The sequence below is a fragment of the Pseudomonas sp. URMO17WK12:I11 genome, assembly GCF_007677725.1.
In the GTDB taxonomy this organism is placed as follows: domain Bacteria; phylum Pseudomonadota; class Gammaproteobacteria; order Pseudomonadales; family Pseudomonadaceae; genus Aquipseudomonas.
Genome location: NZ_VEDF01000006.1, coordinates 173015 through 229388, shown reverse-complemented (window position 1 = coordinate 229388; position 56374 = coordinate 173015). Strand labels below are relative to the sequence as shown.

53 protein-coding genes and 1 pseudogene (2 of these 54 cut by a window edge) are annotated in these 56374 nt (G+C 62.8%); 27 read left to right on the top strand and 27 right to left on the bottom strand.

The features are described 5' to 3' along the window. The 3 genes in view from FS665_RS13975 to FS665_RS13965 are tightly spaced (at most 43 nt apart) and all read left to right on the top strand, a layout consistent with a single transcriptional unit that may run on beyond the window. Positions 1-556, top strand: the 3' portion of a protein-coding gene (locus FS665_RS13975) for a CheW domain-containing protein (RefSeq protein WP_145189283.1). 329 nt of this gene lie to the left of the window's left edge; only the last 556 of its 885 coding nucleotides appear in the window; its start codon lies beyond the left edge, outside the window; the stop codon is at positions 554-556. Positions 557-599: 43 nt separating this feature from the next. Then, positions 600-1079, top strand: coding sequence for a chemotaxis protein CheW (locus FS665_RS13970; RefSeq protein ID WP_145189280.1), 480 nt, complete (start codon positions 600-602; stop codon positions 1077-1079). Between the two features lies 1 nt (position 1080). Next, entirely contained in the window at positions 1081-1476 is a 396-nt protein-coding gene (locus FS665_RS13965) for a DUF2802 domain-containing protein (RefSeq protein ID WP_145189277.1), read from the top strand. A 44-nt stretch (positions 1477-1520) separates the two neighbouring features. Here FS665_RS13965 and FS665_RS13960 read toward each other — a convergent pair whose 3' ends face one another. The 4 genes from FS665_RS13960 to FS665_RS13945 all read right to left on the bottom strand — a co-directional run bounded on the left by FS665_RS13960 (position 1521) and on the right by FS665_RS13945 (position 9021). Then, entirely contained in the window at positions 1521-4244 is a 2724-nt protein-coding gene (locus FS665_RS13960; RefSeq protein ID WP_145189274.1) for a dermonecrotic toxin domain-containing protein, read from the bottom strand. Between the two features lie 88 nt (positions 4245-4332). Then, on the bottom strand, positions 4333-7059 hold the full coding sequence (locus tag FS665_RS13955) for a dermonecrotic toxin domain-containing protein (protein WP_145189272.1): 2727 nt from the start codon (positions 7057-7059) through the stop codon (positions 4333-4335). A 64-nt stretch (positions 7060-7123) separates the two neighbouring features. Beyond that, a complete protein-coding gene (locus FS665_RS13950; protein WP_145189269.1) occupies positions 7124-7468 on the bottom strand; it encodes an EscU/YscU/HrcU family type III secretion system export apparatus switch protein in 345 nt (114 codons plus the stop codon). Beyond that, positions 7465-9021, bottom strand: a complete 1557-nt coding sequence (locus FS665_RS13945; RefSeq protein ID WP_145189266.1) for a flagellar hook-length control protein FliK — start codon at positions 9019-9021, stop codon at positions 7465-7467. The genes FS665_RS13950 and FS665_RS13945 overlap by 4 nt, the downstream gene beginning before the upstream one ends. A 165-nt stretch (positions 9022-9186) precedes the next feature. On the opposite strand from FS665_RS13945, the gene ccmA reads away from it, so the two are divergent. From ccmA to FS665_RS13875, 14 genes are all read left to right on the top strand, one after another. Then, the gene (ccmA, locus tag FS665_RS13940) at positions 9187-9819 is read left to right on the top strand and encodes a cytochrome c biogenesis heme-transporting ATPase CcmA (protein ID WP_145189263.1); all 633 of its coding nucleotides are present in this window, start codon (positions 9187-9189) and stop codon (positions 9817-9819) included. Then, a complete protein-coding gene (gene ccmB, locus FS665_RS13935; RefSeq protein ID WP_145189260.1) occupies positions 9816-10484 on the top strand; it encodes a heme exporter protein CcmB in 669 nt (222 codons plus the stop codon). Before ccmA ends, ccmB begins: the two co-directional genes overlap by 4 nt. A gap of 41 nt (positions 10485-10525) precedes the next feature. After that, positions 10526-11293: a heme ABC transporter permease gene (locus tag FS665_RS13930; RefSeq protein ID WP_145189257.1), complete on the top strand. Its 768-nt coding sequence runs from the start codon at positions 10526-10528 to the stop codon at positions 11291-11293. Further along, a complete protein-coding gene (gene ccmD, locus FS665_RS13925; protein ID WP_145189254.1) occupies positions 11290-11466 on the top strand; it encodes a heme exporter protein CcmD in 177 nt (58 codons plus the stop codon). The genes FS665_RS13930 and ccmD overlap by 4 nt, the downstream gene beginning before the upstream one ends. Continuing rightward, positions 11463-11918 (top strand): cytochrome c maturation protein CcmE, encoded by a 456-nt coding sequence (gene ccmE, locus FS665_RS13920; protein WP_145189252.1) that lies wholly within the window; start codon positions 11463-11465, stop codon positions 11916-11918. Before ccmD ends, ccmE begins: the two co-directional genes overlap by 4 nt. A gap of 11 nt (positions 11919-11929) precedes the next feature. After that, positions 11930-13903 carry a heme lyase CcmF/NrfE family subunit gene (locus tag FS665_RS13915; RefSeq protein WP_178108349.1) on the top strand — a complete coding sequence of 658 codons (1974 nt, stop codon included), beginning with the start codon at positions 11930-11932 and terminating at the stop codon, positions 13901-13903. Beyond that, complete coding sequence (locus FS665_RS13910) at positions 13900-14436, top strand: DsbE family thiol:disulfide interchange protein (protein ID WP_145189247.1); 537 nt, start codon at positions 13900-13902, stop codon at positions 14434-14436. Before FS665_RS13915 ends, FS665_RS13910 begins: the two co-directional genes overlap by 4 nt. After that, the gene (locus FS665_RS13905; RefSeq protein WP_145189245.1) at positions 14433-14909 is read left to right on the top strand and encodes a cytochrome c-type biogenesis protein; all 477 of its coding nucleotides are present in this window, start codon (positions 14433-14435) and stop codon (positions 14907-14909) included. Before FS665_RS13910 ends, FS665_RS13905 begins: the two co-directional genes overlap by 4 nt. After that, positions 14902-16086: a c-type cytochrome biogenesis protein CcmI gene (ccmI, locus tag FS665_RS13900; protein WP_145189242.1), complete on the top strand. Its 1185-nt coding sequence runs from the start codon at positions 14902-14904 to the stop codon at positions 16084-16086. Before FS665_RS13905 ends, ccmI begins: the two co-directional genes overlap by 8 nt. Positions 16087-16098: 12 nt before the next feature. Next, a complete protein-coding gene (locus tag FS665_RS13895) occupies positions 16099-16515 on the top strand; it encodes a hypothetical protein (RefSeq protein ID WP_145189239.1) in 417 nt (138 codons plus the stop codon). Between the two features lie 133 nt (positions 16516-16648). Continuing rightward, complete coding sequence (locus tag FS665_RS13890; protein WP_145189236.1) at positions 16649-17587, top strand: 2-hydroxyacid dehydrogenase; 939 nt, start codon at positions 16649-16651, stop codon at positions 17585-17587. A 46-nt stretch (positions 17588-17633) separates the two neighbouring features. Further along, positions 17634-18422 carry a PhzF family phenazine biosynthesis protein gene (locus FS665_RS13885; RefSeq protein WP_145189232.1) on the top strand — a complete coding sequence of 263 codons (789 nt, stop codon included), beginning with the start codon at positions 17634-17636 and terminating at the stop codon, positions 18420-18422. Positions 18423-18459: 37 nt separating this feature from the next. After that, positions 18460-18798, top strand: a complete 339-nt coding sequence (locus tag FS665_RS13880; protein WP_145189229.1) for an FKBP-type peptidyl-prolyl cis-trans isomerase — start codon at positions 18460-18462, stop codon at positions 18796-18798. Positions 18799-18962: 164 nt separating this feature from the next. Continuing rightward, entirely contained in the window at positions 18963-19577 is a 615-nt protein-coding gene (locus tag FS665_RS13875; protein WP_256675095.1) for a histidine phosphatase family protein, read from the top strand. A 37-nt stretch (positions 19578-19614) separates the two neighbouring features. Here FS665_RS13875 and FS665_RS13870 read toward each other — a convergent pair whose 3' ends face one another. Beyond that, positions 19615-20343, bottom strand: a complete 729-nt coding sequence (locus tag FS665_RS13870) for an aspartate/glutamate racemase family protein (RefSeq protein WP_145189226.1) — start codon at positions 20341-20343, stop codon at positions 19615-19617. Between the two features lie 16 nt (positions 20344-20359). After that, complete coding sequence (locus FS665_RS13865) at positions 20360-21892, bottom strand: NCS1 family nucleobase:cation symporter-1 (protein ID WP_145189223.1); 1533 nt, start codon at positions 21890-21892, stop codon at positions 20360-20362. A gap of 506 nt (positions 21893-22398) precedes the next feature. Here FS665_RS13865 and FS665_RS13860 point away from each other — a divergent pair. Then, the gene (locus tag FS665_RS13860; protein WP_145189220.1) at positions 22399-23340 is read left to right on the top strand and encodes a class I SAM-dependent methyltransferase; all 942 of its coding nucleotides are present in this window, start codon (positions 22399-22401) and stop codon (positions 23338-23340) included. A 92-nt stretch (positions 23341-23432) separates the two neighbouring features. Here the strand turns inward: FS665_RS13860 and FS665_RS13855 are convergent, their stop codons facing one another. Then, positions 23433-24431, bottom strand: a complete 999-nt coding sequence (locus FS665_RS13855) for a sulfate ABC transporter substrate-binding protein (protein ID WP_145189217.1) — start codon at positions 24429-24431, stop codon at positions 23433-23435. 188 nt (positions 24432-24619) lie between these two features. On the opposite strand from FS665_RS13855, the gene FS665_RS23925 reads away from it, so the two are divergent. Then, positions 24620-25327 (top strand): RHS repeat-associated core domain-containing protein, encoded by a 708-nt coding sequence (locus tag FS665_RS23925; protein WP_145189215.1) that lies wholly within the window; start codon positions 24620-24622, stop codon positions 25325-25327. Here FS665_RS23925 and FS665_RS13845 read toward each other — a convergent pair. Further along, positions 25289-26113: an ion transporter gene (locus FS665_RS13845; protein ID WP_178108347.1), complete on the bottom strand. Its 825-nt coding sequence runs from the start codon at positions 26111-26113 to the stop codon at positions 25289-25291. The genes FS665_RS23925 and FS665_RS13845 overlap by 39 nt on opposite strands. A 153-nt stretch (positions 26114-26266) precedes the next feature. On the opposite strand from FS665_RS13845, the gene FS665_RS23700 reads away from it, so the two are divergent. Next, positions 26267-26965, top strand: coding sequence for an RHS repeat-associated core domain-containing protein (locus tag FS665_RS23700; protein WP_256675092.1), 699 nt, complete (start codon positions 26267-26269; stop codon positions 26963-26965). On the opposite strand, the gene FS665_RS13835 is transcribed toward FS665_RS23700, so the two are convergent. The 6 genes from FS665_RS13835 to gcl form a co-directional block, all read right to left on the bottom strand. Beyond that, entirely contained in the window at positions 26941-27807 is an 867-nt protein-coding gene (locus FS665_RS13835) for an urea transporter (RefSeq protein ID WP_145189210.1), read from the bottom strand. The genes FS665_RS23700 and FS665_RS13835 overlap by 25 nt on opposite strands. Positions 27808-27956: 149 nt before the next feature. After that, positions 27957-29372 (bottom strand): pyruvate kinase, encoded by a 1416-nt coding sequence (pyk, locus tag FS665_RS13830; protein WP_145189207.1) that lies wholly within the window; start codon positions 29370-29372, stop codon positions 27957-27959. Beyond that, positions 29369-30643: a glycerate kinase gene (locus FS665_RS13825; RefSeq protein ID WP_145189204.1), complete on the bottom strand. Its 1275-nt coding sequence runs from the start codon at positions 30641-30643 to the stop codon at positions 29369-29371. The genes pyk and FS665_RS13825 overlap by 4 nt, the downstream gene beginning before the upstream one ends. A gap of 223 nt (positions 30644-30866) precedes the next feature. Then, on the bottom strand, positions 30867-31760 hold the full coding sequence (locus FS665_RS13820; RefSeq protein WP_145189201.1) for a 2-hydroxy-3-oxopropionate reductase: 894 nt from the start codon (positions 31758-31760) through the stop codon (positions 30867-30869). Positions 31761-31837: 77 nt separating this feature from the next. Next, complete coding sequence (gene hyi / locus FS665_RS13815) at positions 31838-32620, bottom strand: hydroxypyruvate isomerase (protein ID WP_145189199.1); 783 nt, start codon at positions 32618-32620, stop codon at positions 31838-31840. A gap of 53 nt (positions 32621-32673) precedes the next feature. Continuing rightward, positions 32674-34449 carry a glyoxylate carboligase gene (gcl, locus tag FS665_RS13810; protein ID WP_145189196.1) on the bottom strand — a complete coding sequence of 592 codons (1776 nt, stop codon included), beginning with the start codon at positions 34447-34449 and terminating at the stop codon, positions 32674-32676. A 255-nt stretch (positions 34450-34704) separates the two neighbouring features. Between gcl and FS665_RS13805 the strand changes: the two genes are divergently transcribed. Next, complete coding sequence (locus tag FS665_RS13805; RefSeq protein ID WP_145189193.1) at positions 34705-35145, top strand: heme-binding protein; 441 nt, start codon at positions 34705-34707, stop codon at positions 35143-35145. Between the two features lie 82 nt (positions 35146-35227). Here FS665_RS13805 and FS665_RS13800 read toward each other — a convergent pair whose 3' ends face one another. Continuing rightward, entirely contained in the window at positions 35228-35839 is a 612-nt protein-coding gene (locus FS665_RS13800; protein ID WP_145189190.1) for a TetR/AcrR family transcriptional regulator, read from the bottom strand. A gap of 148 nt (positions 35840-35987) precedes the next feature. Between FS665_RS13800 and FS665_RS13795 the strand changes: the two genes are divergently transcribed. After that, positions 35988-36908 carry a DUF808 domain-containing protein gene (locus FS665_RS13795; RefSeq protein ID WP_145189187.1) on the top strand — a complete coding sequence of 307 codons (921 nt, stop codon included), beginning with the start codon at positions 35988-35990 and terminating at the stop codon, positions 36906-36908. A gap of 60 nt (positions 36909-36968) precedes the next feature. On the opposite strand, the gene FS665_RS13790 is transcribed toward FS665_RS13795, so the two are convergent. The 7 genes from FS665_RS13790 to puuE form a co-directional block, all read right to left on the bottom strand. Next, on the bottom strand, positions 36969-37751 hold the full coding sequence (locus tag FS665_RS13790) for an outer membrane protein OmpK (RefSeq protein WP_145189184.1): 783 nt from the start codon (positions 37749-37751) through the stop codon (positions 36969-36971). Positions 37752-38104: 353 nt separating this feature from the next. After that, the gene (locus FS665_RS13785) at positions 38105-38890 is read right to left on the bottom strand and encodes an outer membrane protein OmpK (protein ID WP_145189181.1); all 786 of its coding nucleotides are present in this window, start codon (positions 38888-38890) and stop codon (positions 38105-38107) included. Between the two features lie 139 nt (positions 38891-39029). Next, the gene (locus FS665_RS13780; RefSeq protein ID WP_145189178.1) at positions 39030-40385 is read right to left on the bottom strand and encodes a nucleobase:cation symporter-2 family protein; all 1356 of its coding nucleotides are present in this window, start codon (positions 40383-40385) and stop codon (positions 39030-39032) included. Positions 40386-40532: 147 nt separating this feature from the next. Beyond that, positions 40533-41861: a urate hydroxylase PuuD gene (locus FS665_RS13775; protein WP_145189175.1), complete on the bottom strand. Its 1329-nt coding sequence runs from the start codon at positions 41859-41861 to the stop codon at positions 40533-40535. A gap of 57 nt (positions 41862-41918) precedes the next feature. Further along, on the bottom strand, positions 41919-42422 hold the full coding sequence (locus tag FS665_RS13770; protein ID WP_012315446.1) for an ureidoglycolate lyase: 504 nt from the start codon (positions 42420-42422) through the stop codon (positions 41919-41921). Between the two features lie 50 nt (positions 42423-42472). Next, positions 42473-42988: a 2-oxo-4-hydroxy-4-carboxy-5-ureidoimidazoline decarboxylase gene (uraD, locus tag FS665_RS13765; RefSeq protein ID WP_145189173.1), complete on the bottom strand. Its 516-nt coding sequence runs from the start codon at positions 42986-42988 to the stop codon at positions 42473-42475. Further along, positions 42988-43914 (bottom strand): allantoinase PuuE, encoded by a 927-nt coding sequence (gene puuE / locus FS665_RS13760; protein WP_145189170.1) that lies wholly within the window; start codon positions 43912-43914, stop codon positions 42988-42990. Before puuE ends, uraD begins: the two co-directional genes overlap by 1 nt. A gap of 388 nt (positions 43915-44302) precedes the next feature. On the opposite strand from puuE, the gene uraH reads away from it, so the two are divergent. Beyond that, positions 44303-44656 carry a hydroxyisourate hydrolase gene (gene uraH / locus FS665_RS13755; protein ID WP_145189167.1) on the top strand — a complete coding sequence of 118 codons (354 nt, stop codon included), beginning with the start codon at positions 44303-44305 and terminating at the stop codon, positions 44654-44656. Between the two features lie 185 nt (positions 44657-44841). Beyond that, positions 44842-44940: pseudogene (locus FS665_RS23695) on the top strand (RHS repeat-associated core domain-containing protein); the annotation flags it as partial. Positions 44941-45024: 84 nt separating this feature from the next. Here FS665_RS23695 and FS665_RS13750 read toward each other — a convergent pair. Beyond that, the gene (locus FS665_RS13750) at positions 45025-46374 is read right to left on the bottom strand and encodes an NCS2 family permease (protein WP_145189164.1); all 1350 of its coding nucleotides are present in this window, start codon (positions 46372-46374) and stop codon (positions 45025-45027) included. 283 nt (positions 46375-46657) lie between these two features. Between FS665_RS13750 and FS665_RS13745 the strand changes: the two genes are divergently transcribed. After that, a complete protein-coding gene (locus tag FS665_RS13745) occupies positions 46658-47413 on the top strand; it encodes a GntR family transcriptional regulator (protein WP_145189162.1) in 756 nt (251 codons plus the stop codon). A 56-nt stretch (positions 47414-47469) separates the two neighbouring features. Here FS665_RS13745 and guaD read toward each other — a convergent pair whose 3' ends face one another. From guaD to xdhA, 4 genes are all read right to left on the bottom strand, one after another. After that, positions 47470-48774 carry a guanine deaminase gene (guaD, locus tag FS665_RS13740; protein ID WP_145189159.1) on the bottom strand — a complete coding sequence of 435 codons (1305 nt, stop codon included), beginning with the start codon at positions 48772-48774 and terminating at the stop codon, positions 47470-47472. 10 nt (positions 48775-48784) lie between these two features. Next, complete coding sequence (gene xdhC / locus FS665_RS13735) at positions 48785-49630, bottom strand: xanthine dehydrogenase accessory protein XdhC (protein WP_145189156.1); 846 nt, start codon at positions 49628-49630, stop codon at positions 48785-48787. A gap of 88 nt (positions 49631-49718) precedes the next feature. Continuing rightward, positions 49719-52118 carry a xanthine dehydrogenase molybdopterin binding subunit gene (xdhB, locus tag FS665_RS13730; protein ID WP_145189153.1) on the bottom strand — a complete coding sequence of 800 codons (2400 nt, stop codon included), beginning with the start codon at positions 52116-52118 and terminating at the stop codon, positions 49719-49721. Next, entirely contained in the window at positions 52111-53565 is a 1455-nt protein-coding gene (gene xdhA / locus FS665_RS13725) for a xanthine dehydrogenase small subunit (protein WP_145189150.1), read from the bottom strand. The genes xdhB and xdhA overlap by 8 nt, the downstream gene beginning before the upstream one ends. 267 nt (positions 53566-53832) lie before the next feature. Here xdhA and FS665_RS13720 point away from each other — a divergent pair, with 267 nt between their 5' ends. Beyond that, on the top strand, positions 53833-54492 hold the full coding sequence (locus tag FS665_RS13720; RefSeq protein ID WP_145189147.1) for a GntR family transcriptional regulator: 660 nt from the start codon (positions 53833-53835) through the stop codon (positions 54490-54492). Positions 54493-54495: 3 nt separating this feature from the next. Next, positions 54496-56374 carry the 5' portion of a chromosome segregation protein SMC gene (smc, locus tag FS665_RS13715; protein ID WP_145189144.1) on the top strand. Its footprint extends 1610 nt past the window's final position, so the window shows 1879 of its 3489 coding nt (coding positions 1-1879); the start codon lies at positions 54496-54498; the stop codon falls past the right edge of the window.

The following is a 56374-nucleotide window of genomic DNA, read 5'->3' as shown; positions in this document are numbered from 1 at the left end:
GCCGGTTGCGCCGCTGGTGGAGGTGCATTTGCCGGGCGCCGGCAGTGTGGCCGCGGCACCGCCGCCGGGGGCCATCGACGGCCGCCCGGCCTGGGCAGCCGAGCCATTCGAGTGCCTGCTGTTCGACGTGGCCGGGTTGACCCTGGCGGTGCCGCTGGTGTGCCTGGGCTCGATCTACAGCCTGGAAGGTCAGGAACTGACGCCGCTGTTTGGCCAGCCGGACTGGTTCCTGGGCATCCTGACCTGCCAGGCAGGCAACTTGAAGGTGCTCGACACCGCGCGCTGGGTCATGCCTGACCGCTACCGCGATGACTTTCGCCAGGGCCTGAACTACGTGATTTCCGTGCAGGGCTACGAATGGGGCTTGGCCGTGCACCAGGTCAGCCGCTCGCTGCGCCTGGACCCGGAAGAAATCAAGTGGCGCAGCCAACGCGGCCAGCGTCCGTGGCTGGCCGGTACGGTCATCGAACACATGTGTGCACTGCTGGATGTGGCCGCGCTGGCCGAGCTGATCGCCAGTGGCGCCGCCAAGCAGTTGCAGGGCCAACAGAAATAACACCGAACACAACCGCCAAACGGCGATTTAGAGGGCTAGGGCAATGAAAAAGTCGTCTGCGCAAGGTTCTGAAGATCCGATCCTGCAGTGGGTAACCTTCCGGCTGGACAACGAGTCCTACGGCATCAACGTCATGCAAGTGCAGGAAGTGCTGCGCTACACCGAGATCGCGCCGGTGCCAGGTGCGCCGAGCTACGTGCTGGGCATCATCAACTTGCGTGGCAACGTGGTGACGGTGATCGATACCCGTCAGCGCTTTGGCCTGATGCCGTCGGATGTCAGTGACAATACTCGTATCGTCATCATCGAGGCTGACAAGCAAGTGGTCGGCATCCTGGTCGACAGCGTGGCCGAGGTGGTGTACCTGCGTCAGTCGGAAATCGAAACCGCGCCGAACGTGGGTAACGAGGAATCGGCCAAGTTCATCCAGGGCGTGTGCAACAAGAATGGCGAGCTGCTGATCCTGGTCGAGCTGGACAAGATGATGACCGAGGAAGAGTGGTCCGAGCTGGAGAACATCTGAGTTGATCTTCGAGGTCGCGGTAATTTTTCTGGCGCTGATGTGGGCGCTGAGCCTGTGGTTCTTCCTCAACTACAGCAAGCGTCAGCGCGAGCTGGCGGCGCAGCAGGCGGTGGGCGATGCGCTGCGTGACCAGCGCATCAAGGACTTGGCCAAACGCCTGGACGACTACCAGAACGGCACCGTGCGCATGGGCGAGGCGATTCATGAACTGCGGGCGACCGTGGCGCCATTGCCAGAAAAGCTGCAGCAACTGGAGCAGCGCGACCCCAACAGCGTGACCTTTACCCAGGCGGCCAAGCTGGTGGGCATGGGCGCCAGCGTCGCCGAGTTGACCGAAACCTGCGGTCTGACCCAGGCTGAAGCCGAACTGATGAGCAAGCTGCATCGCGCAGACTGAAGAAAGGGCCGCATTGCGGCCCTTTCTGCATCAAGGTCACGCGCTCAGGTATCGGCCCACGAGTTCGCACCGCCCATCTTCGCCACGCGGCTCAACGGCAGGTTATCGCGCACCGCTTGTTCGAATGCAGCGGATTCGAAGCCCAACCAGGCATTGATGGTCGGTACCCGGCACAGGTTGTGCAACTGGCGCAGCCGATACAGCGCAGGCAGGCTGCGGTCGAGCACATCGGTCATCAGCCGCGGGCCGGTGAGGCGACTGAGCTCGCGGGCGTAGTGATAGAACGCCGCCGGGTCGCTGGCAAGGCTGGGCTTGCTGTCATAGAACGTTGGTGTCGCTTGGTAGCGGCTGTACATCTCTTCGAGAATCGCCTTGAGGGTGGGGTTGTCGGGATGGCTGCCGATCATGCTGGTGTTGAACTCGAAGTTCATGCCGAGCTTTTCGTTGCACACCGGTGGCGCCAGCACCAAACCGTCTGGGCTCGCCAGCAGCGGCACCTGGTCGATGAACTCCCCGTCGCCGTTTTCGCCGGCTTGCAGCAGGCTGTCGTCCATATCCAGGTACAGCCCGCCGTCATGGTCGAGCATGAAGAAGCGCAGGTCATCGGCGGCCGAGGCAAAGTTGCTGGCGACGCCGCCATTACCCTCGAGCGCCGCCTGGTATTGCCGGTAGTACTTGCTTTTCATGAAGGCCTGGAAGAACGGCTGCTGTTCCAGGTGCAAGGCTTGCAGGCCTGGGGCCTTCTCGCCAAGCAAGCGCAGGTTTTCCTCGAAGGCTGCAGGCGAAGCGCCAGACACGAACACCCGGTAGCTGTACTGGCTGGTTTGCAGCAGGTCGGCGTTGCGCGCAAGGTTGGCGAGCAGCTGCGCATCGATGACCTTGTCGCCGACCCACAGGCTGGAAATCGTTTTGGGGATCGGCGCAGCAGCGGCCAGCGAGTTTTCCGCCAGGGTCAGCGGCAGTGGCAGGTCAACGCCCAGGGCGCGCAAGGTCGCGCAGCGCATTTCATCGGTTACTACGCGCCCAGGTGGCACCGGCCTCAGGGCGCGCGCTCCAGGTCGAGCGATGTAGTGACGTGGCGCGACTTCGTTAGCGTCTTCCTCCATGATGAACGCATCGGCTTGCAGGTCGTACAGCACCTCCCAGTTGTAGCCACCGATCTCCGCCTGCAACCGATCGGCACAGCCGTCGTAGCGTGGCGTTCGGGTCACTGCATTGGCCGTCGTTTCATCCGCGCCGGGTAGCGGCGGGATGTCGTCGGGGATATGAAAGTATTCGGCAACGTCCAGCGCGGGCAATTGCGGCGCGTGCATTGGGCTCAGTGGGTAGCCCAACTGTTCGTTGATTCGGCTAGGCGGGACGAAGTTTTCGCTTTTGACCCGAAACAGCGCGCCGTTGGCCAGCCCTTCAGCGAGCACGGGCACTGCGTTGAACACGCCGTACAGCGCCTGTTCGACGCCTTGCGCCTGTTGCTCGACGCCTTTGCCATGGATGGCGCGGTCCAGGCCCAGACCCAGCTGCGCGACCCCACCTGCCGCCAGCAGCGGCACCAGCTCGGGCACGACAATGGCCAGTGGCGCGAGGATCGTCAATGTGTTGTTCAGGTAGCCCAGCCACTTGCCTTTGTTCACCTGCGCCTGGCTGGTAACGATGAAATCCGCCTCGCTGTAGCTGCGCGCTTTCTGGTGCACGGTCAGCGCGTGGAACAGCTCGCCAGTGATCGGCGGGCTGTAGTGCTCGGGGCGATAATGAACATAGTCGCGTGGCGCCCACGGCCCGTCGGTGGTGAACCCTGCGCGGTTGGGCGAGCGGTGGTGAATGGCAGGATAGACGCCAAGACCGGTCAGCGCGGTATCCAGGCCACTGAAGTCCAGCCCATCGGGCCTGTCGGCCTGGGCAAAATAGCGCTTGAGCGCGCGACGTTTGTCGGCGTCCTGGCATTGCTCGCCAAACCAGTCGCGCAGGGCATCGAGGTTGGGGAATTCCAGCAGCGGCGAACTGTTGCCCGGCAGGTACAGCACCGTCAGCGGCGCATCGGCGGCGCTGATGCACACTGCATCGTTGGCGAGGTAGCCATAGACATTGAGCAGGCAGGCCTGGTGTCCGGGTGCTGGCGCCATCAGTCCCGCAGCCTGCCACACCAGCTTGCGTCCGGCATCGCTCAGCGAGCCTTCCTGCACCTGCTTGTTGCAGGCGCTGACGAAGGCTAGCTTGGCCGTCAGGCGATGGCTTTCAAAAGCGCTTTGCCAGTAGCGGTCCAGCGTGGCCAGGTAGGCGCTGTGCAGGTCGAGGTTCCAGATGAACGCTTCGAATGCCTCGGCGGGTATCTGCACCTGGGTACTGGCGTCGATGCGCTGAGGGCGTTGGCGGCGAAACAGGCCATTGAATACCTGATAGCCGGCGCCTGCTTGCCATTGCCCAGGCGCCGGCAGGTGGTCGACGAAGGTTACCCGGCCCTGGGGAAACGTCCCGGCCCAAGGCTCGCCGAACAGAGCACCCGCCAGGTTGCTGGCACTCTCGCCTTGCCAATTGGCCAGGATCGCCTCGGTCAGGGTCATGCGTTGGGTGATGGCAGCGCGATAGCCGCGTGCGCCGTCGGCTTGGTAATGCAGGGTGATGACCTCGACCTGGTCCGGATCCAGCGGTTGGCCGCGTTCGCTGCTCCAGCGCTTCAAAGCGGCGATGGCCTGTTGATCGGGACGCGGCAGGGTGGTCAGGTGATCGCGGACGTACTGCACGCCAGTGGCGTTGATGATGGCTTTGCGCATACCGAGTGACTCGCGAAGTGAGGGCGTGCCAGCCTGGCGAAGTGGCACACCCTTCGGGCGGTACATATAGCAGTCGTCAACCCACGGCTCAGGTGTGCTGCCAGCTATGGGCCCGACCGACCTCGATGAATTGATCGAGTGGCACGTGCTCGCGCAGCAGTTGGCTCAAGCGGGTCAGGTCCAACGTGCTGTGGATGTTGTACACGGGCGAGACCAGTAGCCTGCACATTTCGCGCAGTTGCTTGAGCCAGGGCAGGCGGGCATCGATCACGTCATTGAGCACGCCAGGGCCTGTGAGCTTGTTCAGGCGTCTGGCATAGGCATTGAATGCCACTGGATCAAGCCGCCAATCGGGGCGGCTGGCGTAGAAGGTAGGGTCCTGCTGGTAACGCCTGAGCATCTCGTCGGAGATGGCGTCTAGCGTCGGATTGTGCGGATGGCTGCCAATCGCGCTGCTGTTGTACTTGATGTCCATGCCCAGTTGCTCGTTGGACACCGGTGGCGAGAGCAGCAGACCATCGGCGGTGGTGCGCAGCGGCTGGTTGGCCAAGGGCAGGCTGCCTGGCGGGGATGCGGCATTGAGCAGGCGATCGTCGGCGTCCAGGTACAGGCCGCCGAAGTGCTTGAGCAGGCGGTAGCGCAGGATATCGGTGGCTGAGCTGAAGTTGGTCGCCTCGGCCCCAGCGCTGCCCATCGCCGCCTGGTACTGGGGGAAGTAGGCCGAACGGGTGAAGGCCTGGTAGAAGCCTTCATCTTCCAAGGGGAAGACGTTCAGGTGTGGGGCGTTGGCCTGCAGCAGTCGCAGGTTGGTCTGGTACACGCTCGGGTACTGCCGCGAGAGGAACAGTTGATAGGTAAAACCCGTGCCATGCAGGGCGCTGGCGTTGTGCACCAGTGCGTCGAGAAAACTGCCGGCAATGACCTTGTCCCCCACCCAGAGGCTGGAGACGATGTGTGGAATGGGGGTGCGCACCAGGCTGTCGAAATGCGAGTAGTCCAGTGGATACTCCAGTTCGATTCCCAATTGCTGCAGGGTCATGGTGCGCTGGGCATCGGTCACCGCGCGCTGCAGGTCGAGCAGTCGGGTCAGGGTCTGGGAGCTGCCGCTGGCGATGATCCAGCGCGAAGGCGCGAGTAGCGCGAGTTCGGCAACCTTGATGAAGCTGTTGCCGCGCAGGTCGAGCACGACAGGCTCGGTGTGCACGCCAGTATCGCTGTCGAACGCACCCTCGAAGCGGTGGGCCAGGTCTTCATCGATGCTGTCCAACACCGGTGAGCTGGAATCCGATGGCACCTCCCCTGGCTGGTGAAACGCCCACTCGGCAGGCAGCAGTTCGATCGTTTCGGTCGCAGGGGTCGATTCACCGAGCAATTGCGCCAGCTGTGACGGGCGGCTGAAGCCGGGCCGCAGATAACGGAAAACCTGGGTGGCGCGCTCGACCCCGAGTGTCAGCGGCGCCGCGTTGAACAGCCCGAACACCTGGTTTTCGACGCCTTGAGCCTTCTCTTCCAGGGAGTGGCCATTGACGGCCTGGTCGAGGCCGATGCCGAATTGCGACAAGCCGCCCAGTACCAGCACCGGTATCAGTTCCGGCACCACCAATGCCATCGGCGCCAGCATGCCCAGGGCGATGTTCAAGTAGTTGCCCAGACGTCTGCGGTCGATCTGTTGATTGGTCACCACCAGGTAGTCAGCCTCGTCATAACTGCGCTGGCGCTGGCGCTCGGCCAGGTGGCTGAACAGGTCGCCGGCAATCGGCCGGCTATTGGTCTGGGGTGCGAAATCGATGGTTTCCTCCGGGCTCCAGACGCCGCTGGTAGCAAAGCCTGTGTAGTTGATCGGCAGGTGGTGCGCCCGTGGATAGACGCCAAGTCCTTCGAGCGCCGTGCGCAGTCCGCTGTAATCCAGGCCGTCCTCCCAATCGGCGGGGGAGAAGCACTTTTGCAGCCACTCGCGCTTGGCCGGCTCCTGGCATTGCCGGGCGAACCATTGCTTGAGCGCCGCCATGTCGCTGAACTCATGCAGCGGCGACGCGTTGCCCGGCAGATACAGCAGCACGTGGGCATTGTCGTCTGGCTTGATGCACAACAACGACGTACTGCGGTAGCCATAGACGTTCAACATCCAGCACTTGATCGGCCGCGGGCTCGGGGCAACGATCGCAGCTGCTTGCCAGGCCAGCACGCGGGCTGCTTCGCTCAATTCGCCTGCGCGCACCTGGCGGTTGCAGGCATTGATGAAAGCGATCTTCAGCGCACGCCGGTAACGCGCTTGACTGGCCGTCCAATAGCTGTCGAGCTGAACCTTCAAGCGCGCATGCAGATGGGTTTCCCACAGGTAGGCCTGAAAATCTTCAGCACGAATGTTCAGGCGTGTGGCGGGGCTGTATTCGCCGCTGGCGGTATGCCGGTACAAGCCATTGAAAATGAGATAGGGCGAGGCATTGGACCAGGCCGACAGCGGGTCCAGGCGCTTGACCACCACCACCGCCTCGAGCGGCGCCAGGCCCGCCCAATCACCGTAGTGCAGGCCGGTGTAGCCGGCCGCGGGCTCTCCTTGCCAGTTGCCGAGCATGGCTTCGACCAGGTTGGCCCGCTGCTTGACCACTGCTGTGAGGGTATAGCGATCCGGGTTGGCGGCCAGGCGCGTGTACTGATAATGCAAGGTGACGACATCGATGGCAGCGGGCGAGACAGTGACGCCGCGCGCCTTGAGCCAATCTTCGAGCAGTTTCGCTGCAAGCGTGTCAGGGCGTGGAAAGCCCACCAGCGCAGTGCGCGCGAGCGAGGAGCGGGGAGGGGTTGGGGCAGGCATGTGCAGGTTCCTTGGCCATTCAAAGCGGGCCAAGGTAAACAGCTAGCTGCCAGGCAGGTGCTAATTAACGCTGGTTTGGCGCAGGTAGCAGCACGCCTGGATGGGGCGTGATATCCCGCTCACCCGGCGGTTCGTCGACGAATCCTGCAGGGACCTTGCCGCGCAGCTGCCAGGCGAAGGCGATGATCTCGGCGATGCTCAGGTACAACGCTTCGGGAATCTGCTCGCCCAGCTCCAGGCGAGCCAGCAGGGCGACCAGTTCGGCGTTCTCGTAGATCGGGACTTCATGTTCCCGAGCCAGCGCCAGAATGGCTTCGGCCAGTTCGTCGTCGCCCTTGGCGGTCACGGTGGGCGCCTGCTGGCCGTCGTAATTGAGCGCGATGGCCTGGCGCGGTGCTTTGCTGTTCATGCTGTTTCATCCACCCAACGCTGTTCGACCCGCGTCTGCGGTCCTTGTGGCGGACTGCCTTGGTAGCAGTCCAGGTCGCCGACATCCAGGCCGCGGGCCAGCAGCCGTTCGCGCAGGGCGCCGAGCTGGCTGTCGATCAAACGTGCCGTGCGCTCGTGCTCGGCCCATAGCTGCCCGGACAAACGACCTTGGCTCAATTGCGCCTGAACCTGCAGCGGCCCCAATGGCGCGAGGTCGAAGGCCAGGTCGATGCGCCACAGCGCTTGCACAGGATCGGCCGGATCGCGCTGGCGTTGCGCCTGTTGTTCGGGGGTCTCCTCGCGCTGCAGCTTGACCTGCAACGGTATGAAGTCTTGCCCGTGACGTACCGGTATCTCGGTTTGCCAGGTGGTCTGCAGGTTGCCGTTTTCCAAGCTGCCCGATTGCTGCAAGCTGCTCAGCGCATGGCTCTGCAAGCGCGAAATGGCGGCGGCGGCCAAGCGCAGCAGCTGCTGTACGTCGCCTTCGTCTTCCAGGGCGTGCAGCAGCCGCGAGGGCATGGGAAACGCGCCCGGCGGCGTCTTGGGGCTGACCCGTTCGAGCATGCCCAGGGCACTACGGGCCATCACCGGCAGTGCTTGCGCCAGGCTCGTCGCAGCGATCGCTGGGTTGCCCGGCGCGCTGACCGTGGCCTGAGCCATCAGGCGCAACAGCTGGGTCTTGAGGTCACTGGCCATCCCCGCAGCTTGGCCTGTGAGCAGCTTCGGTTCGAGGAAGGCGCCACTGTTGTCGAGGGCTTGGGCAAGCAGCTTGCTGTCGCTCAATTGTCGAGCGTCCGGCAGGCTGGCCAGCAGGCTGCTGGCGCTGACGCGCAGCGCCCCGTCGACGCTCGGGCGGCTGGCCAGTTGCTGCAAGGCATTGAGCAGGCTCGGCAGCGACGCCTGGCGGTGTTGCTGGGCCTGCAGGTGCTGGGCGATGTTCAGCTGCTCCTGACGGCCACTCAAGGGTACCAAGCGCAGCGCCTGGTCACCTTGCACGACGGCGCTGAGCAGGCTGCCCACGGCAAGCGGGCGAGGGCTGTCGAGCGTGAGCGTAGCGCCGGCCTGGGCAGTGTTGAGCAGCGTCACCAGGGCGCGATAGCCGGCCGCCTGGCCTGGCCCAGCAGGCAGCGCCTGATTGGTCAGTACCTTGCCCTGCAGCAGGCTACCCAGCGGTATCTTGCTGGTATCGAGCTGAGTGAGGGTTGCCATGGCGCTGGCATTGGCCTGTGGCACCAGCAATGCCAGGCTGTTGCTCTGCGGCTGGGTAACGGTGATCTGGCTGCCTGGGGCGAGCGGCTGGGTGGTGCTGGCTTGGACGTGGGTCTGGTTGCCGTCGGCTTGCACCACCTGCAGCAACAGTTGGAAGGTACTGCCCGTCTGGCGCAGGCCCAGTACTTGGGCCTGGGCGGTTTCGCCGGGCTTGAGCAGACCGGGCTGGTCCTGGGTCAACTGCAGCAACTGGCCACTGAGCTGGGCCTTGAGGACTTGGCTGTTGAAAGCGGTTTGTGCGCTGAGACTATTGATTTCAGTCATGATTGTATACAACCTGTCGTACCGGTCAGCTTGCTTGCCGGGGCAGGCATGTATAATGCCGACCGCTCCTCACTGGCCAGTATAACGGCAGGGTGGCGAGTGACTTGAGACATTGGCAGTGCGCTGGCCATGCCAGCGTGGCTGCCGAGCACATAAGGCGAACCCGTGACCCTTCACCTCCAAGCCGTAGGCCTGGCCTGCGAGCGCGACTGGCGCCTGCTCTTCGAGCAGCTCGATGTCGCCCTGCGCCCTGGCGACATGCTGCAGATCAGCGGCCCTAACGGCAGCGGCAAGACCAGCCTGTTGCGTTTGCTCGCGGGCCTGATGCAGCCGACCGCCGGGCAAATCCTGCTCAATGGTCGAGCGCTGGGCGAGCAACGCCAGGCCCTGGCCAGCCTGCTGCTATGGATCGGCCATGCCGCAGGCATCAAGGACCTGCTCAGCGCCGAAGAGAACCTCGCCTGGTTGTGCGCCTTGCACCAGCCAGCCAGCCGCGAGGCGATCTGGACCGCACTGGCGGCGATCGGCCTGCGTGGTTTCGAAGACGTGCCTTGCCATACCCTGTCGGCCGGCCAGCAGCGCCGCGTGGCCTTGGCCCGCCTGTATCTGCCGGGGCCACCGCTGTGGATTCTCGACGAGCCGTTCACCGCCCTGGACAAGCAGGGCGTGGCGCAGCTCGAAGCGCACCTGGCGACCCATTGCGAGCAGGGTGGGACGGTGGTCTTGACCACCCACCACAGCCTTGCGCGCAAGCCTTCTGGTTACCGTGAACTGAACCTGGGGCAATGGGCGGCATGAGCGTATTCATTCTGTTGCTGCGCCGCGAAGCGCGCTTGCTGTTCCGCCGTCCGGCAGAACTGGCCAACCCGCTGGTATTCTTCGCCATCGTGGTGGCGCTGTTTCCGCTGGCCGTCGGTCCGGAAAGTCAATTGTTGCAAACCTTGTCACCGGGATTGGTCTGGGTGGCTGCCTTGCTGGCGGTGCTGCTGTCGCTGGACGGCCTGTTTCGCAGCGATTTCGAGGACGGTTCGCTGGAGCAGTGGGTGCTCTCACCGCATCCGCTGGCGCTGCTGGTGCTGGCCAAGGTCTTGGCGCACTGGGTATTTTCCGGGCTGGCGCTGGTCGTGCTGGCGCCGCTGCTGGCCTTGATGCTGGGCCTGCCGAGCCATTGCCTGCCGGTGCTGCTCGGTTCTTTGTTGCTCGGCACTCCGGTGCTGAGCCTGCTGGGCGCCGTGGGCGCGGCACTGACGGTCGGGCTCAAGCGCGGTGGTCTGCTGCTGGCGTTGCTGATTCTGCCGTTGTATATCCCTGTATTGATCCTGGGCAGTGGTGCGCTGCAGGCGGCGTTGCAGAATATGCCAGCCACCGGCCACCTGCTCTGGCTGGCCAGCCTGACGGCCTTGGCCGTGACCTTGGCACCTTTTGCGATAGCCGCCGGCCTGAAGATCAGCGTCGGCGAATAACGAGTCCCGGGCCCAAGCCCGGCTAACACCGGATGTACCTGATGAAAATTAGCTGGACGTGGTTTCACAAACTGGGTTCGCCGAAATGGTTCTACGCCATCAGCGCTCGCCTGCTGCCGTGGCTGGCGTTCGCTGCTGCGCTGCTGCTGGCGGTCGGCGTGGTCTGGGGCCTTGGCTTCGCGCCGCAGGACTACCAGCAGGGCAACAGTTTTCGCATCATCTATATCCATGTGCCAGCGGCGATGCTCGCCCAGTCCTGCTATGTGCTGATGGCCCTGGCCGGGGTGGTGGGCCTGGTATGGAAAATGAAACTGGCTGACGTCGCCTTGCAATGCGCAGCGCCGATCGGCGCCTGGATGACCGCGTTGGCGCTGGTCACCGGGGCAATCTGGGGCAAGCCGACCTGGGGCAGCTGGTGGGTGTGGGACGCGCGGCTGACGTCGATGCTGATCTTGCTGTTCCTGTACTTCGGCATCATCGCCCTGGGCCAGGCCATCAGCAATCGCGACAGCGCGGGTAAAGCCTGTGCGGTGCTGGCCATCGTCGGGGTGATCAACATCCCGATCATCAAGTACTCGGTGGAGTGGTGGAACACCCTGCACCAGGGCGCCACCTTCAGCCTGACCGAGAAACCGGCCATGCCTGCCGAAATGTGGCTGCCACTGTTGTGCACGGCGCTCGGCTTCTACTGCTTCTTCGGCGCCGTGCTGCTGATGCGCATGCGCCTCGAAGTGCTCAAGCGCGAGGCCCGCGCCAGTTGGGTGCGCGACGAAGTGTCGAGCAGCCTGGAACGGAGGGCCGCGCGATGAGTTTCGCATCCTTCGGCGAGTTTCTCGCCATGGGCCATCATGGCCTGTACGTCTGGTCGGCCTACGGCATCTGCCTGGCGGTCCTGGCGCTGAACGTTGCCGCTCCGTGGCTCGCTCGGCGTCGCTACTTGCAAGAAGAGGCGCGTCGTCTGCGCCGGGAGAACAACCTGTGAAACCGCAGCGCAAGAAACGCCTGTTCCTGATCCTCGGCCTGCTGGCCGGGGTCGCGGTGGCCGTTGCCTTCGCCTTGAGCGCCCTGCAACAGAACATCAACCTGTTTTACACCCCGACGCAGATCGCCAACGGCGAGGCACCGCTGGACACGCGCATTCGCGCAGGCGGCATGGTCGAAAAGGGCTCGGTGCAGCGTTCCTCCGACTCGCTCGATGTGCGCTTTGTAGTCACCGACTTCAACAAGGCCGTGCCGATCACCTACCGCGGCATCTTGCCCGACCTGTTCCGTGAAGGTCAGGGCATCGTCGCCTTGGGCAAGCTCAATGCGCAAGGCGTGGTAGTCGCCGACGAGGTGCTGGCCAAGCACGACGAAAAGTACATGCCGCCAGAGGTGACCAAAGCGCTCAAGGAAAGCGGCCAGGCAGCCAGCGGCGCGCAGGTGCAGCCATGAATGCCGCCCTGGTGATCCCTGAGCTGGGCCAGTTGGCGATGATCCTGGCGATCTGCTTCGCCAGCGTGCAGGCCACCCTGCCGCTGGTCGGCGCCTGGCGCGGCGACAGCCTGTGGATGAGCCTGGCGCGCCCGGCAGCCTGGGGCCAATTCGCCTTCCTCGCATTCGCCTTCGCCTGCCTGACCCACGCCTTCATGACCGACAATTTCTCGGTCGCCTATGTGGCCAGCAATTCCAATAGCGCCTTGCCCTGGTACTACAAGTTCAGTGCAGTGTGGGGCGCGCACGAAGGCTCGCTGCTGCTCTGGGCCTTGATCCTCGGCGGCTGGACCTTCGCCGTCTCGGTGTTTTCGCGGCAACTGCCGCAGGTCATGCTCGCGCGCGTGCTGGCGGTCATGGGCATGATCAGCGTCGGCTTCCTGAGCTTCCTGATCATCACCTCCAACCCGTTCCAGCGCCTGCTGCCGCAGGTGCCCACCGATGGGCGCGACCTCAACCCGTTGCTGCAGGACTTCGGCCTGATCGTTCATCCGCCGATGCTGTACATGGGTTACGTGGGTTTTTCGGTGGCCTTCGCCTTCGCCATCGCGGCGTTGCTCGGCGGCCGTCTGGATGCGGCCTGGGCGCGCTGGTCGCGGCCCTGGACCATCGTCGCCTGGGCTTTTCTCGGGGTGGGCATCACCCTGGGCTCGTGGTGGGCCTACTATGAGTTGGGCTGGGGCGGCTGGTGGTTCTGGGACCCGGTGGAAAACGCCTCGTTCATGCCATGGTTGGTGGGCACCGCGCTGATCCACTCGTTGGCGGTCACCGAAAAACGCGGGGTATTCAAGAGCTGGACCGTGTTGCTGGCCATTGCCGCCTTTTCGCTGAGCCTGCTGGGTACCTTCCTGGTGCGCTCCGGGGTGCTGACCTCGGTGCATGCGTTTGCCTCGGACCCGGCCCGTGGTGTGTTCATCCTGATCTTCCTGCTGTTCGTCGTCGGCGGTTCGCTGACGCTGTTCGCCTTGCGCGCGCCGGTGGTCAAGAGCCAGGTGGGCTTCGCCCTGTGGTCTCGGGAAACGCTGCTGCTGGCCAATAACCTGGTGCTGGTGGTAGCGGCCTCGATGATCCTGCTCGGCACCCTGTATCCCTTGGTGCTCGATGCCTTGACCGGGGCCAAGCTGTCAGTCGGCCCACCGTACTTCGACGCCCTGTTCCTGCCGCTGATGGCACTGCTGATGGTGGTGTTGAGCCTCGGCGTGGTGGTGCGCTGGAAAGATACGCCGGGCCAATGGCTGCTTGGCATGATGACCCCGGTACTGATCGGCAGCGCCGTACTGGCGCCGGTCGCCGGCCTGATCGTCGATGATTTCGCCTGGCCGACCTTGAGCGCCTTCGCCTTGGCCGCCTGGGTGGTGCTCGGGGGTCTGCGCGATATTTTCGACAAGACTCGGCACAAAGGCCTGGGCAAAGGCCTGCGCAGCCTTTCGCGCAGCTACTGGGGCATGCAGCTGGCGCACCTGGGCCTGGCGGTGTGCGCCTTGGGCGTGGTGCTGTCGAGCAACAACAGCGCTGAGCGCGACCTGCGCATGGCACCCGGCGAGAGCGTCGAGTTGGGCGGGTACCGCTTCCTCTTCGAAGGGGCCAAGCACTTCGAGGGGCCCAACTTCATTTCCGACAAAGGCACCATTGTGGTGACCCGAGACGGGCGGGGCGTGACCACTCTGCATCCGGAAAAACGTTTGTACACCGTGCAGCAGTCGATGATGACCGAAGCGGGGATCGATGCCGGTTTCACCCGTGATCTCTACGTTGCATTGGGCGAGCCGCTGGAAAACGGTGCCTGGGCCGTGCGCGTGCACATCAAGCCCTATGTTCGCTGGATCTGGCTGGGCGGTCTGCTGACTGGCCTGGGCGGGTTGCTGGCGGCCTTGGATCGACGCTATCGCGTCAAGGTCAAGACCCGGGTGCGTGAGGCCCTGGGCGTGTCTGGAGCGCCAGCATGAAGCGTTGGATCATGATTCTGCCGTTGGCGCTGTTTCTGCTGATGGCGGTGTTTCTCTACAAGGGGCTGTTCCTCAAGCCCGAAGAGCTGCCCTCGGCGATGATCGGCAAGCCGTTCCCGGCGTTTTCGCTGGCCTCGACCCACGGCGAGCGGATGCTGACCCAGGCCGACCTGCAGGGCCAGCCGGCGCTGGTCAACGTCTGGGCGACCTGGTGCCCGTCGTGCAAGGTCGAGCACCCGTACTTGAACCAGTTGGCCCAGCAGGGTGTGGTGATCTACGGCATCAACTACAAGGATGACAACGCCGCTGCGCAGAAATGGCTGGCTGAATTCCACAACCCTTACCAGCTGGATATCCGCGACGAGCAGGGCAGCCTGGGGCTGGACCTGGGCGTGTATGGCGCACCGGAAACCTTCCTGATCGATGCCCAGGGCGTGATCCGCTACAAGCATGTCGGCGTGGTCGACGCCAGCGTCTGGCGCGAACAACTGGCGCCGTTGTACCAGGGCCTGGTCGATGAGGCCCAACCATGAGGCGCTGGCTGGCAGCCGCCGTACTCGGCATGAGCCTGGCTGGCGTGGCCAAGGCGGCCATCGACACCTATCAGTTTCGTGATGACGCCGAGCGCGAGCGCTATCAGCAACTGACCAAGGAGTTGCGCTGCCCCAAGTGCCAGAACCAGGACATCGCCGACTCCAATGCACCGATCGCCGCCGATCTACGCCGGGAAATCTTCCGCATGCTCGGTCAGGGCCAGAGCAATGAGCAGATCATCGAATTCATGGTCGACCGCTACGGTGATTTCGTGCGCTACAAACCGGCGCTCAGTGGCCGTACCTGGTTGCTCTGGTTCGGCCCCGGCATCCTTCTGGGCGCAGGCTTCGTGGTGCTGGCGGTGATCGTGCGCCGCCGCCGTGGCGCGGCTGCGCAAGTGCGTGATGAGCTGTCTGGCGAAGAACGCCGACGTTTGGCCAAACTGCTGGAAAAAGATCCTACCCATGACTGAATTCTGGCTTAGCGCGGGCCTGCTGCTGCTCGCCGCCCTTGGTTTTTTGCTGATTCCGATCCTGCGTGGCCGCCGCCAGCAGCAGGAAGAAGACCGTACCGCGCTCAATGTGGCCTTGTACCAGGAGCGGGTCGCCGAGTTGACGGCGCAGCAGGCCGCAGGCGTGCTCGACCCGGTGCAGTTGGCCAGCGGGCGCGACGAAGCGGCGCGCGAGTTGCTGGCCGACACCGAAAACGCCGAACCTTCGCGCCAGGGCCACCTGGGCAAGGCCCTGCCGCTGCTGGCCGCGCTGCTGGTGCCGCTGGCAGCGCTGGGCCTTTACGTGCATTTTGGCGCTGCCGACAAGGTGGCGCTGACGCAGGAGTTCGCCGCCGCGCCCAAGAGCCTCGAGGAGATGACCACACGCCTGGAGCGGGCCGTGCAGGCTCAGCCTGACTCGGCCGAAGGCCTGTATTTCCTCGGCCGCGCCTACATGGCCGAACAGCGCCCGGCCGATGCCGCGCGCACCTACGAGCGCGCCGTGGCATTGGCCGGTCGCCAGCCCGAGCTGCTGGGGCAATGGGCCCAGGCGCTGTATTTTGCCGCTGACAAACAGTGGAGCCCGCAGTTGCAGGCGCTGACCGATGAAGCGCTGCGCGCCGATGCCAATGAAGTCACCAGCCTGGGCCTGCGAGGTATCGCCGCGTTCGAAGGCGAGCGATACCAGGAAGCGATCGATTACTGGAACCGCCTGCTGGCGCAACTGCCCGCAGGCGACGCCTCGCGCGCGGCGCTGCAAGGCGGCATCGACCGGGCCGCGCAGCGCTTGGGTAATGGCGGTTCCCAGGCCACGGCGCCGGTACGCCTCACCGTACAGGTCGCGCTGGCGCCTGCGCTCAAGGACAAGGTGAAACCGGACGACAGCGTGTTCATCTTCGCCCGTGCCAGCAATGGCCCGCCCATGCCGCTGGCGGCCAGGCGAGTGACGGTGGCGCAGTTACCCATCGAAGTGGCGTTGACCGATGCCGATGCCATGCTGGCGCAGATGAAACTGTCTCAATTCGCCGAAGTCCAACTGGTTGCACGCGTCTCCCGCGCCGGCCAGCCCACGCACGGCGAGTGGATCGGTCAGGGAGCGCCTGTGGCCACGACCACCACGGCCACCCAGCAGCTGACCATCGACAGCCCCGACCAGTAAGAGAGCAATGCCATGCACAGCACCGTCCGCCTGACCTTGATTGCCTTGGCCGTGGGCTTGTCCGCGTGCACCTCGCACCCGCCGCGTGAGCCATCGCCGCCTATCGAAACGGTGCCGCCGCGCACCGGACCTGCGGTCAAGCCCTTGCCAGGCGGCCAGCCCTCGACCCCGGTGGACAAGCCGGCGCCAGCGCCCAAACCGATGCCACGCACCTCCGCCAGCTTCGCGCCACCGCCCGGCGGCGCGAGCCACTGGGACCCTAAACTGGGTGTCTATGTGCTCGAGAAGAAGACCAATGTGTTCTATCGCCAGCGCACCTATTATCGCTATGACAATGGCTGGAGCTGGTCAGTGAGCCCCGAGGGCCCTTGGCAGGATACCGATAGCAGCGGCGTGCCCGGCGGCTTGGGACGCGCATTCGGGCAATAACGCCGAACATCGAGGCACGGGCGCCGCAAGGGTGTCCGTTTGCCCATACAGTACAGTTGGCCCTGGTTTTTCCGTTTGACTGTACCGCCGGGTCACTCCGCATAATGCCGCTTCGATCCTCGAAGGTGGCGGCATGCATAAAACGATTCTGGTTCTGGTTGAAACCGTCGACGCCTACTTGCCTCTGCTTGAGCAGGCCGGTTACCGGCTGATCCGTGCGCCCTCGCCAGAACTGCGCAGCCAGGCCATTGAGCACCATGCCGGCACGATCGATGCCGTACTGACGCGCGGTCCGCTGGGTTTGAGCGCAGCGGAAATCACCGCCTTGCCCGCGCTGCAGATCATCTGCGTGATCGGCGCAGGCTACGAGCAGGTCGATCTGGCCGCCGCCGCTGCTCGCGGCATTACCGTCACCAATGGCGCGGGGGCCAATGCCGCAGCGGTGGCCGATCACGCCTTGGCGTTGCTCCTGGCCCTGCTGCGCGACATTCCCCGCGCCGACGCCAGCACGCGACGTGGCGAGTGGAATCGGGTCATCAGCCCCTCGGTGAGCGGTAAGCGCCTGGGCATTCTGGGGCTCGGTGCGGTTGGCCTGGCGATCGCCAAGCGCGCCAACCTGGGCTTCGACATGCCCATCAGTTACCACAGCCGCACTGCCCGCGAAGGACTGCCTTATACCTGGTTCGACAGCCCGGTTGCGTTGGCCGCCGCGGTGGACATTCTGCTCGTTGCCACGCCTGGCGGTGCCGCGACACGCCACTTGGTGGACGCGCAGGTACTGCATGCGCTCGGCGCCGAGGGATACCTGGTGAACATTGCCCGGGCCAGCGTGGTGGATACCCAGGCATTGGTATCGGCCCTGCAACAGGGGCGCCTGGCCGGCGCTGCGCTGGATGTCTTCGACGACGAGCCGGCAGTGCCCGATGCGCTCAAGGTCCTGGGCAACACCGTGCTCACGCCACACGTCGCGGGCCAGTCGCCTGAAGCTGCGCGCGATACCGTGGAGCTGGTGCTGCGCAATCTGCAGGCTTTCTTTGCCGGTGAGTCGGTGTTGACCCCGGTGCGTCCATGATCTGTTCGACAGTCGCCGGCCCTCGCCGGATCACAAGGAGCGTTTGATGCAACTTGAAATTTTCCAGGTCGATGCTTTCAGTGCCGAGCCCTTCGGTGGCAACCCGGCAGCGGTTATTGCCCTGCAAAGCTGGTTACCGGATGCCGTGCTGCAGCGTATCGCCGAAGAGAACAACCTGTCCGAGACCGCGTATTTCGTGCGCAATGGTGATGGCTTCGACTTGCGCTGGTTCACCCCCACTGTCGAGGTCGATCTGTGCGGCCACGCCACCCTGGCCGCGGCTTATGTCTTGTTCGAGCAGCTGGCCGAGCAAGCGCAGGTGTTGCGCTTCAACACCCGCAGTGGCGAATTGCGCGTGAGCCGCGCGCAGGATGGCCTGCTGGCCATGGACTTCCCTGCCAAGCAACCGCAGGCGGTCGAAATGCCAGCCGGTTTGCTCGAGGCCCTGGCGTTGCCCGCAGTGCGGGCGGTGTATCGCTCGGACGACTACATCGTGATGATCGATGACCCGGCATTGCTCGATCCGCTCACGCCTGACTTCGCCGCGCTGTCGGCGTTCGATGTGCGCGGCATCGCTGTGACCGCCCCAGGCCGAGGCTTCGATTTCGTCACCCGCTGGTTTGGCCCACGGGTCGGCGTCAACGAAGACCCAGTCACAGGCTCTGCCCACACGTCGCTGGCGCCGCTGTGGGCGCAGCGGCTGGGCAAGCAGGCGTTGACCTGCGAGCAGGGCGGGGCGCGCAAAGGCCAACTGCACTGCGAGGTGCCGGGCAATGGGCGAGTGATCATCAGTGGTCGCGCGGCGTTGTACATGCGTGGCACGGTGTTTATCTGATAAAAGGGCGGCCTTGATTCTTACCTTGGAGCATCCCATGAGCGGCGAAGTGCAGATCACCGACCTGATCGAAGGCGACGGCAAGGCCGTCGTCAAAGGCGCCTTGATTACCACCCAATACACCGGCTGGCTGGCCGACGGCAGTGAGTTCGACTCATCCTGGTCGCGGGGCAAGCCTTTTCAATGCGTGATCGGCACTGGGCGGGTGATCAAGGGCTGGGACCAGGGCTTGCAGGGCATGCGGGTCGGCGGCAAGCGCCGGCTGCAAGTGCCCGCGCAGCTTGGCTACGGTGAGCGCGCGGTGGGAAAGATCCCGCCGCATTCGGACCTGACGTTCGAGATCGAATTACTGGAAGTGCTGACGCGCGATGATTGAGGGAGCCTGAAGGTGCGTGGCTGATCGGGCGGTGCATGGGAACAAAACGCGCATAAGTCACTCTCAGTAGCGTACTTTTGCCAGGAATGCCTCGCTTGCCATCACCCTTCGCTCTCGCCAAGTTATCTGCTTTCTGGCGCCGCCGCCGTTCCTTGCTGTTGGGTATGGCGCTGGTTGCCGCTGCCGTGCCGTTGACGCTGGAGGTGCTGGAAAGCCGTGCCGAACCCGTCGACGGGACCCAGACCCTGGTATTTCTGCGTCATGCCGAAAAGCCCGGTGAGGGCCTTGGGCAATTGAACTGCCAGGGCCTGAACCGCGCGCTGGATCTGGCCACCGTACTGCCCGAGCGCTTCGGCAAAGCCAATTACGTATTTGCCGCCAACCCCTCGCGACACGTCGAAGAAGGCAGTGACGACCAAAGCTACAGCTACATTCGCCCACTGATGACCATCAGCCCGAGTGCGATCCGCCTCGGCTTGCCGGTCAATATCGACTTCAGTGCCAATGACACCGACGCGCTGGCGGACGAATTGCTCAGCGAGAAATACCGCAACGCGACGGTGTACACGGCGTGGTCGCATGGCTACCTGCCTGAGTTGATCAACACCGTAGCGGCCAAGGCCCTGGGCGATGAACGGGTCATCACCGAGGATTGGAACGGCGACGACTTCGACACCCTCTACGTCCTGACCTTGACCTGGCACGACGGCAAGGCCAGCCTGCTCAGCCGCAACGTGCGCCAAGGTCTCGACGGCGGCGCGCACAAATGCCCGACGTGAGGCGCCGCCACGGTGGCTGAGCGGGCAGCAGCCGCTGTCAGCGACCTGACATCATCGGCCAGCCCACCACTTTCTTGGCCCGTGGTGTGGCGTAGGTGCGCACTTTCGAGGTAGTGAGCCCCAGGCGTACCAATGACTCGGCAATGGTCACCGCCGCGCTCACGCCATCCACCACCGGTACGCCTGTGCGTTGACGGATCTGCTCGTCGAGGCCGGCCATGCCACCGCAGCCCAGGCAGATGACCTCGGCCTTGTCGTCGCGCACTGCCCGTTCCGCTTGCTCGACAATGGCCTGGACGGCGCGCTGCGGATCTTCTTCGAGCTCCAGCACCGCCAGGCCGCTGGCCCGCACCGAGGCGCAGCGTTCATACAGGCCCGAGAGCCTCAGACGGTCTTCGATCAGCGGCACGGTACGGTCCAGGGTGGTGACCACCGAGTACGCGTGGCCCAGGTACATTGCCGTGCTGGCGGCAGCGTCGGTGATGTCCACCACCGGCACATCGAGCAATTCCTGCAGGCCCTCGCGGCCATGTTCGCCGTAGCCGGCCTGGATCACGGCATCGTATGGCCCGTCATAGGCCATGACCCGGTCCATCACGGCAATCGCCGCCAGGTAACTCTCGAAGTTCCCCTCCACCGATTCGGCCCCGAACCAGGGCGTCAGGCCGATGATCTCGGTGCCGGGGGCGGCGACGCTGCGCGCCTGCTCGGCGATGGCGTGGGTAATCGCCTCGGTGGTGTTGACGTTCGCGATCAGAATACGCATGACAGGGCCTCCTTGGTCAGTGGCTGCTGTGGTCGACGGCAATGCACTCGCCGCTGACATCGTGATAGTGACGGTTGCGCGGGGCGATCAGCAGGTACAGCGCAGCGGCGATGCCGGCGCCGATCAGCCAGGAAAACGGCGCGATACCATGGAAGTGCGGCACCAGCGCCAGGACGATCGCCAGCAACGCGGCCGGCAGGAACGCGGCCAGCGCACGCAGGTTGATGCCTTTGCTGTAGTGGTAGGCGCCGGTCGGGTGCTCGGTATACAGCTGCGGCACGTTGATGCAGCCTTTGCGCAGCAGCCAGTAGTCGGCCATGATCACGCCGTACAGGGGGCCGAGCAGGGCGCCCAGGCCGGACAGGAAGTACACGATCACCAGCGGGCTGTTGTAGAGGTTCCAGGGCAGGATCAGTACTGCCACCGTCGCGCTGATCAGCCCGGCCCGGCGGAAGTTCAGATGGCGCGGTGCCAGGTTGCTCAACACGAAGGCCGGGGCGACGAAGTTGGCCATGATGTTCACTGCCACCGTGACGATCAGAAAGGCCAGGCAGCCCAGCACCAGGAACGGCGTGCTGGGGATGCTGGCGACGATCTGCGTCGGGCTGTCGATGATCTGGCCGTTGATCTGGAACTGCGCGCCGCACAGCACCACGGTGATCATGGCGAACACCAGAATGTTCACCGGCAGGCCCCAGAAATTGCCGACGCGGATGGTCTTGCGGCACGGCGAGGAACGGGCGAAGTCGCAGAAATTCAGCACCAGGGTGCCATAGATGGCCAACCACAGCGCGCCTCCGGCGAAGATGTTGCGCCACATCTCGTAGCCGCTCAGCGGTTCTGCGACCGACCAGGCGATGCGCGCGTCGGCGCGAAAATACATGAACACCGCCAGGCTTGCGACCGTCAGCAGGATCACCGGCCCGGCGAAGGCTTCATAGCGGCGCACCATTTCCATGCCGTAGGCGAGGATCACCAGTTGCACCAGCCAGATCGCCACGAAACACACCCAGCCCAGGCTCGACAGGCCCAGGATGCTGTCGTGATCGTAGCTGGCCACGCTTGGCCAGACGGCCGTCAAGAGCACGCGCAGGACCACCGAAGCCAGGTAGGTCTGGATGCCGAACCAGGCGATGGCGATGACTGCACGAATCAGCGCCGGAACCTGCGCGCCGTGAATACCGAAGGCGATGCGGCTGATCACCGGAAACGGCACACCGGTCTTCTGCCCCATGTAACCGGACAGGTTCATGAAGAAATACACCAGGGCGGCGCCGATGGCCAGGGACAGCAGGATCTGCCAGCCACCCAGGCCCAAGGCGAACAGGCCCATGGCGAATGAGTAGTTGGCAATGTTGTGCACATCGTTGGTCCACAGCGCAAAGATGCTGTAGCGGCCCCAGCGGCGGCCAGCCAGGCGCGTCGGGGCGAGGTCGCGGTTGTGCAGGCGCGGGCTCAATTCAAGGTGCGCAAGTTCACCGGCAATAGTGGCTGAAGGTTGTGTGCTGGCGACGGATAGTTCAGGGGCAAGGTCGAGGCTGGTACTCATTCCGGCAGGCTCCTGATGCGTGTGGACTGCGAGGAGCGGGCATGCGCACGGGCTCGCCATCTCGTCGGTGCAGCTTGGCATCACTGGGTTCTAGGCGCGGCGGCCGGTATGGAGCCGGCGTCGCGGGTTCTTGTGTATTGATGTTTTGGATAACGTGTATACAAAACACGAACACAGGAAAGCGAGTTCCATGCCATGAAAAAAGGGACTTTAGATTCTGCTGATTTCTGACTTCGCTTTGCCGGCTATAACTAGCTGAAAGTCATCATTTATAATTTGACCAAATGATCAAGTTTAATTTGCCTCTAGTAATATTAGTTGATCGATTGGTCAGTATTAGTTACACGAAGTGTGTAACGGGTTGGGGCATAATTTCGCAAAGTGCACACAAAAATGGCACCTAAGGTGACATTCGTGTGTACAAAAAATAGTCAGGTTTCCTGGCGCTGGGCTGAGCTTTGGCAAAAACGTTAGAATGCGCCCCCTTCAATCGCTTGCGGCCTACCATGACCTCGCCTATCCACACCCTCGAACAGATTTTGCAGGCGGGCCTTGATCCCGCGCCCAACGAGACCCGCCGTCTGTTCCATGGTCGCGGGCGCTGCTGGGAGGGCCTGGAGCAGGTAACGGTGGACTGGCTGCAGGGCGTGCTGTCGGTTGCGCTGTTTCGTGAACCGTCCGCTGAGCAGCTGGCCGAACTCGAGGGCATGCTGCGTCGTCTTGCCGAACGCCCGCAATGGAGCGCTCAGGCTGTGCTCATCCAGCACCGCTACCTGCCGGACAGCCCGGGCCAGTGGCTGTTGGGCGAGGCGGGCCAGCAGCGTGAGGTGATCGAGGACGGCCTGCGTTACCTGCTCGACCTCGGTGTGCGGCAGAACAACGGCCTGTTCCTGGACATGCGTTATGGCCGTCGCTGGGTGCGCGAGCAGGCTGCGGGCAAGCGGGTGCTGAACCTGTTCGCTTACACCTGTGGCTTCTCGGTAGCAGCCATTGCCGGAGGCGCCGAACAGGTGGTCAACCTCGACATGGCCAAGGCGGCGCTGGCGCGGGGCCGTGATAATCATCGGCTCAATGGCCACGATGCTTCGCGGGTCGCCTACCTGGGCCATGAACTGTTCAAGTCCTGGGGCAAGGTACGCAAATATGGGCCCTACGACCTGATCATCATCGACCCGCCGACCTTCCAGCGCGGCAGCTTCGTGTTGACCCAGGACTACGCCAAGATCCTGCGCCGCTTGCCCGAATTGCTCAGCCCCGGCGGCACGGTGTTGGCCTGCGTCAACGACCCGGCCATTGGCCCGGCGTTTCTGATCGACGCCATGGCCGAGCAGGCGCCCGACTTGGCGTTCATCGAGCGCCTGGCCAACCCGCCGGAGTTTCCCGATGCCGACCCGGCAGGCGGGCTGAAGGCGCTGGTGTTCCGCCAGCAAGCGCTGGCATCAGCCTGAGACGGCGCGCACCGGTCATGGATAGACCCTGACGGATCGGCTGTTGCAGACAGGCCTCGCGCGGTCCTGAGTGACCGCGAGAGGCCTGTAGATCATTGATTGGTGTAGATCTGGTCGAAGATGCCACCGTCGTTGAAGTGGGTCTTCTGCACGGTGCGCCAATCGCCGAAGGTTTTCTCGACCGACAGGAAGTCGACTTTCGGGAAGCGGTCGGTGTACTTGGCCAGCACTGTCGCGTCACGCGGGCGCAGGTAGTTCTGTGCGGCGATTTCCTGGGCGGCTGGCGACCACAGGTACTTGAGGTATTCCTCAGCCACTGCCTGGGTACCTTTCTTGGCCACGACCTTGTCGACCACGCTCACCGGTGGCTCGGCCTCGGCCGACACGCTCGGGTAGACCACCTCGAACTGATCACGGCCGAATTCACGGGCGATCATCTCGGCTTCGTTCTCGAAGGTCACCAGCACATCGCCGATCTGGTTGGTCATGAACGTGGTGGTCGCGGCGCGACCGCCGGTGTCCAGTACCGGCGCCTGCTTGAACAGCTTGCCGACGAAATCCTTGGCCTTGTTCTCGTCGCCGCCCTGCTTGAGCACATAGCCCCAGGCCGACAGGTAGGTGTAGCGGCCGTTACCCGAGGTCTTGGGGTTGGGCACGATCACCTGTACGCCATCCTTGAGCAGGTCCGGCCAGTCCTTGAGCGCCTTGGGGTTGCCCTTGCGCACGATGAACACGGTCGCCGAGGTGAACGGCGCGCTGTTGTTCGGCAAGCGGCTGACCCAGTTGTCCGGCACCAGCTTGCCATTGTCGGCCAAGGCGTTGATGTCGGTGGCCATGTTCATGGTGATGACGTCGGCTGGCAGGCCATCGATCACCGAACGCGCCTGCTTGCTCGAGCCACCGAAGGACATCTGTACGTTGACCTTCTCCTGGTGCTCCGCTTCCCAGTGCTTTTGAAAGGCTGGGTTGTAGTCCTTGTAGAAGTCGCGCATCACGTCATAGGAGACGTTGAGCAGCGTTGGGGCAGCCTGGGCCAGGTTGCCCAAGGCCAGGCCGGCGGCGAGCAGCGAGGCGCTGAAGAGTTTTTTCACGGTGCGTCCTTGTTATCGATGGGAGTGGGCAGAATGCCTGGGACTATAGCGTTTGAGACTTTGGCATTTAAAGACCCAATGGTTCTTTGTTTATGCGCTTAGCGCTGCGCGGCCTATCAGTTCTGTCAGTTGAGTGGCTGCCGTATTCGTAGTGCAGTGAAGGAAGACCTTCAAGAAGGAGCGGGGCGATGGTGCAATGGAGGGCGTTATCTTCATCCTTACCGATGGCTCAGGCCCACTGCAAGATACGGATGCTTGCCTACTGTGCATATGGTTACAGGGCGCTGGAGAAAGGGGTTTTTATAGGCTTCAATGGCGAGCGCTGGGCGCCCGTCAGTCACGGTTATTTGCTCGGCAACGGTTACAGATTATACAGACCGATCCTGCGAAGATTTCTCTCTGCCGATTCAAGCAGCCCCTTTGGAACGGGCGGATTGAATACCTATGCCTACTGCGCTGGGGATCCAGTCAATCGTATTGATCCCTCTGGGCATAAATTCTCGCTGACAGGAGGGCTCAAAGCGGTTGGGCTGATGAAACGCACGGGGCGGACGTTGCATTCAGAGTTCAGCGTCCTCAGCTATGACAGGGGAAAAAGCCAGCCGAAAGCTACCCATTATCGAGCGCTCGATATGGATTTTGCGGACGCGAAAAATCACAGCGCTGATCTTGAAAATGCCCTCCGTTCCGAACAGATCAGGTCAGTCTTTTATGAGTACCTGGCTGCGCAAGCCATCGGTGCGTTGGGCGACATGATGAGTCGACAGCCTGATGCAGAGGCCAGGTTCACAGAGGCGAAACAGGAGATCTTCGATCAAAGTCTTTCCCGAATCCGTAAAGGTCTGCCGCCTCGTGAATCAAATTTTCTTAGCGAACAGCGCACTACCGCATCTTGAACAGAAGGCTGCCCCCTGCTCGTGCGTATTTTTGCTGCAACTGGGGCATGCGTGCTGCAGCTGTTCGCCGCGCATGGCATTGGCCAGCTCGGCAGTGAAGATGCCGGTCGGCACGGCGATGATCGAATAGCCGGTGATCATCACCAGCGAAGACAGTACCTGGCCCAGCGGGGTGGTGGGGACGATGTCGCCGAAACCCACCGTGGTCAGGGTGACGATGGCCCAGTAGATGCCTTTGGGGATGCTGGTGAAGCCATGTTCAGGCCCTTCGACGACGTACATCAGGGTGCCGAACACGGTCACCAAGGTCGATACGCTGACCAGGAAGACGATGATCTTCTGCTTGCTCCCGGCCAGCGCGCTGAGCAGGTAATTGGCCTGCTTGAGGTAGGGGCTGAGCTTGAGCACGCGGAAGATGCGCAGCATGCGGATCACGCGAATGATCAGCAGGTACTGCGCATCGCTGTAATACAGGGCGATGATCCCCGGCACGATCGCCAGCAGGTCGACCAGGCCGTAGAAGCTGAAGGCATAGCGCAACGGCTTGGGCGAGCAATACAGGCGGGTCAGGTATTCGGCGAGGAAAATCGCGGTAAAGCCCCATTCGATACCGGCGAGCACGCTGGCATAGCCCTGGTGTACCTGGTCGATACTGTCGAGGATCACGGTTACCAGGCTGGCCAGGATGATCAACAGCAGGATCTTGTCGAAACGCCGGCCGGCTACGGTGTCGGTCTGGAAGACCATGATGTAGAGACGTTCGCGAAGGGATTGCGATGCAGGCATGTGCATTGGCTCGAAATACTGTTGGCAGCAGCCTAGAGGGGTTGATGGCCTACCTGCAATCGGTGACATGCAAAGGCAGCTGATATTTCTGCCAGTTTTCTGATCTTGATCTTTCGGCAACGATGCGGTGTAGAGCCAGGAATTGGAGCGATCATGATCTCTTTGAACATAACACCTAATCCGGGTAACGCTTATGCACCGTTCGGCTACCTGGTAGGTTCGGCACCTTTCAGCATCTTGGCATACGTCGGCCAGCTGTTCGATGAAGGCCTTTCAGGCTATTTGCTGGGAAATGGTTATCGATGCTACGCACCATCGCTGATGCGTTTCACGAGCCCTGACAGCGTCAGCCCATTTGGGGCCGGTGGTCTCAATGCGTACTGCTATTGCAATGATGACCCTGTCAATGAAGTAGACCCTACAGGGCATATGGGGCAGAAGACGGGGCTGACAGCAAGTCTTTCGCGCTACGGCTTGGTCAAGAAAGATTTGAAAGACCATCTGAAGCCGCTTGCGAAACCGGCGTTCCATGGCAAGTCTCTGCAGGTGATAAAGGTCAACGGTGAGACCTTCACGACCTACGCGTTCACCGGGAACTCGCCGAGGATCAATTCTCAAGTCGTGGCTCAGTTCCAGCCGCGTGATGAATTATCGGGCACGTACTTCAAAAAAGGCGATGTTTATATCCCTGCACCGCCCCATGTCAGAGGAGCTCACTTGATCTGGAGAAAATTCGAGCGCATCGAAATTTCCACTACGCATGCATTTACTGCCCCGCATACACAAGCCTCAGTTCCTGGGAGGCAGCAAAGGGCAGTCCCAAACAATTATGTCGTAGACATTCGTCGTTGATTCAAACAGGTGAGGTGCGTACCTATGTGCATCAACCAGCAGGCCATAACGAAGGGCGCGGTCAGGCTGGGCAGCGGCAATAGCTTGAACAGCGATTGAAGCAACAAGGCCAGTGCAATCGCCAGCATCGTCAGCCACGGTTTTTCACCTTGTCGGCTGAACGCCAGCGCTGCCAGCGCGGCATTGAAGCCGAACAGGCCAAACCCTGCGGCTTGCGCCTGGTCGGCGAGCACTGCCACACCGCCGCCAATGGCCGAGCCGAGCACGGCCCACATGGCTGCATAGGGGTTGGCAATGAGTATCCCGATGATGATCAGCAGCCCGGCCAGCGGCTGGTCGAGCAGAAAAATCTGCCCCAGGCCACGTGCCACGGCATTGGCAAGTTCTGCCTCGACGAACACGCTGGGCGCGGGGTTTGCGAATAGCAAGGCAACCCAGCCGAGCAGCACGAAGGGTGCGGTGTAGGCGACCAGCAGCTTGCCTCCACGCTTGCGCCACTGGTGAGTGATCATGCTCGACAGGCCGCCGGCTGCGATGATCAGCGGCGGGAGCATGGCTGACCAGGGCAGCACGGCGCTGATCAGGATGCCGATCAGCACGCCGTTGTAGCAATACAGCCCGGCCTGGCGGTCGGCGCGATCGTAGCCCCTGGCCTGGGCAGTGAGCAGGCCGGCGAGGGCGCCGAGAAGGGCGCCGCCGACCAGGTCCGGGGCGGTCAGCAGGATGGCCAGCAGGCAGCACAGGCCGCACAGGGGGCTGCGCAGCAGCAGCACCTGGCTGAAGCCGTTGAGCAAGGCCGTGGCCCAGTCAGGGCACGGGTTGACGAAATTTTTGGTGTACATGGGCAGTCAGTGAGGTGAGAAGGTAAGCGGTGGGCCTCTTTGGGCCTCGGTTATCCGCCGTTCAGGTGTATCGGTGTGGGGGAGGGCTGCGCCCTCCCAGCATGACGCAAGGCCGCACCGACTGGGGCGCGAAGCGCCCCAAGGGGGTTTCAGACCAGAATCTCGATACGCAAGGTGTTGGTCGAACCCGGTTTGCCGAACGGCACCCCGGCGGTGATCAGCAGCGTGTCGCCACGGCTGGCCATGCCTTGCGCCTGGGCAATCTCCAAGGCAGTCGAAACCACCTCGTCGACCTGGCGCAAGCGGTCGTTGACCACCGAATGCACGCCCCAGGCCACGCTCAGACGACGGGCAGCGGCTAGGTTCGGCGTCAGGTTGAGGATCGGCGCGCGCGGCCGTTCACGCGCGGCGCGCAAGGTCGAGGCGCCGGACTCGCTGTAGTTGACCAGTACCGCCACCGGCAGGATGCCGCTGATACGCCGGATCGCGCAGCTGATCGCGTCCGACACGGTGGCTTCGGCCTTGGGCCGGCCGACGTCGAGCTGCGCCTGATAGTCCGGGCCGTTTTCCACCTGGCGGATGATCTTGCTCATCATCTGCACCGCTTCCAGCGGGTAGTCGCCGGAGGCGGTTTCGGCCGACAGCATCACCGCGTCGGCACCTTCGGCCACGGCGTTGGCCACGTCGGTGACTTCGGCGCGGGTCGGCGCTGGCGAGAAGCGCATGGATTCAAGCATCTGCGTGGCCACCACCACCGGCTTGCCCAGTTGGCGGCAGGTGCCGATGATGCGCTTCTGGATCTGCGGCACGCTCTCGGCCGGCACTTCCACGCCCAGGTCGCCGCGGGCGACCATGATTGCATCGGCCAGCTCGGCGATGGCCTGCACGTGTTCGACGGCCGAGGGTTTTTCGATCTTGGCCATCAAGTAAGCGCGGTCACCGATCAGCTGGCGTGCTTCGACGATGTCTTCAGGGCGCTGGACGAACGACAAGGCCACCCAATCGACGCCCAGATCCAGGCCGAAGGCCAGGTCACGGCGGTCTTTTTCGGTGAGTGGCGAAAGCTCGAGCACGGCCTGCGGCACGTTGACGCCCTTGCGATCGGACAGCTCGCCACCGTTGAGCACTTCTGTGTCGATGGCATCGCTGTGCTTGGCGGTCACGCGCAAACGCAGCTTGCCGTCGTCAAGCAGCAGGTCCATGCCCGGCTCGAGGGCTGCGATGATTTCCGGGTGTGGCAGGTTGACCCGCTGGCTGTCGCCTGGCGCCTTGTCCAGGTCCAGGCGCAGCGCCTGGCCGCGTTGCAGCTGGACCTTGCCCTCGGCAAAGCGGCCGACCCGCAGTTTCGGCCCTTGCAAGTCCATCAAGATACCCAGTGGGTAGTTCAGCTGCTGTTCGACCTCGCGAATCCACTGGTAGCGCAGGGCGTGGTCGGCGTGCTCGCCGTGGCTGAAGTTCAGGCGAAAGATATTCACCCCGGCCTCGACCAGCTGGCGGATATCGTCGATGCCTTCGATCGCAGGGCCGAGGGTGGCGAGGATCTTCACTTTTTTATCAGGCGTCATGATTGAGCAGTCTCAAGGATCAGAATGGCGCGGAAGTCGTTGACGTTGGTGCGGGTCGGCTCGGTGACGATGAGCGCATCGAGCGCGGCGAAATAGCCATAACCGTTGTTGTTGTCCAGCTCGTCGCTGGCCGACAGGCCCAAGGCCGCTGCGCGGACGTAGCTGTCCGGGGTCATGATGGCGCCGGCGTTTTCTTCCGAACCGTCGATGCCGTCGGTATCGCCGGCCAGGGCGTAGACGCCTGGCAGACCTTTGAGGTTTTCGGTCAGGCTGAGCAGGAATTCGGCGTTGCGCCCGCCACGGCCGTCGCCGCGTACGGTCACGGTGGTTTCACCGCCCGAGAGAATCACGCAAGGCGCTTTGAGCGGCTGCCCATGCTGCACGATCTGCCGGGCAATCCCGGCATGCACCTTGGCCACTTCGCGCGATTCGCCTTCCAGATCGCCCAGAATCAGCGGGCTGAAGCCGGCCTTGCGGGCTTGTACGGCGGCCGCTTCGAGCGACTGCTGCGGCTTGGCGATCAGCTGGAAGTGGCTGCGCGCCAAGGCCGGATCGCCCGCCTTGACGGTTTCGGAGGCGGGGTTGTTGAGCCAGTCGATCACCGCCTGAGGCGCGTCGATGGCGTAGCGCTTGAGGATCGCCAGGGCGTCGGCGGACGTGCTGGGGTCGGCCACGGTGGGGCCTGAGGCGATGACGGTGGCAAGGTCGCCGGGTACGTCGGAAATCGCATAGGTGTACACCGTGGCCGGCCAGCAGGCCTTGGCCAGGCGACCGCCTTTGATCGCCGAGAGGTGCTTGCGCACGCAGTTCATCTCGCCGATGGTCGCACCGGATTTGAGCAGCGCCTTGTTGATGTGCTGCTTGTCGGCCAGGGTCAGGCCTTCGGCGGGCAAGGCCAACAGGGCAGAACCACCGCCAGACAGCAGGAAGATGACGCGGTCGTCTTCGTTCAGGTCGCTGACCAGCTCCAGCACGCGCTTGGCCACGGCAAGGCCGGCGGCGTCGGGTACCGGATGCGCGGCTTCGACCACTTCGATCTTCTGGCAGTTGGCGCCATGGCCGTAACGGGTGACGACTAGGCCCGAGACCTCGCCTTGCCAGTTTTTTTCCACCACTTCGGCCATGGCGGCGGCAGCTTTGCCGGCCCCGATGACGATGACCCGGCCGCTGCGATCGGCGGGCAGGTAAGGTTCCAGAATCTGGCGCGGGTGGGCGGCGGCGATGGCTGTGTCGAACAGCTCGCGGAGAATTTTTTGCGGATCGACCGACATGGCAGGCTCCCATTTATTGTTGTTCTGCAGAATCGAAAACGCCCCTGGAACTGCCTCCGTGCAGGCCGAACCAGGGGCGGGTGTTGCTCGGTGTCGCTGCCTGATCTGTGGTCGCAGGTCAGGCGGCGTGGGCTTTATCGCGAGCTATGCTCGCTCCTACGGGCTTTGCGCTGATCCCGTAGGAGCGAGCGCAGCTCGCGATGAGGCCAGTGAGGCTTGCAACTTATTGCTCGTCGCGGATCGAGAAGTTGGCCATGTGCTCCAGGCCCTTGATCAGCGCCGAGTGGTCCCAGTTGCCGCCACCCAGGGCCTGGCAGGTGTTGAACACTTGCTGGGCGTTGGAGGTGTTGGGTAGGTTGATGCCCAGTTCCTTGGCGCCTTGCAGGGCCAGGTTGAGGTCCTTCTGGTGCAGGTTGATGCGGAAGCCTGGGTCGAAGGTGCCCTTGATCATGCGCTCGGCGTGCACTTCGAGAATCTTCGAGGAGGCGAAACCGCCCATCAGCGCTTCACGCACCTTGGCCGGATCCGCGCCATTCTTGGCGGCGAACAGCAGCGCTTCGGCGACCGCCTGGATGTTCAGGGCGACGATGATCTGGTTGGCGACCTTGGCGGTCTGGCCGTCACCATTGCCACCGACACGGGTGATGTTCTTGCCCATGGCCTCGAACAGCGGCTGGGCGCGCTCGAAGGCTTTCGGGCAACCGCCGACCATGATGCTCAGGGTCGCCGCCTTGGCGCCGACTTCGCCGCCGGATACCGGGGCATCCAGGTAGGCAGCGCCGGTGGCCTTGATCTTCTCGGCAAAGGCCTTGGTGGCGGTCGGGGAGATCGAGCTCATGTCGATCACCACCTTGTTCGGCCCTACGCCTTCGGCAACGCCGTTTTCACCGAACAGCACGCTCTCGACCTGCGGGGTGTCGGGGACCATGACGATGATGAATTCAGCTTCCTGAGCCACTTCCTTCGGGTTGGCCAGGGCCACGGCGCCGGCAGCGATCAGGTCGGCAGGTGCTGCATCGTGGTGGGTGGAGACGAAGATGCTGTGGCCTGCTTTCTGCAGGTTTTGCGCCATGGGTTTGCCCATGATGCCAGTGCCGAGGAAACCGATTTTAGCCATGAGAATGTGCCTCTTGTAGTTGTTGAATCTGGGTGGGCTGCGTTGCCGGGGCGCCCCTGCAGATTGCGTGTACGGTCTTAGATTGCGTTATGGGTTTTCAGCCAGCCCAGACCCGCCTCGGTGGTGGTCAGCGGCTTGTACTCGGCGCCCACCCAGCCTTGGTAGCCGATGCGGTCCAGGTGCTCGAACAGGAAGCGGTAATTGATTTCACCGGTACCTGGCTCGTTGCGCCCTGGGTTGTCGGCGAGCTGGACGTGATTGATCAGGGCGAGGTTGGTTTGCAGGGTGCGCGCCAGGTCCCCTTCCATGATCTGCATGTGATAGATGTCGTATTGCAGGAACAGGTTGTCGCTGCCCACTTCGGCCTGGATATCCAAGGCCTGCTCAGTGGTATTGAGGTAGAAGCCCGGGATATCGCGGGTGTTGATCATTTCCATGACCAGGCGGATCCCGGCGCCCTTGAGCTTGTCGGCGGCATACCTGAGGTTGTCGACGAAGGTCTTGCGCACGTCGGCGCAGGCCAGGCCTTGCGGGCGAATCCCGGCCAGGGCGTTGACCTGGGTGTTGCCCAGCACCTTGGCGTACTCGATGGCCTTGTCGACGCCATCGCGGAATTCCTGCACGCGGTCAGGGTGGCAGGTGATGCCACGCTCACCTTTGGCCCAATCGCCGGCCGGCAGGTTGAACAGCACTTGGGTGAGGCCATTGGCGTCGAGCTGCTGCTTGATTTCGGCGGCGCTGAAATCATACGGGAAAAGGTATTCGACGCCGCTGAAACCTGCGTCGGCGGCAGCCTTGAAGCGGGCCAGGAAGTCCTGTTCGGTGAACAGCATGGACAGGTTGGCGGCAAAGCGAGGCATGGGGTGTCTCCTTGCGATGAGGGCCCCCGGTCGCGGCCGGGGGCGTCAGGCGGTCAGTCCAGCAGCGAGATGGCGGTTGGCGCGTCGTTACCGACCAGGGCCAGGTCTTCGAATTCGTTGACCGCGTTGATCTCGGTGCCCATGGAAATGTTGGTCACACGCTCGAGGATCACTTCGACCACCACCGGCACGCGAAACTCTTCGGCCATCTTCTGCGCCTTGAGCAAGGCCGGAGCGATCTCTGCCGGTTCGAATACGCGGATGGCCTTGCAACCCAGGCCTTCGACTACGGCGACATGGTCGACACCGTAGGTGGCAGCGTCGGTCGAGTTGATGTTCTCGAACGCCAGTTGTACACAGTAATCCATGTCGAAGCCACGCTGCGCCTGGCGAATCAGGCCCAGGTAGGCGTTGTTCACCAGCACGTGGACATACGGCAGGTTGAACTGCGCGCCCACTGCCAGTTCTTCGATCATGAACTGGAAGTCATAGTCGCCCGACAGTGCCACCACCTTGCGCGCCGGGTCGGCCTTGACCACACCCAGGGCCGCTGGAATGGTCCAGCCCAGCGGGCCGGCCTGGCCGCAGTTGATCCAATGGCGGGGCTTGTACACGTGCAGGAACTGCGCGCCAGCGATCTGCGACAGGCCGATGGTGCTGACATAGCAGGTGTCTTTGCCGAATACCTGGTTCATCTCTTCATAGACGCGCTGCGGCTTGACCGGCACGTTGTCGAAGTGGGTCTTGCGTTGCAGGCTGGCCTTGCGTTGCTGGCAGTCCTCCAGCCAGGCCTTGCGGCACTTGAGCTTGCCGGCCGCTTTCCACTCGCGTGCCACTTCGAGGAAGGCATCGAGGGCCTGGCCTGCATCGGAAACGATACCCAGGTCTGGGGTGAACACGCGGCCGATCTGGGTCGGTTCGATGTCCACGTGGACGAATTTGCGGCCTTCGGTGTAGACGTCCACCGAGCCGGTATGACGGTTGGCCCAGCGGTTGCCGATGCCGAACACCAGATCGGATTTGAGCAGGGTGGCATTGCCGTAGCGGTGCGAGGTCTGCAGGCCGACCATGCCGACCATCAACGCGTGGTCGTCCGGGATGGTGCCCCAGCCCATCAGGGTCGGGATCACCGGCACGCCGGTCAGCTCTGCGAATTCGACCAGCTTGTCGCTGGCGTCGGCATTGATGATGCCGCCGCCTGCCACCAGCAGTGGGCGCTCAGCGTCATTGAGCATGGCCAGGGCTTTTTCCGCCTGCACGCGGCTGGCGGCCGGCTTGTGCACCGGCAGCGGCTCGTAGGCGTCGATGTCGAACTCGATTTCGGCCATCTGCACGTCGAACGGCAGGTCGATCAGCACCGGGCCCGGACGGCCGCTGCGCATTTCGAAGAAGGCTTTCTGGAACGCATAAGGCACCTGACCGGGTTCCAGCACGGTTGTGGCCCACTTGGTGACGGGCTTGACGATGCTGGTGATGTCCACGGCCTGGAAGTCTTCCTTGTGCAGGCGAGCACGTGGCGCCTGACCGGTAATGCACAGGATCGGGATGGAGTCGGCCGAGGCGCTGTACAGGCCTGTGACCATGTCGGTACCGGCGGGACCTGAGGTACCGATGCACACGCCGATGTTGCCTGGATTGGCGCGGGTGTAACCCTCGGCCATGTGCGAGGCGCCTTCGACGTGACGAGCGAGGACGTGATCGATGCCACCCACTTTCTTCAGGGCCGAGTACAGCGGGTTGATGGCAGCCCCCGGGATGCCGAACGCAGTCTCTACACCTTCACGGCGCATGACCAGAACGGCTGCATCGATTGCTCTCATTTTGCTCATGATTTGTGCCTCATCGATTTTGTAATTGTATACAACTTTCTTTGTGCCAGAGTGTATTCACGGCTGGCGCTTCAGGTCAACGGGTTTTCGTCGGGCTGAGTGCGTTGGCGCCGAGCGCCCATGAAAATGATCGTTTGCGCCATCGCATACGATCGTTTCAATTTATTGTATACAAAAACCAACCGAGTTGTGTTCTATTGGCTTATCCGATTTTCACTTGCCCTATGGCTTCCAACAACAAGAAGAGGACCTGTCATGAACGCTTTGAACCTGAAAATCGCGGTCAGCCTGGTGAATGCTGCGCTGGCTGCCGGGCGCAAGATCGACGCCGCGCCATTGACCGTGGCCGTGCTTGACGCCGGCGGCCATCTGTTGGCGCTGCAGCGCGAAGACGGCGCCAGCCTGATTCGCCCGGACGTGGCCATTGGCAAAGCCTGGGGTGCGATTGCCGTCGGCAAAGGCTCGCGCCTGCTGGCGCTGGATGCGCAACAACGGCCTGCATTCTTCGCCGCCTTGAACGGGCTAGGTGAACGGCCAGTGGTGCCGGCACCGGGTGGGGTATTGATTCGCGATCAGGAGGGTAAAGTGCTGGGGGCGGTCGGTATCAGCGGCGATACCTCGGATATCGATGAGCAGTGCGCGATCAGTGCGATCGAAGCGGCGGGAATGAAGGCCGACGCGGGCGTGGCAGCCTAGCCATTGCCTGTCTGCCCAGGTTTGCTCGTGGTTCCTGGCAAGGCCGTTGCCAGGCCCGCGAGCAGGTCTGGGCGAAACTGATTCAAGCCACTTCCGGCTCGCAGCCCTTGAGCACCATGCGAATGATGGTCTGCGCCGCTGCATCGTAGTCGCTGTCGGTGAGCTTGGCTTTGCCGGTCACCGCCGAGATCTGCCAATCGAAGTCGGCATACGTCTGAGTCGCCGCCCAGATGCTGAACATCAGGTGATGCGCATCGACATGGGCGATCTGCCCGCGGTCTATCCAGCGCTGAATGCACTCGATGTTGTGCCGCGCCTGCTCGTTCAATTGCTCCACCTGGTTGGCCGAGAGATGCGGCGCACCGTGCATGATTTCGCTGGCGAACACCTTTGAGGCATGGGGCAGGTCACGCGAAATGCGGATCTTCGAGCGAATGTAGGCGCTGAGCACCTGCTTGGGGTCGCCGTCGGCATTGAACGGCGTCGACGCCTGCATGATGGGTGCGATGATGCTTTCCAGGACCTCGCGATAGAGGTTGTCCTTGGATTTGAAGTAGTAGTACACGTTCGGCTTGGGCAGCCCAGCCTTGGCGGCAATGTCACTGGTCTTGGTGGCGGCGAAGCCCTTGTCGGCGAATTCTTCACTGGCTGCGCGCAGGATCAGCTCCTTGTTGCGCTCGCGAATGGTGCTCATGTCAGGGCTCTTCCTCGTGTTAGACCGCCTCTCGGAGGGATCGGGCATGGTAGCACCGTGCCCGACGACGGCTCAAGGCAGGGAACCCGGGGGTGAGTCAGGCAGTCTGGTGCCTCAGAGCGAAGTATTCACTTAGGAAGAATCGGACATGGCGGGCAGCAGCTTTTTTGCATTACTCGATGACATCGCGGCGCTGCTGGATGACATCTCGCTGATGAGCAAGGTCGCCGCGAAAAAATCGGCCAGCGTCCTGAGCGACGATCTGGCCGTGAACGCTGAGCAAGTCACCGGCATGAAAGCCGATCGCGAACTGCCGGTGGTCTGGGCCGTGTTCAAGGGCTCGCTCAAGAACAAGGCCATCCTGGTGCCGTGCGCGCTGATTCTCAGCGCCGTGCTCCCTGCGGCAGTGAAGTGGTTGCTCATGGCAGGCGGGTTGTACCTGTGCTACGAAGGCTACGAGGCGATCAAGGACAAGTTTTCCCGCAAAGGGCATGGTTCTGCCGAGCAGGGTAAAAAGGCCGTCCCCAAGACCGCAGAAGAACTTGCCCAATATGAAAAGCGCAAGATCAAAGGTGCGATCAAGACCGACTTCATTCTCAGCGCAGAGATCATTGTCATCACCTTGAACGTTGTCGCGGATGCGCCTCTGTATCAGCAGATTTTGACCCTCACCTTGATTGCGGTGGTGATGACCATCGGCGTCTACGGCTTGGTCGCGGGCATCGTGCGCCTGGACGACGCCGGCTTTGCGCTGGCCAAATCGAAGGCGCAAGGGGTGTGGGGCAGGGCGCTCAGGGCATCTGGCGAGCTGCTGGTCTCGGCCGCACCGTTTCTGATGAAAGCGCTGTCGTGGATCGGCACGGTTGCCATGTTCCTGGTCGGCGGAACGTTCGTCGCCGAAGGCATTGCCCCACTCGAGCACGCCGTCGAGGCGCTGGTCGCAGCGATTGGAGGCTGGAGCGCGGCGGTCAAGCTGGTGGCCTTTGGCGTGGTCGGGGCGCTGGCAGGATGGCTTACCGCGCTGGTGGTCAGTGGCGTTTCGAAGGTTCGCCGTCGAGTCGCGCGATGACCCGGCCATCGGAATAGGCGTCGCGCCCACGTGATGGTGGGCGCGCGCGTTTGGCTCAGGTCAGAAGTGCACCTTGACCAGGAAGCTCATGGTGTTCTGGTCGGTGGTGAAGGCATCGCTGTCCTTGATGCCATACTTGTTCGACCAGTAATCGTACTCGACACCGACGTACAGCTGCTTTTCGCCCAGGTGCAAAGCCTTGCCCAGGTCATACTTGATCTGCGGGTTAAAGTGCAGGTTGGCGTGGTAGGTGCCGCGACGGTTCTCGTCGTTGTCCACTACCCAATCCATGAAGCCGTCGATCAGCACGTCGGAATCGCCCACGGGGATGGTGTAGGCCCATACCGGGGTGATCTGCCACACGTTGTCGCCGGCGCGGCTGCCGTCGGTGGTACGGTTGTAGAAATTGAGCTGGAAGTAATCGAAGCCTGGAATCGCCAGGTCGAAGCCTGGGCCGATCAGGTAGGCCTCGGTGTCACCCTCGCCGAACTCGTAGGTCATGGCCAGCAACACGTCCTTGACCGGGCCGAATTCCAGTTTCTGGTCGAAGATCTTGTTGAACGACAGCCGCGGGCTGATCTCGCCGTAGTAGGTGTTCGGCCCGTTACCGGCGTCTTTCTGCCCCTGGTAGAAGATCTTGTCGACGAAGATGAAGTTATCGCCGTACTTCCAGCCGTCGGCGTGTTCGAAGGTCAGGGTTTGCTGAATCGCCGGGTTGACCTTGAAATTCTTGCCCCACAGGTAAGTCAGGCTGTTGCTCTGCCACTGCAGCAGGTCATCGGCGAAGGTAGTGCCGCAGGCCAGCAGGCCGCCCGCGAGAATCAGGCTATTGATGGTACGCATTGCGAGTGTCGCTCCCTTGGTGGATCTGTTGTCAGCGCTCGGTGTTGGCGCCTTTTTTGTCTTTTGAGTCAGCTTTTTTCGATTGGCCACAGCTGTTTGGCAAGCGCTGCGCCAACTTTCCGGGTTAGCCACAACCTTCCTGCTCGACTCGTTCACAACGGATGAAAATGGGTATTTCAGGCTGGCAACACGTTGGCCAACCGCCCGAATTCATTGACTGAGCGGTCAGTAAACGCGGGCAGAATCCTTCCTGCCCTGATCGAGGGGGCGCGCAGATTACTGGCTTGCGCGCCGCGCCTCAAGTGCTCCTTCCTGGCGCACGGTGATTCAAAGCTGGGCACGTGGTCAGGTTTTCAGAAATGTACCTTGATCAGCGCGCTGGCGACACTCTGGTTGCTGTCCAGATTGCCGCGGCTGTCGATGCCGTACTTATCTTTCCAGTAGCTGTATTCGAAGCCGACGTAGAGCTGTTTGACCCCCAGGTTCAGGGCCTTGCCCAGGTCGTACTTGACCTGGGGATTGAAGTGCAGGTTGGCGTGATAGGTGCCGCGGCGGGTCTGGTCGTTGTCGGTGACCCAGTCCATGTAGCCGTCGAACAGAATGTCCGACTTGCCGACCGGGATGGTGTACGACCAGGCCGGAGTGATCTGCCAGACATTGTCGCCCGGGCGGCTGCCCTCAGTGTTGCGCACATAGAAGTTCAGGGTGAAGTAGTTGAAGCCCGGCACCGCTAGGTCGAAGCCCGGACCAATTAGGTAGGCCTCGTTATCGCCTTCGCCACGCTCGTAGGTCATGGCCAGCAACACGTCCTTGATCGGCCCGAAGGCCAACTTGCGGTCGAAGATCTTGCCCAGCGACAAGCGCGGACTGAATTCGCCGTAGTAGGTGGTCACGCCTTTGCTGGCGTCGGCCTTGCCGTTGTAGAAAATCTTGTCGACGAACAGGAAGGTGTCGCCGTACTTCCACTTGTTGGCGTGCTCGAACGTGACGGTCTGCTGGATCCTCGGGTTGACCTTGAAATCCTTGCCATACAGGTAGGTCAGGCTCTCGCCGTGCCATTGCAGCCAGTCGTCGGCATGCGCGGGGAGGGTGGCCAGCAGGCTGCTGCCCAATAGCAGAGACGGGGTGATGCGCTTCATGGTGTGCTTCCCGGACTTATTGTTTTTGTTGGCGGTTTTTTTGGCGCGCAGGCGCCCCGAGCGGCCCATTCCGGCGGGCCGACGGTGAAGCGTTGAGGGCGAAAGACCAGGGGCGGCAAGTTGCGCCGCCCCGCTTGGCTCAGTGCTGGTGGCAGGCGTCGTTGTGCACGGCGCGCTCGGCGCCACCGAGGATGTTGAACAGCACGTTCAGTACCAGGGCACTGACCGTGGCCATGGCGATACCGCTGTGGGTGATTGGCTCCATCCACTGTGGCATCTGTGCGAAGAACTCCGGCCGCACCACGGGAATCAGGCCGAAGCCCACGCTCACCGCCACCAACAGCTGGTTGCGACGATCGCCGATGTCAGCTTCCTGAAGAATCTTGATCCCGGTGGCGGTAACCATGCCGAACATGGCAATCGACGCGCCGCCCAGCACTGCAGGGGGAATCGAGGCGATCAGGTAGGCCGCCTTGGGCAGCAGGCTGAGCAGAATCAGCAGCGCTCCGGCCGTGACCGTGACATAGCGGCAGCGCACGCCGGTCATCTGCACCAGGCCGATGTTCTGGGCGAACGAGGAGTGGGTGAAGGTGTTGAAGAACCCAGCGACGAACGATGCCCCAGCGTCGCACAGCAAGCCGCGACGCAGCATCCCCGGGGTGACTTCACGCTCGGTGACCTTGCCCAGGGCCAGGAACATCCCGGTGGACTCGACGAAGATGATCACCACCACCAGGCACATCGACAGGATCGGCGCCAGGCTGAAGGTCGGCATGCCGAAGTGCAGGGGCGTCACCACTTGCAGCCACGGCGCTTCGCTCAAGCCCGACAGGTCGACCATGCCGATCGAGCCCGCCAGGATGTAGCCCAGGCCCATGCCCACCAGCACGGACACGTTGACCCAGAAGCCACGCATGAAGCGGTTGATCAGCAGGATCACCGCCAACACCAGGCCTGCGACCAGCAGATAGATGGGCGAACCGAAGGTGGTGGCTTCCTGACCGCCCCCGGCCCAGTTGACGGCCACGGGGAACAGCGACAGGCCAATGGAGGTGATCACCGTACCGGTGACCAGTGGGGGGAAGAAGCGCACTACCTTGGACATGAACGGCGCGATCAACATGCCGAAGAAACCGGCAGCGATGGTTGCACCGAAGATGCCTTGCAGACCCACGCCGGGCATGCCGGCCATGGCCACCATGCTGCCGACGGCAGCGAAGCTGGCACCCATCATCACCGGCATGCGGATCCCGACCGGGCCGATGCCGAACGATTGCACGATGGTGGCGACGCCGGCGACCAGCAGGTCGGCGTTGATCAGAAAGGCGACTTCCTCACGGGACAGACCGGCGGCCTGGCCGATGATCAGAGGCACCGCAATCGCGCCTCCGTACATCAGCAACACGTGTTGCAGGCCAACCAGGAACAGTTGGAACAGGGGCAAAGGCTGTCGCGGCGGCGCAACTGGGATGTACGCCTTGCGGGACTCGGACATGCAGCACCTCGAGTTTTGTTTTTATTCTCGGATCCAAGCGACAAGCTCCAAGCGGCAAGCTTCAAGAAAAAGCCTGTGGTTTCCGCGTTGGAGCCTGACACTCGATGCTTGCTTCCTACTACGTACAGCTAGAGGCTTGCAGTTCGATCAGTTGACCTGGGCGCCTTTGGCGATCCAGTCACCGACCAGCTTGCGCTCCTCGGCGGTCATCTGCGTGATGTTGCCCAGTGGCATGATCTGGCTGGCGACCGCTTGCGCCTGAATGCGCGCGGCCTGGGCCTGGATCTGCTGCGGGGTGTCGAACATCACGCCGGCTGGCGCTGCGCTGAACAGTGGGCTGGTCGGCTTGGACGAGTGGCACACGGTGCAGCGTTCCTGGATGACGCTGTGAATCTTCTCGAAGCTGTCACCACCGGCCTGGGCCGAGGCCTGGGCTGGCGCTTGTGCAGGCTCGGCAGGTGCCTGGGCGGCCTGTGCGGCTTGCTCGGCGCGATGCTCGGCGGCGGTCTTGCCACCGACTGCGGTTGCCGGCAGTGGCTGGTATTCGACCTGCGCTGCGGCTTGCTCAGGGCTGGTCGCCATCGGCTTGGGACCGGTGACGTAGGCCAGGCAGATCATCGCCAGTGCGCCGACCGGCAGGGTCCAGGCGTACTTGTTGCTGTCGTGGCGGGTGTTGAAGTAATGACGGATCAACACCGCTGCGACTGCAATGCCGGCCAGGATCAGCCAGTTGTACTGGCTACCGTAGGTGCTCGGGAAGTGGTTGCTGATCATGATGAACAGCACCGGCAAGGTGAAATAGTTGTTGTGGCGCGAGCGCAGCAGGCCCTTGGCCGGCAGTACCGGGTCAGGCGTCTGGTTGTTCTCGATTGCCGCCACCAGCTGGCGCTGGGCCGGCATGATGATGCGGAACACGTTGCCGACCATGATGGTGCCGATGATCGCGCCGGTATGCAGGTACGCGCCGCGGCCGCTGAACACTTGGCTGAAGCCGAAGCACGCCGCGATGATCAGCACGAACAGCACTGCACCGAGCAGGGCCGGGTGCTTGCCCAGTGGCGAGTCGCACAGGAAGTCGTAGATGAACCAGCCGGCCACCAGCGAGCCGATACCGATGGCCACGCCCTCGGCACCGGTCAAGGTGCTGCCAGGTGCCAGCAGGTACAGCGTTGGGTTCCAGTAGAACACCACGCACAGCAGGGCGATACCGGACATCCAGGTGAAATACGCTTCCCATTTGAACCAGTGCAGGTTCTCCGGCATTTTCGGTGGGGCGAGCTTGTATTTCTCCAGGTGGTAGATACCACCGCCGTGAATGGCCCAGAGGTCACCTGACAACCCATCGCGCGGATTGCTTCGATTCAGGTGGTTCTCCAGCCAGACGAAGTAGAACGATGCACCGATCCAGGCGACACCGGTGATCATGTGAACCCAGCGAATGCTCAGGTTCAGCCATTCGTGAAGGTGTGCTTCCACAGTATGTACCTCTGCCGATCACCGCCCGGCTTCGACACCGGGATGATCGACCTTTTCTTATTGGTGGGGATTGAGGATCAGCATCTGTTCCTCGGTGAAGTAATGCTCGTCGCAGTTGTTGCCAGAACCGCTGCGATCAACCACCAGGAAGTCATCCCGCTTTTCGATCGTCAGCACCGGGTGGTGCCAAACGCCGCGATGGTAATTAACGCCCTGCCTGCCATTACTGCGGAAGGCACGGACCAGACCTGATACAGGTGCATCGCCAACGGGCGCGACCACGATCAGAAAGGGGTTGCCGAGCAGCGGGATGAAAGCCTGGCTGCCCAGCGGATGGCGTTCCAGCATGCGCACGGTCAGCGGCATGTCCAGCGCGTCGGCGCGGAAGATGCTGATGATCGCCTTGTCCTCAGGCTCGGCGGTCTCGACCGTGGCGAGCTTGTGAAAACGCATGGTCGAGCCGTTGTTGATCATGAAGTGGTCGCTGCCGTCGGTTTCGATCACGTCTCCGAATGGGGCGAAGGCTTCTTTGGTCAGGGGCTCGATCATCAGGGTGCGCATGCGGATATCTCTTCTATTAATCGTTGTTCTGAATGAGGTGCGGTTGTCGCTTACAGCTGCAACAGCCGGAACAGCGCGATCAGGTTGATCTGCGCCAAGGCTTCCTTGAACTCGGCATCGGTGTCGTTATGGATGCGTTGCTCGAAGGCGGCGAGAATCTGATGCCGGTTGCTGCCTTTGACCGCCATGATGAAGGGGAACTGGAACTTGGCCTTGTACGCTTCGTTGAGTTCGGTGAAGCGCGCGAACTCTTCGGCGGTGCATTGATGGATACCGGCGCCGGCTTGCTCGTTGGTGCTCGATTCGGTCAGCTCGCCGCGTACCGCGGCCTTGCCGGCCAAGTCCGGGTGGGCGTTGATCAGCGCCAACTGCTCGGCATGCGTGGCGCTGAGTAGAATATCGCTCATGCGCTGGTGCAGCGCTTCGATCTGGTCCAGTTCGGCCAGCTGGCCCAGGTCATAGGCGCGTTCGGCGACCCACGGCGAGTGTTCATAGATGTCGGCGAAGGCCTTGACGAAGGTGTCACGGTCCAGGGTCGAAGGCGTCAGGGTCTTGAAAGCGGTCATCAGGCGTTCTCTTTCTTGTACGGGTGGGTGGCGTGCCAGTGGCGGGCGATGTCCACGCGACGGGCGAACCAGACCTGCTCGTGGCTCTTGGCGTAGTCGACGAAGCGCTTGAGCGCAGCCAGGCGGGCAGGGCGACCGACCAGCCGGCAGTGCAGGCCGATCGAGAGCATCTTCGGTGCCTCGGCGCCTTCTTCGTAGAGCACGTCGAAGGCGTCCTTGAGGTATTGGAAGAACTGCTCGCCACAGTTGAAGCCCTGGACCTGGGTGAAGCGCATGTCGTTGGTGTCCAGGGTGTAGGGAATCACCAGGTGCGGCTTGCCGGTGGCGTTGTTCGGCTCCCAGTAGGGCAGGTCGTCGTCATAGGTGTCGCTGTCATACAGGAAGCCACCTTCCTCCATCACCAGGCGGCGGGTGTTGGGGCCGGTGCGGCCGGTGTACCAGCCGACTGGGCGCTCGCCGGTAATCTCGGTGAGGATGCGGATCGCTTCGAGCATGTGCTCGCGCTCTTGGGCCTCGTCCATGTACTGGTAGTCGATCCAGCGGTAGCCGTGGCTGCAGATCTCGTGACCGGCCTCGGCCATGGCGCGGATCACGTCCGGGTGACGCTGGGCGGCCATGGCCACGGCGAAGATGGTCAGCGGTACACCGCTGTCCTTGAACAGTTTCAGCAAGCGCCAGACGCCGGCGCGGCTGCCGTATTCGTAGAGCGACTCCATGCTCATGTTGCGTACGCCCTGCAACGGCTGGGCCGCTACCATTTCCGACAGGAAGGCTTCGGATTCCTTGTCACCGTGAAGAATGTTGCGTTCACCGCCTTCTTCGTAATTGAGCACGAAGGACAGCGCGATACGCGCGTTGCCCGGCCATTGCGGGTGAGGAGGGTTGTTGCCGTAACCGATCAGGTCGCGAGGATAGTCAGCGCTCACTGCAGTCTTCCTTCTTGTGCGTTGTGCAGGGGTGGCGGGCCGCGTCGGGATGTCGCACCACCGGATGGGCTGATTGTATACAACTTCTGAAATCATTTGTAAGCCTGTTTTTCCGCATTTCTTCCGTGTGGTCGCCTGAGAAACCGCTGCGTCAATCACTGCAAGAAACTTGCCCGTTCGGTCAGTTAATGGCTCGGGACCATCGGCTGGGCGGCTATCTGCAGGATTTCGATGATTGGCCACGAGGTACTGCAGAAGGGATTAAAAAATTGTGTACAATTTGCGAGTGAAATGTCTTAATGACCGCATTCCCGCACAACGCGAGCCCCACGCTGGGGCGCCAGCTGTGTATTTTTTGCCCATAGAGTGAACAAGAGGCGACAAGCAGATGGGACGTTTGACCACACACGTACTGGACGCCGCGCATGGCTGCCCAGGCAGTTCGATCAAAGTCGAGCTGTACCGCGTCGAAGGCCAGCAACTGGAGCTGGTCACCACTGCCCTGACCAACAGCGATGGCCGTGTCGATGCGCCGCTGCTGCAGGGCGATGATTACCGCAGCGGCGTCTACCAGCTGCAGTTCAGCGCTGGCGACTATTACCGCGCCCGTGGCGTGCAATTGCCGGCCCAGGCATTTCTGGATGTCGTGGTGCTGCGTTTCGGTATCGATCAACAACAGGAACACTACCATGTGCCACTGTTGATCTCGCCGTACAGCTATTCGACCTATCGTGGAAGCTAGTTGGTCGCTAGAAGAATCTTCGTAGGTCCTTTGGCCCGCTCTCACACTGGCGGGCTTTTTTTCGTCTGCAATTTCTGTAAGGGGCGCAACTCATCAATGCGTCATTGTTGTTTCTACCAGTAGGCACTTCGAATTACGTCTGAAATGATCGGGTGCCGAATTGAAATAAGGAGCGCGGGTAAAGCGCCTGCAATCCCTTTTTGAAGCGCTTAAATTGCCCGGGCAGCTTGAGTCCGTTCGCGCAAGGTGGCTTGAATGCATGCAGCTACTGCCAGGGAGACCCAAGCATTTTCGTGATCCAAGCGGTGATGGTCTATCCAACTGATCAGAATGGGCGCCGAGGCGCCCATTGTTGGTTCAGCGAAGGGTCAGAGAAACACGAACTTGGCAATGAAAATCGCGCACAGCACCCACAGGCTGGCCGAGATTTCCTTGTACTTGCCGGTACCCGCCTTCAACGCCACATAGCTGATGAAGCCCAGGGCAATGCCATCAGCCACCGAGAAGGTCAGCGGCATCATGATCACCGTGACGATTGCCGGAATGCTGTCGGTCGCTTCATCCCAATGAATGTGCGCCATGCTGCCCATCATCAGCATCGCCACGTAGATCAGCGCACCGGCGGTGGCATAGGCCGGGATCATGCCGGCCAGTGGGGCGAAGAACATCGCGGCCACGAACAGAATGCCCACTACGACGGCGGTGAGACCGGTACGCCCACCTGCAGCCACACCGGCAGCACTTTCCACATAACTGGTCACCGGCGGCACGCCGACCACCGCGCCGAACACACTTGAAGCGCTGTCGGCCTTCAGCGCCCGCGACAGGTTTTCGATACGGCCGTCCGGCGCTACCAGGTTGGCGCGCTGCGCCACGCCCATCAGCGTGCCGGCGGTATCGAACATGTGCACGAACAGGAACGCCAGCACCACGCTGATCATGCTGACATTGAACACGCCGGCCACGTCCATGGCCATCCACGTCGGGGCCAGGCTGGGTGGCATCGACATCACGCCACCGAACTGCACCAGGCCCAGCCCCCAGCCGGCCAGGGTGACGCCGATGATGCTGATCAGGATGGCGCCGAACACGCGCTTGTAGCTGAGAATGGCGATCAGCAGGAAACACACCGCAGCCAGCAATGGCCCCGGCTCGTGCAACGAGCCCAGCTTGATCAGGGTAGCGGGGCTGTCGACGATGATGCCGGCGGTCTTCAGGCCGATCAGCCCGAGGAACAATCCGACGCCAGCCCCCATGGCATGGCGCAGGCTGACCGGGATGCTGTTGAGCAACCACTCGCGCACTTTCGACAGGGTCAGGAACATGAACAGCACGCCTGAGACGAACACCGCCCCCAGCGCCGTTTCCCAGTTGTAGCCCATGGTGCCGACCACGGTGTAGGTAAAGAAGGCGTTGAGCCCCATGCCTGGAGCCAGGCCCACCGGCCAGTTGGCGTAGAGGCCCATCAACAGGCAGCCCAGCGCAGCGGCGATGCAGGTGGCGACGAAGGCGGCGCCGTGGTCGATGCCGGCATCAGCCATGATGTTGGGGTTGACGAAGATGATGTAGGCCATGGTGATGAAGGTGGTCACCCCGGCGATCATTTCGGTTTTGACGGTGCTGCCATGTTGCTTGAGTTTGAAAATCCGCTCCAGCCAACCGGTATCCGGTGGCGGGGCAAGATCCAGCGTAGGGGCTTCGGATTTGCGGGTTTCCACAGCAAGTACTCCTCAAGTCTTTCTTGTTGTTGTTGGAGCCAGATCCTGAGCGATGCACTTGGCGGCTCCACGAGGGAAGGCAGACGTCTGACCGATTTGTTGACTCATAGGTCAAGATGTTGCTGGTTGGATTATGCTTTTGTGTACAAAGAATGCAAATAATGTTTTATGTTTTGTGCGCGCAATGTGTCGTACAACGGCTATATAGGTGAAAGCGTACCTGCTCAAACGCGTCAGCCTGTGTACAATGGCGCCATACTTTCTCTTCGTGCTTCGAGAGCCCATGAACGAACAGCTGCAACCTCTGAAAAAAACTGCGCGTACTGGCAAGGCCGGTCGCAGTGGTACCCAGGACGACATCGTCTATGCGCACATCTTCGAGGCCATCCTCGAGCAGCGTCTGGCGCCGGGCACCAAGTTGAGCGAGGAAGCGCTGGGCGAGATCTTCGGCGTCAGCCGCACCATCATCCGCCGTGCCCTGTCGCGCCTGGCCCATGAAAGCGTGGTGCTGTTGCGACCCAACCGCGGTGCGGTGGTGGCTAGCCCTACCGTGGAGGAGGCGCGCCAGGTGTTCTTCTCGCGGCGCATGGTCGAGCGGGCCATCACCGAGCTTGCCGTGCAGCACGCTACCGCCGAGCAGCTCGGTGAGTTGCGCCACATGGTGCGCGAAGAGCGCGACAGCTTTTCGCGCGGTGACCGGGGTGCCGGCATTCGTCTTTCCGGCGAGTTTCACCTCAAGCTCGCCGAGGCTGCCGGTAACGCGCCGTTGGTCAGCTTCCAGCGCAGCCTGGTTTCGCAGACTTCGCTGATCATCGCCCAGTATGAAAGCGGCAACCGCTCGCATTGCTCGTACGATGAGCATATGCAACTGATCGATGCCATCGAGGCGCGCGATGCCGAGCAGGCGGTAAGCCTGATGATGCATCACATGGACCACATCGACAGCAAGCTCAACCTGGACGACGAAAGCGCCTCGGACGATCTGCATGCGGTGTTCTCTCACCTGCTCAAGCGCCCCAAGGTCTCGGCCAAGGGCTGAAAGTTCGCCAGGCATTTCCAAGCAAAGGGCCGCTGATCAGCGGCCCTTTTGCATGCTTAGCGCTGATGCACGCAGCGCCCGGCGGCGTAGGTTTCGCGCACGGTACGGTCATCCCCCAGGGTGGTCAGCACGAACAAGGTTTCCTCGATGCTCTGGGACTGCTCGATGCGGTAGTCCAGTAACGGCGTGGCCTTGTAGTCGAGTACCACGAAGTCGGCATCATTACCTGGGCGCAGGCTGCCGATGCGATCGTCCAGGCGCAAGGCCCGCGCGCCGCCAAGGGTGGCCAGGTACAGCGATTTGTAGGGGTGCAGGCGGGCCCCTTGCAGCTGCATCACCTTGTAGGCTTCGTTCAAGGTGTTGAGCAGCGAGAAGCTGGTGCCGGCCCCCACGTCGGTGCCCAGGCCGACATTGACCTTGAAGCGTTCTGCCTGCGGCAGGTTGAACAGGCCGCTGCCCAGGAACAGGTTGGAGGTCGGGCAGAAGGCAATCGCCGAGCCGGTGTCGGCCAGGCGCTGGCATTCGGCATCGCACAGGTGCACGCCATGGGCGAACACCGAGCGCTCGCCGAGCAGCTCGAAATGATCGTACACATCCAGATAGCCGTTCTGCTCGGGAAACAGCTCCTTGACCCAGTCGATTTCCTTGAGGTTTTCCGACAGGTGGGTGTGCAGGTACACGCCTGGGTGCTCCTTGAGCAGCTGACCTGCCACCGACAGCTGTTCGGGGGTGCTGGTCGGCGCGAAGCGCGGGGTAACGGCGTAGTGCAGGCGGCCCTTGCCGTGCCAGCGCTCGATCAACGCCTTGCTCTGGCTATAGCTGCTTTCCGCGGTGTCGGTCAGGTAGTCGGGCGCGTTACGGTCCATCATCACCTTGCCGGCGATCATGCGCAGGTCCAGGCGTTCGGCCTCCTCGAACAGGGCGTTGACCGATTCGGGGTGCACGCTGCCGAACACCAGGGCAGTGGTGGTGCCATTGCGCAGCAGCTCGTTGACGAAGATCTTCGCCACCTTGTCGGCATGCGCCTTGTCGGCGAACTGCTTTTCGCAGGGGAAGGTGTAGGTGTTGAGCCAATCCAGCAGTTGCTCGCCATACGAGCCGATCATGCCGGTCTGCGGGAAGTGGATGTGGGTATCGATGAAGCCCGGGGTAATCAGCGCATCCTGGTAATGCACCACCTCGATATCGGCGGGCAGGCTGGGCAGCAGCTCGCTGGCATGGCCCACGGCGCTGATGCGGCCATCGTCGATCACCAGCAGGCCGTCTTCGAAGTATTCATGGGAGGCGTCCAGGCCAACCTCGGCCGGGTCGGCGATGCTGTGCAGGATGGCGGCACGGTAGGCTTTGCGGGTAAGGGTCATAACACACTCGTCAAATGGCTTGGCTGCGCCGCGAGGGCGGCAGCAATTGGGCGATGGGGCCGGCATTGGCAGCAGCGTCATGCTGGCCGAAGCAGGCGTTGTAGGTGGCAATGATTTCGCCGGCGATGGACACGGCGATCTCGATCGGCAGCTTGCCCTTGACCTCGGGCAAGCCCATGGGGCAACGCATGCGCGCCAGTACGGCGGCGTCGTAGCCGCGTTCGCGCAGGCGATGCTCGAACTTGACTCGCTTGGTCTTCGAGCCGATCAGGCCGAACCAGGTGAAATCGTTGCGTTTGAGGATGGCGGCGGTCAGTTCCAGGTCGAGCTGATGGTTGTGGGTCATGACGATGCAATAGCTGCCGGCAGGCAGCGCATCGACTTCATCGACCGGCTCTTCGCTGAGTACTTTGGTCACCCCGTTGGGCATCGCTTCGGGGAATTCCTGCTCGCGCGAATCGATCCAGCGCACCCGGCAGGGCAGCGCGGCGAGCAAGGGTACCAGAGCCCGGCCGACATGGCCTGCGCCGAATACGGCGATCTGCGCCTGCACTGCGGGCATCGGCTCGAACAGCAGCACAGTGGCGCCACCGCAGCACTGTCCCAGGCTTGCGCCCAGGCTGAAGCGCTCCAGGTGCGGCGTGGTGCGCTGCTCTTCGAGCATCTGCCGGGCGATATGCAGCGCCTTGTACTCCAGGTGCCCACCGCCGATGGTGTCGAACAGGCCCGCTTGGCTAACGACCATCTTCGAGCCGGCATTGCGCGGCGTAGAACCGCGCTCCTCGATGATGGTCACCAGCACACAGGCCTGGCCACGGCTCTGGTGATCGGCAAGGGCGTTGATCCATTGGTGCATGATTCAGATCCTCTTCAGATCAACATGGCCTGCTTTTTTGTGGGGGCGGCCTTGCGTCGCGAAAGGGGCGCGAAGCGGCCCCCGCGTGTCAATGGGTAACGGGTTCGCGCGCCGATTCGGCAGGCTGCGCCGCAGCCACCGCCTTGCGCATCTGCTCGCAGCCCCACAACACCCGCTCCGGCGTCGCGGGTGCATCCACGTGCGGCTGCAGGCGGTAGTCGGCAAGGCTGGCCACGGCGTCCTTGATCGCGCACCAGGCAGCGATGCCCAGCATGAACGGCGGCTCGCCCACGGCTTTGGAATGGAACACGGTGTCTTCCGGATTCTTGCGGTTTTCCACCAGCTTCACCCGCAGATCCAGCGGCATGTCGGCCACGGCCGGAATCTTGTAGCTGGCAGGGCCGTTGGTCATCAACTTGCCCTTGGCATTCCATACCAGCTCCTCGGTGGTCAACCAGCCCATGCCCTGGATGAAGCCGCCCTCGACCTGGCCGATGTCGATGGCCGGGTTCAGCGAGTCGCCCACATCGTGGAGGATGTCGGCGCGCAGCATCTTGTACTCGCCGGTCAGGGTATCGACGATCACCTCCACGCAGGCAGCGCCAAAGGCGAAGTAGTAGAACGGCCGCCCGCGCGCCTGGCTACGGTCGTAGAAGATCTTCGGTGTGCGATAGAAGCCTGTACTCGACAGCGACACCTGGGCGAAATAAGCCTGCTGTACCAGTTGCTCGAAACTGACGATCTGTTCGCGTACGCGCACATGGCCATTGCGGAACTCGACGTCCTCCTCGGTCACGTTGTAATGCCGTGCGGCGAACTCGGTGAGGCGTTTCTTGAGAATTTCGGCGGCGTTCTGCGCCGCCTTGCCGTTCAGGTCGGCGCCACTGGAGGCCGCCGTTGGCGAGGTGTTGGGCACCTTGTCAGTGTTGGTGGCGGTGATCTGGATACGGCTGATATCGACCTGGAAGATCTGCGCCACCACCTGCGCCACCTTGATGTTCAGGCCCTGGCCCATCTCCGTGCCGCCATGGTTCAGGTGAATGCTGCCGTCAGTGTAGATGTGGATCAGCGCACCGGCCTGGTTGAGGAAGGTGGCGGTGAACGAGATGCCGAACTTGACTGGGGTCAGCGCCAGGCCTTTCTTGAGCACCGGGCTGTTGGCGTTGAAGCGGCGGATCGACTCGCGGCGTTCGGCGTAATCGCTGCTGGCTTCCAGTTCAGCGGTCATTTCTTCGAGCATGTTGTGCTCGACCGTCTGGTAGTAGTGGGTGACGTTGCGCTCGGTCTTGCCGTAGTAGTTGGCCTTGCGCACCGCCAGCGGATCACGGCCCAGGTGACGGGCGATGTGGTCCATCACCTGTTCGATGGCGACCATGCCTTGCGGTCCGCCGAAGCCGCGGTAGGCGGTGTTGGAGGCGGTGTTGGTCTTGCAGCGATGGCCATGCACGGTGGCATCGCCCAGGTAGTAGGCATTGTCGGAGTGGAACATGGCACGGTCGACGATCGAGCCGGACAGGTCAGGCGAGTAGCCACAGTTGCCGGCCAAGTCGAAATTGATCCCATGCAGGCGACCCTGGTCGTCGAAGCCGACGTCGTATTCCACATAGAACGGGTGGCGCTTGCCGGTCATGGCCATGTCCTCGACGCGCGGCAGGCGCATCTTGGTCGGCTGACCGGTCAGGCGCGCGACCACCGCGCACAGGCAGGCGGGGCTGGCCGCCTGGGTTTCCTTGCCGCCGAAGCCGCCGCCCATGCGGCGCATGTCCAGCACCACCTTGTTCATCGGCACATCGAGCACTTCGGCGACCAGCTTCTGCACTTCGGTAGGGTTCTGCGTGGAGCAGTAGACGATCATGCCGCCGTCTTCGGTGGGCATCACCGAGGAGATCTGGGTTTCCAGGTAGAAATGTTCCTGCCCACCGATATGCAGGGTGCCTTGGATACGGTGCGGCGCGCTGGCCAGTGCCGCCGCCGAGTCACCGCGTTGATGCGTGTGGCTGTCGAGCACGAAGTGCTTCTTGCGCAGGGCCTCGACCACATCGAGCACAGGTTCCAGGTCTTCGTACTCGACGATCGCCGCCATGGCCGCGCGGCGCGCGGTCTCCAGGTCGCGCGCGGCCACGGCGAGTACCGGCTGGCCGAAGAATTCGACCTTGTCGATGGCCAGCAACGGGTCGCCGGCGACCACCGGGCCGATGTCCTTCAGGCCAGGGATGTCTTCATGGGTGATGGCGATGCGCACGCCTTCGAAGGCGTAGCAGGGCGCGGTGTCGATGCGCAGGATGCGTGCGTGGGCGCGGTCGGCGGTGCGCGCATAGACATGCAGCTGGTTGGGAAACTCCAGGCGGTCATCGATGTACACCGCCTCGCCAGTCACATGCTTGTCGGCGCTGTCGTGCTTGACGCTGCGCCCGACGCCGGTGGTGAGGTCCTGGCTGAACAGTTCGGCCATTTCAGCCTGGCTTTTGGCTACGTGTTGGTTAGACATAGTCGGTCACCCGGGTCTCGATGTGAGGCGTTTGCTGTTCGATGAAGTATTTGCGCAGCAGGTTCTGCGCGGTCAGCAGGCGGTATTCCTTGCTCGCGCGAAAATCGCTCAGCGGCGTGAAGTCTTCGGCCAAGGCCTGGCAGGCGCGCTCGATCGTGGCTTGGCTCCATGGCTTGCCGCGCAAGGCCGCTTCGCAGGCGCGGGCGCGCTTGGGAATCGCCGCCATGCCGCCGAAGGCGATGCGCACACCGCTGACCACGCCGTTCTCGATGCTCAGGTTGAACGCAGCGCACACTGCCGAGATGTCATCGTCCAGGCGCTTGGACACCTTGTAGGCACGAAACGCCCAGTCGTTGCTGGCGCGCGGGACGATGATCTTCTCGATGAACTCGCTGTCCTGGCGGGCCGTGATCCGGTAGTCGATGAAATAGTCTTCCAGTGGCATGACCCGCTGGCGCTGGCCTTGGCGCAGCACCACCTGGGCATCCAGGGCGATCAGCAGGGGCGGCGAGTCACCGATCGGCGACGCATTGCCGATGTTGCCACCCAGGGTGCCCTGGTTGCGGATCTGCAGCGAGGCGAAGCGGTGCAGCAAGTCGCCAAAATCCGGGTATTCATCGTTGAGCGCACCGTAGCAGTCGGTCAGCGGCGTGGCAGCGCCGATCTCCAGGTGACTGGCGGTCTTGTCGATGCGCTTGAGTTCGGCGACATGACCGACGTAGATCATCACCGGCAGGGTCTTGTGGAACTGGGTCACTTCCAGCGCCAGGTCGGTGCCGCCGGCGAGCAGGCGGGCTTCGGGGTGCGAGCTGTACAGGTCGGCCAGATCGGCCACGGTCAGCGGCACCAGGCAGCGTTTGTCGCCGCTGTTGAGCTCGCCGGTTTGCGTGGGGGCGATGGCTTTCAGGCGCGCGATGGTTTGCGCCTGCTTGGCGTCGAACTGGTCGCGGCAGGGCTGCCGGCAGCTCTGCTCGGCAGCGTCGAGGATCGGCCGATAGCCGGTACAGCGGCACAGGTTGCCTGCCAGTGCTTCCTGGGCCTGGTGCAGGTCGGCACCTTGGCTGTTCTTCTGCAGGGCGAACAACGACATGACGAAGCCTGGGGTGCAGAAGCCGCATTGCGAGCCATGACAGTCGGCCATGGCCTGCTGCACGCTGTGCAGTTGCCCGTTGTGCTTGAGGCCTTCGACGCTGATCAGCTGCTTGCCATGCAGGGACGAGACGAAGGTCAGGCATGAGTTGAGGCTGCGATAGCGCAGGCTGTCCTGGCCTTGATCGTCCTGCACCAGCTCGCCGACCACCACGGTACAGGCGCCGCAGTCGCCGCTGGCGCAGCCTTCCTTGGTGCCGGGTTTGCCCAGGTGCTCACGCAGGTACTGCAGCACCGTCATGTTCGGGTCCAGGGCATGCTCGCTGTGCAGTGCCTGGTTGACGAGAAACTGGATCACGGGGATGGCCTCGCAATGGTTTTATTGTTGTTGAGCGGACAATAAGCAGACCGATCACGGTGGTCAATGATTTTCTGACTCAAAGGTCAGGAAAATGCGCATGTCGACGCTCGCCTGGAATCGCTGCCTGTTCATCAAGCATAGATCGCGCCGCCTGAGGGGCTGTCTGGGCGGTCAAATAAAGCGCAGTGCCCCTCTGCGCGACGGCCAGGCAAGTGCGCTACAATCGCCCGCTTGTGCCCAGTTCAATGATTCTGAAGGAAAACCATGACGTTCAAGGCGCCGGACAGCCTCTCCGAGCAGATTGCCGACTACCTGGCCGAGCGCATCATTCGTGGCGAGCTAGCGCCTGGCGAACGCATCCAGGAGCAGAAGGTCACCGTGGCCTTGGGCGTCAGCCGTGGTTCGGTGCGCGAGGCCTTGTTGATCCTGGAGCGGCGTCACCTGGTGGCGATCCTGCCGCGTCGCGGCGCCCACGTCACCGAGCTGGATGAACGCGGCGTGCGCAGCCTGTGCACCTTGATGAGCGAGTTCTACATCCTGCTGGGCAACGCGGTTGCCCAACAATGGCGCCTGGAAGCCGATCTGCGCCCGTTTCTGGACATTCAGCAGCGTCTGCGCCAGGCCTGCGAGCAGCAGGATATCAAGGTCTTCGTCGCCGAGAGCTTCGCCGTGATGCGCGCCGCCTATCCGTTCGCCGACAACCCCTACCTGCAGGAGACGGTCGAGAATCTGCAACCGGCCATGAGCCGCGCCTATTACCTGGCCCTGGACCAGCGCCAGGCCAACATGGATGACTACCTCGACCTCTTCGCGCGCCTGCTCGAAGCGGTCGTGGCCCGTGACCTGGTGCGCATTCGCGAGGTGCTCGCCGCCTATGGCCGGCGCAGCTGCGAACTGGTGCTGGCGGCATTGGCGCGGGGCTGATCGATGCGCCTGAAGTGCATCCGCCTGGCCGGCTTCAAGTCGTTCGTCGACCCGACCACAGTCAACTTCCCCAGCAACATGGCGGCCGTGGTCGGCCCGAATGGCTGCGGCAAGTCCAACATCATCGATGCAGTGCGCTGGGTGATGGGCGAGAGCTCGGCGAAAAACCTGCGCGGCGAGTCGATGACCGACGTCATCTTCAACGGCTCGACCAGCCGCAAGCCGGTGAGCCAGGCCAGCATCGAGCTGGTCTTCGATAACAGCGAAACCACCTTGCTTGGCGAGTATGCGGCCTATGCCGAAATCTCGATCCGCCGCAAGGTTACCCGCGACGGGCAGAACAGCTACTACCTCAACGGTACCAAGTGCCGGCGCCGCGACATCACCGATATCTTCCTGGGCACCGGGCTTGGCCCGCGCAGTTACTCGATCATCGAGCAGGGCATGATCTCCAAGCTGATCGAAGCCAAGCCGGAAGAGCTGCGCAATTTCATCGAAGAAGCCGCTGGCATCTCCAAGTACAAGGAACGCCGCCGCGAAACCGAAAACCGCATTCGCCGCACCCAGGAGAACCTGGCGCGCCTGACCGACCTGCGCGAAGAGCTCGAGCGCCAGCTCGAACGCCTGCATCGTCAGGCCCAGGCTGCGGAAAAGTTTCGCGAGTACAAAGCCCAGGAGCGCCAACTCAAGGCGTGCCTGGCGGCCCTGCGCTGGCGCGAGCTGGACGAGCGCGTGCGCCAGCGCCAGGCGGTGATCGGCGATCAGGACATTGCCCATGAGGCCCTGGTGGCCGAGCAGCGCAATGCCGATGCCAGTATCGAGCGCCTGCGCGACGGGCACCATGAACTGTCAGAGCGTTTCAATCAGGTGCAGGCGCGCTTCTACTCCGTGGCAGGTGACATCGCCCGGGTCGAGCAGAGCATTCAGCATGGTCAACAGCGCCTGCGTCAGTTGCAGGACGACCTCAAGGAAGCGGAGCGCACCCGCCTGGAAACCGAATCGCACCTGGGTCATGACCGTACCTTGCTGGCCACGCTCGGTGAAGAGCTCGCCGAGCTTGAGCCTGAACAGGAACTCACCCTGGCTGCTGCCGAAGAAGCGGCAGCGGTGCTGGAGGAAGCCGAAGCCGGCATGCACGGCTGGCAAGAGCAGTGGGACAGCTTCAACACCCGCTCGGCCGAGCCACGGCGCCAGGCCGAGGTGCAGCAATCGCGCCTGCAGCAGCTGGAAACCAGCCTGCAGCGCCTTGCCGAACGTCAGCGCAAGCTGGCGCAAGAGCACGCGCAGTTGGCCGCACAGGCGCACGATGCCGGTTTCGACGAGCTGGTTGAAAACCTGGCCAGCAGCGAGCCGCAGCTCGAACAATTGCAGCTGTCCGAGCAGCAGGTGGTCGAGCGCCTGGACGGTGTGCGCGAGCAATTGCAGCAAGCCAGCGCTGCCCAGCAAAGTCAGCAGGGCGAGCTGCAACGCCTCGGTGGTCGACTGGCCTCGCTCGAGGCGTTGCAGCAAGCGGCGCTGGAGCCTGGCGCGGGGGCTGCGCAATGGCTGCGTGAGCAAGGATTGGAGCAGCGTCCGCGCCTGGCTGAAGGCCTGCGCGTGGAGCCGGGTTGGGAACTGGCGGTGGAAACCGTGCTGGGCGCCGACTTGCAGGCTGTGCTGCTCGATGATCTGGCGGGGCTGGAGTTCGACGGGCTGGCGCAAGGCGAGGTGTGTCTGGTGGTGGCCGGCGGCGGTGCGGCGAACCGCCCCGGCAGTCTGCTCGACAAGGTCGAAGGCCAGGCAGACCTCGCGCCCTGGCTGGGCCAGGTGTATCCGGTAGAAGACCTCGCCCAGGCGCTGGCCGGGCGCGCTGCGCTGGGTGATGGGCAGAGCCTGGTCAGCC

What these genes read in the sequence shown, in the direction of transcription:
- FS665_RS13875 (WP_256675095.1), top strand. Translation starts at nt 18,963, where the DNA reads ATGGCGCTGGTTGCCGCTGCCGTGCCGTTGACGCTGGAGGTGCTGGAA.
- xdhC (WP_145189156.1), bottom strand. Translation starts at nt 49,630, where the DNA reads ATGCACCAATGGATCAACGCCCTTGCCGATCACCAGAGCCGTGGCCAG.
- FS665_RS13950 (WP_145189269.1), bottom strand. Translation starts at nt 7,468, where the DNA reads ATGAACAGCAAAGCACCGCGCCAGGCCATCGCGCTCAATTACGACGGC.
- FS665_RS23925 (WP_145189215.1), top strand. Translation starts at nt 24,620, where the DNA reads ATGGTGCAATGGAGGGCGTTATCTTCATCCTTACCGATGGCTCAGGCC.
- ccmI (WP_145189242.1), top strand. Translation starts at nt 14,902, where the DNA reads ATGACTGAATTCTGGCTTAGCGCGGGCCTGCTGCTGCTCGCCGCCCTT.
- FS665_RS13860 (WP_145189220.1), top strand. Translation starts at nt 22,399, where the DNA reads ATGACCTCGCCTATCCACACCCTCGAACAGATTTTGCAGGCGGGCCTT.
- pyk (WP_145189207.1), bottom strand. Translation starts at nt 29,372, where the DNA reads ATGACGCCTGATAAAAAAGTGAAGATCCTCGCCACCCTCGGCCCTGCG.
- FS665_RS13780 (WP_145189178.1), bottom strand. Translation starts at nt 40,385, where the DNA reads ATGTCCGAGTCCCGCAAGGCGTACATCCCAGTTGCGCCGCCGCGACAG.
- FS665_RS13790 (WP_145189184.1), bottom strand. Translation starts at nt 37,751, where the DNA reads ATGCGTACCATCAATAGCCTGATTCTCGCGGGCGGCCTGCTGGCCTGC.
- FS665_RS13720 (WP_145189147.1), top strand. Translation starts at nt 53,833, where the DNA reads ATGACGTTCAAGGCGCCGGACAGCCTCTCCGAGCAGATTGCCGACTAC.
- FS665_RS13835 (WP_145189210.1), bottom strand. Translation starts at nt 27,807, where the DNA reads ATGTACACCAAAAATTTCGTCAACCCGTGCCCTGACTGGGCCACGGCC.
- FS665_RS13785 (WP_145189181.1), bottom strand. Translation starts at nt 38,890, where the DNA reads ATGAAGCGCATCACCCCGTCTCTGCTATTGGGCAGCAGCCTGCTGGCC.
- FS665_RS13795 (WP_145189187.1), top strand. Translation starts at nt 35,988, where the DNA reads ATGGCGGGCAGCAGCTTTTTTGCATTACTCGATGACATCGCGGCGCTG.
- xdhB (WP_145189153.1), bottom strand. Translation starts at nt 52,118, where the DNA reads ATGTCTAACCAACACGTAGCCAAAAGCCAGGCTGAAATGGCCGAACTG.
- FS665_RS13955 (WP_145189272.1), bottom strand. Translation starts at nt 7,059, where the DNA reads ATGCCTGCCCCAACCCCTCCCCGCTCCTCGCTCGCGCGCACTGCGCTG.
- FS665_RS13880 (WP_145189229.1), top strand. Translation starts at nt 18,460, where the DNA reads ATGAGCGGCGAAGTGCAGATCACCGACCTGATCGAAGGCGACGGCAAG.
- FS665_RS13910 (WP_145189247.1), top strand. Translation starts at nt 13,900, where the DNA reads ATGAAGCGTTGGATCATGATTCTGCCGTTGGCGCTGTTTCTGCTGATG.
- FS665_RS13745 (WP_145189162.1), top strand. Translation starts at nt 46,658, where the DNA reads ATGAACGAACAGCTGCAACCTCTGAAAAAAACTGCGCGTACTGGCAAG.
- FS665_RS13820 (WP_145189201.1), bottom strand. Translation starts at nt 31,760, where the DNA reads ATGGCTAAAATCGGTTTCCTCGGCACTGGCATCATGGGCAAACCCATG.
- FS665_RS13930 (WP_145189257.1), top strand. Translation starts at nt 10,526, where the DNA reads ATGAAAATTAGCTGGACGTGGTTTCACAAACTGGGTTCGCCGAAATGG.
- guaD (WP_145189159.1), bottom strand. Translation starts at nt 48,774, where the DNA reads ATGACCCTTACCCGCAAAGCCTACCGTGCCGCCATCCTGCACAGCATC.
- FS665_RS13845 (WP_178108347.1), bottom strand. Translation starts at nt 26,113, where the DNA reads ATGCCTGCATCGCAATCCCTTCGCGAACGTCTCTACATCATGGTCTTC.
- FS665_RS13870 (WP_145189226.1), bottom strand. Translation starts at nt 20,343, where the DNA reads ATGCGTATTCTGATCGCGAACGTCAACACCACCGAGGCGATTACCCAC.
- FS665_RS13945 (WP_145189266.1), bottom strand. Translation starts at nt 9,021, where the DNA reads ATGACTGAAATCAATAGTCTCAGCGCACAAACCGCTTTCAACAGCCAA.
- FS665_RS13905 (WP_145189245.1), top strand. Translation starts at nt 14,433, where the DNA reads ATGAGGCGCTGGCTGGCAGCCGCCGTACTCGGCATGAGCCTGGCTGGC.
- FS665_RS13895 (WP_145189239.1), top strand. Translation starts at nt 16,099, where the DNA reads ATGCACAGCACCGTCCGCCTGACCTTGATTGCCTTGGCCGTGGGCTTG.
- uraD (WP_145189173.1), bottom strand. Translation starts at nt 42,988, where the DNA reads ATGACCGCTTTCAAGACCCTGACGCCTTCGACCCTGGACCGTGACACC.
- FS665_RS13805 (WP_145189193.1), top strand. Translation starts at nt 34,705, where the DNA reads ATGAACGCTTTGAACCTGAAAATCGCGGTCAGCCTGGTGAATGCTGCG.
- FS665_RS13825 (WP_145189204.1), bottom strand. Translation starts at nt 30,643, where the DNA reads ATGTCGGTCGATCCGCAAAAAATTCTCCGCGAGCTGTTCGACACAGCC.
- gcl (WP_145189196.1), bottom strand. Translation starts at nt 34,449, where the DNA reads ATGAGCAAAATGAGAGCAATCGATGCAGCCGTTCTGGTCATGCGCCGT.
- FS665_RS13885 (WP_145189232.1), top strand. Translation starts at nt 17,634, where the DNA reads ATGCAACTTGAAATTTTCCAGGTCGATGCTTTCAGTGCCGAGCCCTTC.
- FS665_RS23700 (WP_256675092.1), top strand. Translation starts at nt 26,267, where the DNA reads ATGATCTCTTTGAACATAACACCTAATCCGGGTAACGCTTATGCACCG.
- hyi (WP_145189199.1), bottom strand. Translation starts at nt 32,620, where the DNA reads ATGCCTCGCTTTGCCGCCAACCTGTCCATGCTGTTCACCGAACAGGAC.
- FS665_RS13890 (WP_145189236.1), top strand. Translation starts at nt 16,649, where the DNA reads ATGCATAAAACGATTCTGGTTCTGGTTGAAACCGTCGACGCCTACTTG.
- ccmD (WP_145189254.1), top strand. Translation starts at nt 11,290, where the DNA reads ATGAGTTTCGCATCCTTCGGCGAGTTTCTCGCCATGGGCCATCATGGC.
- FS665_RS13770 (WP_012315446.1), bottom strand. Translation starts at nt 42,422, where the DNA reads ATGCGCACCCTGATGATCGAGCCCCTGACCAAAGAAGCCTTCGCCCCA.
- FS665_RS13865 (WP_145189223.1), bottom strand. Translation starts at nt 21,892, where the DNA reads ATGAGTACCAGCCTCGACCTTGCCCCTGAACTATCCGTCGCCAGCACA.
- ccmB (WP_145189260.1), top strand. Translation starts at nt 9,816, where the DNA reads ATGAGCGTATTCATTCTGTTGCTGCGCCGCGAAGCGCGCTTGCTGTTC.
- uraH (WP_145189167.1), top strand. Translation starts at nt 44,303, where the DNA reads ATGGGACGTTTGACCACACACGTACTGGACGCCGCGCATGGCTGCCCA.
- FS665_RS13800 (WP_145189190.1), bottom strand. Translation starts at nt 35,839, where the DNA reads ATGAGCACCATTCGCGAGCGCAACAAGGAGCTGATCCTGCGCGCAGCC.
- FS665_RS13960 (WP_145189274.1), bottom strand. Translation starts at nt 4,244, where the DNA reads ATGCGCAAAGCCATCATCAACGCCACTGGCGTGCAGTACGTCCGCGAT.
- FS665_RS13970 (WP_145189280.1), top strand. Translation starts at nt 600, where the DNA reads ATGAAAAAGTCGTCTGCGCAAGGTTCTGAAGATCCGATCCTGCAGTGG.